Consider the following 57,671-nt stretch of genomic DNA (forward strand, 5'->3'; position numbering starts at 1 on the left):
TAGGGCGGGAGGCCAATCTACAGCACAGGCTCTGGTTAAAAACCAGTCCTCAGGAGCGGACGGCCTTCCCGGTGAAGCGTGTAATCTTACTTAACCTCCTCAACAACATTTTCATTAAAATCGATCATACAAGGAGCGGCTTTGCCGCGATGTGGCCAGGAGAAATACACTTACGAGGAAGATTAAGGAATTGGAGATGGAGGGGGAGGTGTGATGTAATCAGTGTGCAACGTCTTCGCGCTTCAACACTTTCACAAATGTTAGAAAAATAATTTTTAAATCCTGGAATAACGAAATATTGCGCAGATATTCTGCATCCAATGCTACTTTTTGAGGAATAGGTATTTCGTCACGACCATTAATCTGCGCCCAGCCAGTAAGCCCGGGAACAAGTTTATGAACCCCCGCCTCAGTACGCAACGCAACCAGATCATCCTGATTGAACAGCGCAGGACGCGGGCCAACCAAACTCATATCACCCAGCAGTATGCTCCATATCTGAGGCAATTCATCGAGACTAGTCTTGCGCAAAAATCCACCCACTGGCGTTAAGAAGCGATCTGGATTGCCCAGCAAATGAGTCGCCACAGCAGGCGTATCTACCCGCATCGTACGAAATTTTGGCATCCGGAAAATTTGATTATTGCGCCCGACGCGATCAGACCAGTAAAGCACCGGTCCGGGCGAGGTCAATTTAATTGCCAGCGCCACCAACAACATTGGAATAGCTGCAATAATCAGCGTGCATAACGCCGACATCAAATCAAATACGCGCTTACCGGCATATACCACTTCTGTTGCCTCAACCAATCTCTCTTCCATCGTTATTAACCCGGCGATAAAACACATCTGAATATTAAGTTCCTTCCCCCTAAAAGGGGAAGGAGTTTTAGTACGGTGTGTTTAGCTGCCGGGTTAATAACAACGCTTTGAATGATCATTCTCTAAACGCTTCCATGACCGCCTGAACTATCTGCTCGCCAAGCTCAGGTTTCTCAGCCAAGATTGGGTATCGCTTATGCAACTGGTTTGATATGGCGTACCCATTTTGCTGGACGTTGTGGATAATGCTGTCCAAATCATGATTGGGAGCTTCAAGAAAAGTCTTGATAGCTTGACGCGCCCTGTCATTAGCCCTCAGGAAACGGGCCTCCACGCGCATCTCATGCATCAGTGTGGCATCAATGACCCCAGCCAGGTAGCCCACGTGCGCCGAGAGATCAGGGTAGCGCCATGCGGGCAATGCATCGTCATAGCCATTGAAGTAGAGGTTGTATTGGACGCCATCCCCTGCGACCGCCGTCTCGCCGAAATAATATTGATCCGCATAATGGCGCATCAAAGGCCGCGAAAAGCGTTCAAGAACCTTGTCGTAAGCCGCCCGGTTATGTGTGCTATTGGTAATGGTCGCGGAAACCGGCAAGATGACCGGTGCCGGCACCACGCCATCGCGGCGAAGAATGTCATTGATCAGAAACCTTGAGATACGGCCATTTCCATCGGCCATCGGGTGTATGTAGACAAAGCCAAATGATGCTGTTGCGGCCCGTATGATGGGAGAGCCGCCTCGTGTACGATCCAGGAACGTTGCCAATCCCGCAAGCATGCTTGCGGTATCTTTCCAGTGAGGTGCGATGTAGTCGACAACTGGTTGATAGGCTGCTGTATGCCCGACATACACGGGTGATCGGCGCAGACCATAGCGCAGCGCCGCACCCCCCAGGATTCCATGTTGCAGCGTTACAAGGGTATCCAGCTCAAACGGGTTGTCGTGCCTGCCCGTTTCGGTTTCCATCACCGCTGCAAAGCGGCGAATCCGATCTTCCTGATCCTGCTCGCGCTCAATCAGGAAACTCGCGCGACTCTCCTTGACCGTGAGCCACACCGTACTCCGCATGAGCAGATCAACACCGAAGTCGGCTTCAAGACCCGCCAGTTTTCCCGTCAGGTCATACTGCTCCGCCGCCTTGACATCGGCAAGCCGCTGGATGACCGGGCAGAAATCCCGGCTGCCTGGCATGTTGTCACGAACTCGCCAGCGCGTGTTGTTGACCGGCGCCCCGACAAAGAACTCGTCCGAATCCAGCGCATCGACGTAATTTCCCCGGGTAACCCCCGGCGCAGACAGTGGCTCCGCCGTGAGCCATTCATAAAAAAAGCACGCGCGACGCGCATATGCACCCGTGGACTCCTCGGCAATCCACGCCTCCAGATAGTTCCTGACTGCCGGCAATTGAAACAGCCGGGCCAGAAATTCCAGGTGAATACCTTCGTACTTCAAGGCAAACGTGAGATGATCGCGCAGCATCGGGCCGGGCCGGTAGCTCTCGGTGTAAATCTCATGCCGAGTATCGCCATCCGTTGCAGTCGAACGGATTCGACCAATCTCGCTTCGCACGGCAAACGGCTGCACCGGGACCACATGGTAAGTCTCGGAAAGCCATTGGTAGCCTATGCTGGACATAAATTTTGATTACTGGGGTTAAAAAACGATTACATATCGTCGTTATATTTAAAAATCAATTATACTAGGATTATTTCTTTAAAGGCAAATTCATACATAATCGCGACCGGGGGCTAAATATTCAATATATTCAATATCTCCCACATCGCACGCACGTCGCCATGCAAAAAGGTAAGTGCTTCGTCAAAATCAAAGTGCGGCATGTATTCTTGCACCATATGAGCTACCTCTCGCGCCTGCGCAAGATCGCGCTGCCTCTTAAGGGGTTCACGAACAGATTGCTGAGATAGCCAAGCTTTGTGTAATGCGAACACCCGCGGATCAGACACACGGAATGGAACCGGCTGCCCAGAAGTTTGCCGTTCCCTCTGCGATCCCGCTCTCAAAAAAGATATTCGACAGCTTCCAGCGCATGCCATAGGCATAGGAACGCGCCTGACGATGCGCCTCCATGTAATTCGAATAAAGCTGCTGGGTATTATTAACCAGATGCAATCGTTGTTGATTCGATAAAGGCTGCACGCGGTTTCCGTCAATGTGTCAATTTTATGCATTATGACGGAAACAGCAGTATATGCCCCCCCGAACTTTGTCTCCTCTTGTTATCATGTAAAATTCGTGAGATAGTCACGAAAATGACAGGCAAAAAAAGAAACCTTTAATCCAAGTGCCTGAAATTACTCGACTGGTTTCCTGCGGTAGTAATTCTAGGGGCCAGGCAGGTTGGTAAAACCACCTTAGCCAAAGCACTAGGAAAGGACTGGTCATATCTGGATCTAGAGCAACCCAAGGACCTGGATCGGCTAAGTTACGACCCCAAGTTCTTTTTTAAAGAACATCCGGATTCGGTCATCCTCGACGAAGCACAGGAATACCCTCAGATATTCAAGATCTTGCATGGAGAGATCGATGCTCAGCGCAAGCAGAACGGGCGTTTCATCATCACCGGCTCCAGCAGCCCTACGCTGATCAACGAAGTTTCGGAAACGCTGGCTGGGCGGGTTGCCATCGTGGAGCTTGGCACACTGAAATGCAACGAACATTACGGACTACCACTAAGTCCGTTTTACTCCATCTTCGAATCAAAGCTGAGCAAAAATCTCCCCTTTGGGGACACTCCTCCTCCGCTAACACGCGATCAAATACAACGATGCTGGTTCTACGGCGGCTATCCTGAACCCTCGCTTGGCAATGATGCACAACGCTACGCCGTTTGGATGAATAATTATAAAGATACCTATCTCAATCGGGATGTCGCAAAGCTATTTCCAAAGCTCAATCGGCAAACCTACCGCCGTTTTTTAACCATGCTGTGTAAGTTATCTGGAACGATTATTAACAAAAGCCAGATGGGCAGAGCAGTCGAGGCAAGCGAATCCTCTATCCGCGACTATTTTGAAATAGCGAATGGAACCTATATTTGGCGCATCGTCAGCAGTTATGAAGCCTTGGCGGCAAAATCGATAACAAAAATGCCCAAAGGTTACATCAGAGACTCCGGCCTGCTCCATTACTTGCTGGGGATACACGACATGGAATCATTAATGTCCGACCCCGTCGTCGGCGCGTCCTTTGAAGGCTTTGTCTGTGAAGAGATTGCAAAAGGGCTTGAAGCAACCAACGTTACCAATTGGTCAGTCCATTATTTCCGGTCACGAGGCGGCGCCGAAGTTGATCTGGTGCTGGAGGGCCCATTTGGCGTGTTACCCATTGAAGTTAAATATGGCAGCTCTGTCAAAACCAGCGGTTTAAAATCTCTAACAGCCTTTATCAGAGACAATAGCCTCCCCATGGGCATGCTGATCAATCAGAGCGACCGGGTTGAATGGCTAACACCTGAGATTGTTCAAATCCCGGCAGGCTGGCTGTAAAACAAAACTCAAGCTTTTTGCCGCGCCAAAAAATCCTCAGCCGTTTTTCTAAGCGCCTCGTCAACGGTCACCGGCGGCGACCAGCCAAGCAGTTCCCGGGTTTTACTGATATCCACCTGCAAGGAGCTACACAGCCTCTGCGCAAAGTCTTTCTTACCGAGAACAGATGCGCCCGCGCTCAATACCGATACGGGCACGGGAATCAAACGCGCGGAAACACCCAACGCTCTTGCCGTACGTCTGAGCAAATCTGTGGTCGACAAATCCTCACCATCACTTACCAGAAAAGTCTGATTAGCGGCCGCAGGGTGATCAATACAGGTCACAATCAAATCCACCAAATTATCCAGCGCCACCAAGCTACGCTTGTTATGTATTGCACCTAAGGGCAAGGGGATTCCTTTGTACAACCATTGCATCATGGAAATAAAATTTGCCTTTACTCCAGGGCCATATACTAAAACGGGGCGGATAATGACAACTTCCAATCCCGTTTCTTCCGCGATTTTTTTTAGCCCAATTTCAGCCTCAAGTTTTGAAATCCCATAAGGATCGATAGGAGCGGGCATATCATCTGCCTTATAAGGCCTACCCAATGGCGTAAATTCACCATTAACTTTGATTGAGCTGATAAAGATAAAACGTTTAACCCCGGCATCAAGAGCCTGGCGCGCCAAATTTAGCGTACCATCAACATTAACACGGCGGAATTCGGCGAGCGGATCAACTGCTGTATCATTCATAACATGCACGCGCGCAGCCGCGTGTACTACCACATCAACTGACTCAACTGCGCGGCCCCAATCAGAATCAGGAGTCAGATCGGGACCGCGCACCACATCCACTTCACCCCACGCAGAATCGTGGTGACTCCTAAGCACCGCCCGCACCCTTATTCTCGGTAAGCCTATCAGACGAGAGACAACAGCACCACCGACAAATCCGGACGACCCCGTAACCAACAATTTCATAACTGCAGGATACCAAAGATATGCATGGTCATTTTTCAATGCAACCAAGCTTCAAAACATGTCTCGATAGAAATCTGCGAAAGCCCGTGTAACTCGCTCTTCTGAAAATTTGTTTAGTACCCTGACGCGGCCCGCGCTTCCCATTTGTTGCCGCAGATCTTTATTTGACGCCAACAGCAGCATTGCTTCTGCAATTTCATCTTGCGCTCTGGGGCAGTGAAGAATCCCGGTAAAGCCATCCTCCACCGCATCGGTTATTCCGTAAATGCGAGATGCAATTACTGGCAGACCCACGGCTGCCGCTTGAAGCGGCACATTTGGAAATCCTTCACGATAACTCGGTAAACACAACACATCCGCAGCCGACAAGAAATCCTCTGGCCGATCAGTAAAACCAACTCTATGCACCCTGCCTGGAAAACGTGACGCCAATGTCGAAAATTCCGCATCCAGCCTCTCTTCATCCGGCCCTACAATCAGAAGATGCAAATTCCGCGCGTCTCTGGCCGCTGTCGAAAATGCCCGAGAAAGATCCAACAGGCCTTTGTCTTTGTTCAGCCTACCTAGGAACAAAAAGACTACACCATCGACTGGGATGCTATGTTTCAATCTTACCCGATCACGCACCTCGGCTGAAAAAATAAATCTATTCAGATTAACACCCGCAAAGGAACCATCCGCCAGGACAACTATTTTTGATTCCTTAACTATCCTATTTTCTTGAAGAATCAGTCTCTGAGAATGGCTATCCGCAAGCACCCAACTAGCATTCTTGGCGATAATCTTGTCAAAAAGCTTTAGAACATATTTACCAATCCCTTTCTTCGTCACCCACACTTGCCCGGTAAAGGTATGAAAGCGCAGCGGAATGCCCGCAGCCCTCGCTGCAAGCATAGCCAACAAACCCGCCTTAGGCATAATGGAATGAACAACATCGAACTTTTGTTCCCTAAAAAGCACCCATAATTTGAGCAACGCTACCAAGTCATTCTTAAGAGAGATTTTCCGATCTATCTGAAGCGATACGAAGGAAACATTTCTACCAAGCAACCCTCGCAGATCATCCACACTCCCACTTGTAACCAATGTTATGTCGTAATCGGCACTAAGTAGCGCTATATGTGGCGCCATGAACCATCTCAACACAAATGGCACCGTAGCTACAATACATATTCTTCTGCGACTACCACGGGAATTTACAAGCATAGTTATATCAGTTTGACTCCAAACATAGCGTCCCCACATTCCAAAAACCTATTACCATGACTGGAATTAGAGTGATAATACCGAGCTGCGCTCATTATAAGCAAAATCCTTCATTGTCTTTGAAGATGCTTTATTCTTTACACATACTTCGGCAATCAAATCAAGCACCTGAACAAGGCGAGCTGTTCCGATAGCCAGATCAAATCCTAAATTGTGAGGATGCCACCACAAATGAAATACTTCTCCGGCCACTAAGTTTTTGAGTTCCCGCTTTATTCGCTTGATCTGAATGCGCCATAGCACATTAGGCAAATCAAAACGTACAAAAAGGCTAGCGCGAGTCACGCCTTTTTCTATTTGTGACACCCGACTTGTCCACGGATTAATACTGTCAACGAAACGAAGCGTCCTCGGCAGTATCGTATTTTTGCCTTGCTCATTACAATCATAAAACCAAGCAGGCTCTGTATCTCGCCAAACCCTAATTCCCGCACCATCAAGCTGATCAACAAAAGCACTTTGATTACGCGGAAAGACGAGACTGACAGGGGTAACTCCAAAACGCGCACGCCACAGCCTCGCGACCGCCATCATATCAGCGATAAAGTCTGCGGAAGTGACCCCCGGCTCACGGAAATAAAGGTGAGAAAACGAATGGCTACCTAGCTCCTGCCCGGTCGTTTGCACAATTTCGCTTATCAAATCTGGAGCGAAATGCAGATAACCGCTAGGATCAATATCTGCGTATTCTTTACGCACAGCCAGCTTTGAATTTAAATATTTTGGAGGTGGAGGGGCAAAGGAAAAATACTCATCCCAGTCGTTCAACCCTAACGCCCCCACGGCAGCCCATGTCGCCTTTAAATTTCGTTGCACAAGGGCCTGCAAAGTCGAGAGAACTGCAGACCTGCAGTTTTCGAGATTATTACGATATCCATTAAAATTCATGCCATAAATATCATGAACTCCCCATCTCATCTCAAAATCGATAGAAATAACAACCGACGGCAATTCTTCCTGCAAATCAGCCACGATTTTCCTTTCCGTACCGAAGCCATGAATACAAAAACTTTACCGCACCCCACATCCGCCGATTCCGTCTCACACGCCGCCTCAACCGAATATACCCGGCATAATGAAGTCCTAACGGAGTAACTACGCGAAGATGCTCGAATAATGGCATTTCACTATTACACCAATCCCTCTTGTATTCCTCTCCTCCAATCGTAAAATCAAACACCTTAATATTGTTATTAATACACCATTCAACCAGATTCTCAAGCAAGAGCCGCCCCGGGGAATACACCCCCAGCTTCCCATTTGTTATGGTCGGCATTAGATAATAGAATCGGTCTCGAAAGATTGCTCCCCAATGAGTCGCCGCAATCTCTTCACTGGACCGCAAAACAGAAAAGTGAACAAGTCCTGTACTATTACCCATTTTTGACAATTCCCTGTAGAACTCTTGAACGGCATCGTCTGCAAATAGATCTGGAACCCCCATACTTCTACAGCGCTGACGCTTCTGTTCAATCATAATATCGATCGATTTATCCCAGCTTCCGCATTGCCCAGCATCGAGCACCTCGAACTTAACATCGCCTTGCTCTGAAAGGCGCTTGCGTTGCCGACTTGAATCCGCCCTAAACTTTTTTCGTTGCTTTGCTTGAAACTCACCAACACTAGCCGGAAGGATCGCCGAATACGAATAATCCTGAAATCTCACACCCCATATTTCCAGCATTGGGTTATCTATTGAGCACCACAATTTTGGCAACTTAATAAAATGGCGGACGTCATGTCTTGGCAAGTACTTGCATACAAGCGTCCATGCAAACCGAATTTTCGGTATATCTACCAGCCATTCATCATGAATTAATGGGCCTTGATAATCACTTTGTGCTCCACCAAGAAATTCCAGCACTCGCGACCCAAAACTCGACCGAACCCCTAACGGAAATATCAATTTCGGCTGGTTATCGGCGTTCAACACAACGGCGATCCACGGCCTGATTGCGAGCATCGAATTTCCAATTGTTTGTTGCCAAAACTTTAACCATTGATATGACTGAAAGACGTGATACTGCGAATTAGATTCAATACCGCCCCAATACCTCTCCAGCTCCGGGCAAAAATCGCGAAAAACAATCAGTCTCACAGGCTCAAAACCCTAATACTCTCAAGAAAGTCCCAACAAATTACCGCCGCAACTGTTTAGATGCCTCACAATCCAAGTTCATTAGGATTCATATCGAGCGGAAAACAGACCATGCGTTTCCATCGCGAGATCGCATCACCATTAAGCTCAACAATATGTTCGGGCAAAGATGGCCATGGAAAAAGTGAAATCCCATTCCTCGCCCCCCACTCTAACCAGAAATTCCTCTCAGCTTGACTAACAGCGTAAACTGGCATAGCCCAGGGACAAGACTCATGATGAACATCATCAAATATCAACATCAACCCTCTGCTTCTCGCAAACTCCGCCCAAGCCATCCAATTACCACGTCTTCGCATGGCGATAATTTGCCAGTTAGCCGACTCAATACGCCAGCGTGAAAGCCGATCTATCCCATAATCAGGCTGTACTAATTCTTGATACAAGAGTGGATCACTCCAATCCTTATTTCGATCAGTCCAACCTCGCAATAGACGCCGTACAGGCCGACAAAAATTCGCCCCCATCTTTAAAATCGATCTTGGCCGACACGCTGGAAATGGCTCCAGTGCTTCGACAAATTCAGAAGATGTGAAAACTTCCCCATGCAATACACCTCCTGAAGGAGTTCCAAGAAATTTTCTGGGAGAGCTTATTCCTACATCACCGAATGTACCGAGACGTCTGCCTTCGAATCGCCCACTATATCCGTGGGCGTTGTCTTCCACCAGTAGCAGACTATAGCGTGAGCAGAACTTGCGAAATTGTTCAATATTCTGCGGTTGTCCAAAATAATGAACCATAACCAGAGCATGACAACTGGAACTAGCAACAATTGACTCAAGAACCTGCCAATCCGGCATCAAACCCTTGGTAACCGGATAATAAATCGGTATCAGATTCATTTGTGATATTGGATGGATTAATACCTCACAAATATAATCAGGGATAAGTACTTTTTGCCCTGGTTGCATGTTAAGTTGCTGAAACGCAATCTTCAGCGCTGTTCGAGCGTTGGCAACAAAAAATGTTGAAGAAATCTCAGTCAAACTATCCTCGATGTCGATCCTCTGCACCACATCAAGTGGCAATATTTTTACGCGGAGAGAAAAAAGTGAATTTTTTACTGCAGTTATTTAAGAAAAAACCTATAAGCCCTAACAGGACAACAACGCTTGATCGGCGAATCTAGCTATTATTCGCGCACCATTAACGGCTCTGGTAAAGACCTGGCCTAAACCTCTGTTCTACCAAGAAAAATGTGCAAAGTGACAAAGCAAAGGTATATGCAATGAGTAAGCTTATCAAGATAAAATTAGCAACAAACCATTTAGGCATACTAAACATATCAGTATGTAAAACCAAGAATGCAAGGTTGTCACCAACGAGCATCCACAATATGGGGTAGTGCCAGAGATACACGCCGTAAGATATTTGCCCCAGCCAAGTAAAACCCTCTCCAGCCACTCTTGTAATTTTGGAATGTTTAATTGGCCTTGGAAGCTCTAGCAGTACTATGTTGTGGTCAAGTAAAACCGGACACCCGCCTAAGCACTCTTTTCAAAATTGATCGGTGTCATGTATCCCAGTGTCGAATGTAATCGACACGAATTGTAGTAACCCACGAGATAATCACGGATGTCGGCGATGGCCTGCTCCCGTGTTTGATACCACTGATCACCGATCCACTCCCGCTTCAAACTGCTAAAGAAGCGTTCCACGGGAGCGTTGTCCCAGCAGTTGCCCTTGCGGCTCATTGACGAAACGATCTCATGGGTCTTGAGCAATTGTTGGTATTGCTGGCTGGCATACTGGCTGCCACGGTCGGAGTGATGAATCAATCCCGGTGGCGGTTGGCGCAGCGCGATGGCCATCATCAAGGCGCGGATGACCAGCGCCTTATCCATGCATTTGGCCATACTCCAGCCTACCACCCGGCGCGAGTGCAGATCGATCACCACCGCCAGATACAGCCAGCCCTCGAGCGTCCAAACGTACGTAATATCGCTGGCCCAGGCGCGGTTAACGGCCTCCGGAGTAAACCGCCGATCAAGCACGTTGTCGCTAATCGGCAGACGGTGCTTGCTGTCGGTGGTGATCCGGAAACGACGTTTGGTTTTGACGTTGAGCCCCATCGTCTTCATCAATCGCCGAACTCGGTAGCGGCCCACCGGTAAGCCTTCCCGACACAACAAGCGTGTCAGTCTCCGGCTACCCAGGCTTTGCCGGGAGGCTTCAAACAAGCCCTTCAGGCGTTGCCGCACGGAACTCCTCCGCAGGGACAACGCTTCCTCCTGCGGCTTTCCAGTCGTAGTAACTACTCCGCGTGACATCGAATAGCCGACACATCAGTGTCACCGGATACTGGTGCGCCTCCTTCACGATGAAGCCGTACTTCACTTCGTTTCTCTCGCAAAGAAGGCCGCCGCCTTTTTTAGGATTTCTTTCTCCAGCCGCAGTTCGCGATTTTCGCGACGCAATCGATTCAGCTCTTCCCGCTCGCCCTGGCGCAGCAACTCGCCACGGCTTTCTTGCTCAAACTGCCGGCGCCACTGCGTGATCAAATTCGGGTTGATGTCCAAACTCCGGGCAGCCTGCGTCACTTTGTACCCTTGCTCCGTCACCAGCGCCACCGCCTGCCGTTTAAAGTCCTCTGTGTATTGTCGTCTCGCTGCCTTCGTCTTCATCGTTCACCTCGTTATGGTATTTTACCCCTTAACAAGGTGTCCGGTTTCATTAGACCACTTCACTATTGAGGAGATAGCGAAGACGCACAAAACCACCTCAGCCAGAAATTCTTTACCCGCATTATACAAAATCCAGTGACATATATTTTCACTAACGAAGCAAACGAATCCTAGAAAACGAAGAACTCCACTGCCCTTTAGGTTCCACTCCTCATGGAGAAGCCTAATTAAGTAATTCGCAAAAAATCCCGCAAGAAACAACCAAGTAAACTGAAAAAGCTTAAACAAAATGATTTCTTGATTAGACTGTGCTAGATATGCGTAAAAACCCATAACAAGAATCACAGATAATAGCAGCATGAGATTTCGCTGACCATAACGATGAAATAGCCAGAAGAATAACGGGCAAAGCATATAGTCCTGCATCTCATATGAGATCGACCATGTAACTGGGTTTATCACTTGCCCCGTAATATTATTAACAAAGAAAATATCACCAAAAAATGCTGGATGCCCTAATATCGGCATCCAACGTCCCGTCAATGCCATGATGATTAATAGATTAAAATAAAGAAGAGGGGCTATTCTTAAAAACCTATTCTTGTAAAAATTAACGGTTCCATTCCAGGATAGCTCATAACGTCCAAGCAGATAAATTCCATCAAATATCCCGACAGGACAAAAAAGATCATCACAAAATTTGAGCCCGTTGGCGGCCATAAAAAATCTGCTTTATCCCTCCAATACCTGAAGCATGAAGCACAGCCTTCAAGTCAAGATTATTACTGAATAACCAAGGATCATTTGTGGCATGAACTAGCAAAACGCCTAAAGCACATAGGCCACGCAATATAAGCAAGTTATCGATTTTGCTGGGCTGACTAAGATAGCTCATCTCTAATAAAACATATTGATGAGATGGACAATAATATGGCGATGGCGCATAACTTTCAAGATAGAATTAGCGCCTCTCACATACTCCGCCAAACATGTTGCCGATACCTGAGCTCTTGTTGTGCGCACAAGTTTCGCAAAGTCGCCAAGGCAATAGCAAACATTACAAAACCCCAAAATTTGCTAAACCCATAGTCGTTGTAAATCATCACCTGAAGCGCAATTGAATATAGCAACGCCAAACCATAGCGCGCATGGATATCCAATCGAGATAATTTCATCGCAACAGACAGCATTTTAAACAATTGCACAAAAAACACTCCCGCCAGAATCATACCAATAACACCAGCCCGCATCCCCGAAGTCACAATCAGTGAGCCAAATATTTCTTCACTAGAACTGTCCATACCAAATATAGGTGACTCAAAGACATGATTAATTGCATTTGACGCTAAGATCATCCTTGAAAATCCAGAATCAGCCCGTGCCTCTAAATAATTAAACTCTCCAGGAACCAGTTTAATCCATTCCTGACCTGGATCACCTGATGAAGAAATAGCAAGCAAAATCACAACATAGGCTAGAAACATCATAAATGGAAGCGCCACCATCAACGCTGAATGAAGATAGCGATAAAAAAAGAACACAATAACTGAAATTCCTAAGCAAAACATCACCGACCCACTCAGAGACAACAGAGTGAATGCTATTAGGATATATGCTAGCTTCTTTTCCTTTACGGAACTAACCAGCACAATGGCTGCCGGCAGAAGAAAATATGCAGGCAAAGCCGATGCCTGCTGAATGTAGCTAGTAAATCTTGGGACGATAATTCCAGCGACTCTGACAAGTGAATCCGCCCCGCCAAGCCACTGCATAGCACCTGGGGCTTCACTTTGCCAAGGAATACTGCCCGCCAAACCAGGCGCGATGAAATAAATAATAACCGCCTGAGCAACACCTGCCACCGCAAACAAGCCAAAAGTGATCGCAAGCATCTTTACAAAGCAATTCAATTTAGCTGCCCTAAAGCTCGACACAATCGTAACAAGAAAAAATGCCAACCCATAACCGATCATGCTCTTGATATCTTGCCGCCATACTATCTCAACCACGATATAAGATAAGCATAAAACCGCCAGCGGCTGAACTATTGCCGCGATAGAAGAACGCATAAACGCATCCACAAACAAAAAGACAGCAGCCAACCCCAATATAATTTGCACCCAAAGCTTCATTCCAATCAAGTCATACAACATAATATGGGGAGAAGCCAGAAGAAGAAGAAGCAAAACCACTAACCCAGTCTTGGCAATAATTTGAACGGGAAAGTCATCTTTGTTGAGCGAAGTCAATCAGGCAAGCTCCAGCTTTCGTTTGTAAAGATATGAAATCGCTACCCCTGAAAATGGAATGAAGCAAAAAAACAGGAGTACCCAAGCATGCCAGTGATCTAAACCACCTTTCAATATTGTCTCTAATGCAAGATATCTCTGACTTTTCAGAAGTGCAAGCGCGGCTTTTATCCTACAATTTTTACTATTGAACTTACGAATTGCGTACGCATATTGTTCGACAAGAGACGGGTCCTCTATCATCTGTTTCTGAATCCATCGCTCTTTCTCAGCGAGAAATGCCTGCGGATACTTCCACGTATCACTACCAGCATGAACCCGCCATTTCGCAAGAACCTCGGGGCAAAGCGCAAGCTTTGAAATACGACTCAGGCGCACTATCAGATCAAAATCCGCAATGAAACTAAAATCGGGATCGAAGGCCCTTGGTAGCTTTAATATGGTTGATCTACGCAATACTACCGTTTCTAAAGAAATAGAATATTGCTCCAACAACTGCTCGAATACCCAGCCTGTTGGAGGATATTTTCCAGCATAAAGTGGTCTCTCGGTACTCTCATTGAAAAACAGTGTGTCACTGATAACTATCCCCACTGCAGGATCATCAAAAAGGGGGACCTGCTTTTCAAGCTTAGCCGGTAACCACACATCATCAGCATCTAATACCGCCACAAATTCACCAATGATATGCGCCCATGCCCTAGCCCGCCCCCCACCAAGATCGGTGTGAGAAGGTGCACAAAAATATTTAAGTCGTGTATCTATATAACTTTTGAATATCTCTGCACTACGATCTACAGACTGATTGTCCCAGAAAATAATTTCCCAGTTCTGGTATGTTTGCGCCAGCACACTCTCAATGGCTTCGCGTAGATATTTTTCCCCGTTGTAGCAATTCATCAGAATGCTAACTAATGGCTCTTGTTTCATAACTGCTGCCTAATCCATTGGATCGTCTTTTCCAAACCCACTTCTAAGGTTACGTTTGGCTCCCACCCCAGAAATGCTTTGGCTTTGGAAATATCTGCATGAAGCCGCATATTCTCACTTGGCCTGTAGTCAATTTTGCCAAACAAAGGTTTACCTCGACCAATTAAACGCTGGACAGTTTCAATTATAGCGCGTATGGAAACAGACTGGCCCGAAGCAATATTAATCACCTCACCCTTAACTGAAGAGCTGTCGAAGGTCAAGAATACGGCATCAACCACATCCTGAACAAAGCAAAAATCTCGCATCTGCGCCCCTTTTGATACTGGGAAAGAACGATCTTCTAGACAACCCAAAATGATTTGAGGCAGAAAACGCCGATTATCCTGACCGGGGCCGTACGTTAGAAAAAGCCGCAAGGTTGTTGCTGGGAAATTCTCGGTTCGATAGAGCATCTGCAAAAAATGCGTAGCCGCCACCTTACCAAGGGAATATGGCGAGATTGGGGCCTCTCGCTGAGTCTCAACTTGAGGTGCGGAAGCACTACCATATTCATCGCTACTGCCAATATTTACAAAAGCACGGAGTACATCACGATCTAGCGTCTCTGCCAGATTAAGAACCCCGCGAAAATGCGAATCAAAAACATTCCGTCCACCTCGAAAAAACAACGTATGGTCGATGTATCCACCGCAGTTTACTACATACTCAAACTTAACATTGTCTAAAACTTTTTTAAGATCGTCGCTATCGACGATATTACCCGAAAGATAGCGCACACTGGGATACCCATTCCGCTTACCAGCTCGCAGCGAGAGGCTGGTCACATCCCAGCCAAGCTGGGCAGCATGATTAACAACATGGCTACCGATGAATCCAGTGCCACCTACCACCAAAATGCGTATTTTTTCTTGCGTCATTCGTGAATATATCAGCCCAACAGTTCCCAGTTATACGGAATCGTCGATTCATTCACTTTGCACATTTCACTTTCTGTTGGATCATGGGGAAAATCGGGACAATTTGCAATAAGAGCGGCACTAGCGCTGATGCAGGTGAATCCATACCAGAGACCTGGCGGAATACGAAGCCTGAGGTAATTATCGGGACGACCAAGCTCGAAAATCTGCAATTTATTTCTTGTGAACGACAATTTCCTGTCGTCGTAGATAACAAAGCGAACGCGCCCCACTGGTACCGCCAAATTCTGAGTCTGCGTACGATGACGCTTCCAAGCCTTTACAGCACCGGGTAATACTTCTGAAAAATAGCATTCGCCAAAACGGGTAAAATCAGATGAATCACTGCGTAACATATGCAACACGGCACCACGTTCATCGATAATCTGGCGCAGTTCTGTCAGAGTTACTCCCTCAATCACACTCTCTACACCGATCATTTTGCCCAAACTCGATTTCGCTCAGCGGCCAAATGCTCATAGTTGGCGATCTGCTCAAGAGTCAGAGCATACATATCGGCTCGTTCACGATAAAAAGCCGTATACCAATCACCAACCAGGCCAATGGTTTCAATATAATCAAGATTCGGCTCCCATTTCAGATGAAACAAAGCCTTGTCACAATTGAGCTTAAGTAACCCAGCCTCATGAAAGGGTATGTCCGCGGTGATACGATAGGCTTGATCTAGATCCGTGAAACCCCATCGCTGCCCCAAATCGCGGAGCAACTCGACCACAGTGCGATTTTGTTCGGCTCGAGGACCGAAATTGAAGGCCTCGCCGTGAAATTGCGACTGTTGGGCGACCATCTGACCAAGGACCAGATATCCGCTCAAAGGTTCTAATACATGCTGCCAGGGACGGGTAGCCTGAGGACTGCGTATTTCAACGCTACATCGTTCATTCCAGGCCCGAACGCAATCCACCACGATCCGATCTTTCGCCCAATCCCCTCCGCCGATCACATTTCCGGCACGACCAATAGCCAGACGTACGGGATGATCTTTCTTAAAAAACGAATTTAAATATGACTTGATAACTAGTTCGGCGGCACCCTTGGAACCGCTATAAACATCTTTGCCCCCCAGTTGGTCGGCTTCGCGATAACCCCATACCCACTCGACATTGTCATAACACTTATCACTGGTAATCAACACGGCTACGCAAGGCCAACTTGCTGCCCGTAGCGCCTCCAGAATATTCATGGTACCTATCACATTTGTCGACATCGTTTCCACAGGATCGGCATAAGAAGCTGAGACGATTGCCTGCGCAGCAAGATGAAAGACAAAATCCGGCTTTTCCTTTTCGATCAGTTCGCACATCGCAGCTAGATCGCGAATATCCGTCTGAACGTGTTTGATCCGACTGGCAAGCTCCAACTCCTCGAACATCGCCGGATGAGTAGGCACATCCTTAGAAGCACCGATTATTTTAGCGCCCAACTTTAGCAACCAAGTAATAAGCCAACTACCCTTAAACCCAGTATGGCCAGTCACCAATACCCGCCTACCATTGTAGATGTTAGAAAACATTATCAATTGCCTCTCAGCCATGGCGCGGAGCCGCTCTCACACGCCGCCTGCAATGCATCTCGATCACGTATTGTATCCATGCATTGCCAATAGCCAGGGTGCTCAAAGGCCATCAACTGACCATCATGCGCCAAAGTCTCCAACGGCGCTTGCTCCAACACGGTAGCATCGCCTTCCAAATAATCGAATACTGCTGACTCAAACACGAAAAACCCGCCGTTTATCCACCCTTCTCCAGACTGTGGCTTCTCCTTGAAATCAAGCACGCGTCCCTCGCCAAGCCTTAAACCTCCAAAGCGAGCCGAAGGCCTAACAGCTGTCACTGTCGCCAGCTTGCCGTGGTCACGATGGAAGGCCAACAATTCGGTCACATTCACATCCGAAACTCCGTCACCGTAGGTAAGCATAAATGTACTACCGGATTGCAAATGGTGCTTCAATCGCAGCAAACGTCCTCCAGTAAGCGTAGTAGCGCCAGTATCGATGAGCGACACTCGCCAGTCCTCAGCTGTGGGATTTGAGTAATCCACCTGTCCACTTTTCAAATTCACCGTCAAATCGCTAAGGCGGGCGTGGTAATTAAGGAAATAGTCCTTAATCACTTCACCCTTATAACCCAAAGCCAAAGTGAAATCATTAAATCCATAGTGCTCATATATCTTCATTATGTGCCACAGGATTGGGCGCCCACCTATCTCAACCATCGGCTTCGGTTTTACCTGAGTTTCTTCGCTCAAACGAGTACCTAACCCGCCACAAAGTATTACGACTTTCATATTATGACTCGCGCGTTAATGTAATCTAATAAATGTAATCTAATGCAAGAGGCTATTTCAATTAACCACTACAGATGACAACAGTCGCTGCCATCTAGGAAGCCCGGCATCAAGAAAGAAAAAATTGTCATCATCCGAACTATTATTTATTGTACTTTGGCTACTAGATTCAAGTGCGTCTACTAATTCGTCTGGCGTACAAACAAACTTGACGTTCTTACGCCCTCGAAGCGGGCTATAGTTCAATTCCGCCGCATCAATAGCTACGATTACTCGCAGGCCGGCACAGTAAGCCTCTACCGAAGCAGAAGTTAGGTTGCCTGACAAGACAACATCATAATCCTTTAGGATATCAAACAACGGAGACGTGACCACTTTCAAAGGTAGTGCGACATAATCTTCTGCTCTCACAATATAGTTAGGATGTGGCTTGATCGTGTACTCCACGGAAATAGATATATGAATAGCAGCTTCTTCTAGCAAACTCAACAAAGACAGGGTGCCTGAAGGAGTGAAGTCGCCCAGAACCAAGACCTTTAATCTATCGCCATCCTTTCTTGTCCTTGATAAACACCCTACTTTAAGATTATTCAAATATCCGTACCGGAGCGCCTCACATTCAAAAATGCGTTCACGCGGGTACCCCATTTCAAGGTAAGCATTAACAGCGGCTTCACTATTAAGCGCAACAAGATCAGGTTCCGGGATTGGACAATGGTTCCTTGCTTGAACAGTGCGCGGATCATGAAAATACCGCAAATCCCAGAATCGGACCGTCGAATGCGCTACCGCAATTAGCTGCCCATGCCCATGTTTACGCCAAGCACGAATCAACGCTCTTTCCCATGACTGGTTTTCGCATAAATACAAACCTTGTTTCTGATGCGGCAAATCTTCTAGAGCCGCGTCGAAAAGTTCTAGCCATAACAGATTATTAATAGCAGTAGCGCCTCGCATTGACCCAAGCCAATCCCTTTTCATGAGAGGCCACAATGAGAACTGTGTCCCCCTGGGACGGAATGCACACTTCAGCCCACCCATATGCCAAGAAATGAACATCAACTTGAACCAACGCCGTATTACGGACCCAATAATGCGCCATGACAGATAAGCATCAAGAAAAACATGAATCCCTTCTTTTTGCTTTTGTTGATTAAAACGTTGCACAAAACTCATCGCAACCTTAGGGGTTGGAACAGCATTATGGGGATAGTAAAGCTGAAGCCAATTCCCTGAAAGATTTAGTCTTTCCATAAGTCCGTGCAGATCTTCCCAATAACGGGAACGAAAACGGCCTTCTTCCACGACTTTATGATCGATATGAAAAAAGAACGCACAGATAAACAGTGATCGTTCGCCGGCAAACCAGTCTGACTTATTAACCTGCCTAAATGGCCAGCGAGCAAACAAATGATGAATCAGACTGATTGATGCCTGCATGAACTGGGGCAGTGCGTGATAAACAACACGGAAGCTCAACCGTTGAAGCGGCCGATCTGGAAGCTGTTCCCATTCGTAACCGATATCCATGTTCTGACATAGACCACTGAGGACTTCATGCAAAATTCGATTAGCACTGACCAACCGAACCTTATCTGGCCTGCGCTGGATAATAATCTCTTCGAGGGCAAAAAAACGAATAGCATCTATGATCGATGGAGATTTCCATGGATTCTGCTCTACAAACAACGTCATCCACCAGTAGCTAAATCCATCCTCAAACACGAGATGATCGACTATGCGTTTATCACCAACCACACTTTCGCCGAGATCATGAATCCATTCTAGGTATTTTCGACGCAACCTATCTCCATGCGACTCAACATACCGCAGCAGAGAGTAGATAGAACCTTTTTCCTCATAACCACTCCAACGATAAACACACCCCCAATACTCTGAAGGACCAACATCGGAGTCACAGATAATCAATGTTTGTACGGTCAAGCGCCCTCGACCATCAATTTTTCTACCCTCATCAAATCAGATGGCGTGTCGACTGCGTAGGTGTTATACCGCGTTGGCACCATTCTCACCTTTAGCCCATGCTCGAGAACACGCATCATGTCCACTGATTCCACAACCTCCAATGGCGTCGGAGCCATTCGAGTATACTCCAGCAGAAAATCTCGCCTGAAAGGAATAATACAAACCTGTTTACCCATGGGAATCGCATCAACTCTTGACCGAGTCGGAATTGGCTCACGAGAAAAATAGAGTGCATTACTATGTAAATCACAAACCACTTTAATGCAGTTGCGATCTTCAAACTCAGCGACAGACTCAATCTTACCCAACAAATTCACAATTTGGAGGCCAGTATCCTTCAGCATAGGATTGACCGCCTCTGAGATCATATCTGGGTGAGTCATTGGCTCATCCCCCTGCACCATGACTACGATATCGTAAACCACCCCATCTTCTCTTTCTAGAATCGCAAGTGCCTCGGCACAACGATCAGACGCTCTCTCATGGTGACTACCAGTCATAATGGCACGCCCACCAATGCTCTCTATGTAATGGGCAATCTCATAATCGCATGTCGCCACTACAGTAGCGGTCAACAGAGGATTCTGGGACACTCGTTCGTATACATGGCCAATCATTGGCTTTCCTAATATAAGAGCCAATGGTTTGCCGGGAAACCTACTACTCCCCATGCGAGCGGGGATGAGCGCGAGAACATTCATAAACGATTCCTTACTTTGCAAGACACACTAAGGCTTTCGACAAATCACCATCATGTGAGAACTCCACCCTGATGCAGCAATCAACTCTTGCCACTTCTCCTTAGCATCATCGGTGGCCGTAGCGATGAAAGTACGCCAAAACCGATCCTTAATATGGACCTGGCTGTTTACAAGAATATCAATATCAAGTTTTCCAGGGGTAGTAACATCCAACATCTCCAACCCAGTACGTTCAATTAGCGCCCTGATAGAGGAGGGATTAAAAAAGTTAAGATGATGTGGCGGCGACACCGATTTTGAGTTCTCCCACAAAACTTGGATATCAACTCCTGAACCTGAAAGTGTCGTGAACAGAAACAGGTCACCACTATCCATTAATCCTTTAAGATGTTTCAGAAATGCAGATGGGTCATGCAAATGCTCAAACAACTCAAAGCTCACGAACACCCTTGGACCATCCGGCAAATCAGCGACATCAACACATTCAAGAAATTTTTCTATAACCGCTAGTGATTTTTCACGGCAAACACCAGCCAGATGAGATCCTGGTTCAATTACTGTAATCGGGCGCCCCGAAAGATCTCGCATCTCTTCAGCGAACAGACCGTACCCTCCCCCAATGTCAATTATCGTATATCCTGTTGCGCTATAGCACGCCATTGCATCTAAAACCAGCCTGGCTTTTGGTTTCCATAACTTCTCTCGCCGAGCCGCCGCGGTCTCCTTATAGAATGTGGTTGCCCAGAATTTTGAGGAAAGCGACTCGGTATAGTATTTAGTAAAAGCCCCTGCAATAGGACGAGGATTCACAAACAAGGTATGACAACTGGGACACACCTCGTATTCGAAACCAAATTTCTCAAATGAGAACTCACCCACTTCATTGCATGCAGGGCACCTTCCCTTTACTCGCTTCGCATCCGAAAAGAAATTTATTGTATCCTGTCGCGCGAGCCATAAATATTCATCAAATATCTTCTGCGGTCGGATATCCTCTTCTTTCATCTGCTTCTCTGCTTCCTATAAATCACTTCCGCCCAATCAGTTCGTCCATTCATTGGATTATTCGATATCTCACTAATTGAAAAAAGTCGAAACCCAAAGGGCATCAAAGCCTGCTCTATTTCCAGGAAACTACTTTGGTGCTCATAATAATCAAAAAAACTTACTTCTAAAATCACATTCTCCACACATCCCAAAATTCCATTTGCACCAATTAAAACTTTTGCTTCAGCACCTTGCACATCAATCTTTAACAGATCTATCCTTTGGATATCTTGCTCTATGCAAAAACCATCTAGCCTTCTTACAGCAACATTCAGCTCTCGGTTAAATTTGTCAAACTCAGGGCTTTCCTGGCCAAGCTTTACTTTATTGAAAAAAATTGAATCTTTGCTGTCAAGATTGACTTTATAAAGAGAATTAGTATGAGAAACCTCATTTCGAAAAAACACCGATTCACCATCACAATCAGAAACGGCTACGTTGTAGCAATGTGTTTTTTTATCTGATAACCGAGAAAGTTCTTCGAAAGACTGTGGATCAGGTTCAAATGTATGGATGATAGCATCAGGGAACAAACTCCTCAGATAAACTACGCTCTCTCCCGAATGACCACCCACATCAATAATTAGGGGTGAGCTCATATCACCAACCAAATTTCTTATCAGTGTTGAACGTGAGAATATTCTCTTGAAGTCCTCGTTACGTGTTCTTGATTCTCCAACATCTTGCATATCTACATAACCCTTTTTGATGATTCCAGCAAAAATACCGCATCAATGGAATAAGCCAGGAACCGATAACCTTCCTCGATTCTCAATTTCAATTGTTCTGGCGATGGCATTACAACATGAACGCCGCAAGGTATCTGACGTTGAAACGTCAAGGACCGTATCCGCTCCATCGTCTCTTTAAGATCTGGGTGATTAAAATGGGCGGTTAAACCCATCGAAGCCGAAAGGTCATACGGGCCAATCAATATGGCGTCCAGCCCTTCAACATTAAGGATCACCTCGAGATTATCTACGGCCCGAACGTGTTCAATCATGGCAATAAGCAATGGTGCTTGCGCCTCTTCGAAATAACCATCGAAATGTTTTCCAAACAAATTGGCGCGGGAAAAACCAACACCTCTCGTTCCCGCTGGCGGCCAACGACATGCATTGCGAACGGCCTCTAGTTGCTCTGCACTTTCTACCATCGGCACTATCACCCCCCCCGCACCAGCATCCAATGCTTGCTTACAATCTTTGGGGCGCCCCTGAGCCAAACGCGCCAGCGGTAACGTCCCCCCAAGTTCTAGGGCACGGAATAAGTCTGGTAATTGGTGCACTCCAATCGAACCATGCTCAAGATCAACAGCCACCCAATCGTAGCCAGCCTGTCCCATAATCTCCGCCACCGAGGCATGAGGAATCTGTATCCAGCTACCGATGGAACAACCGCCACTCTTCAGGCGATCTCGAAGCTGTTGAATTGCGGCTAGTCTATTCATCGCTTAAATTATCAAACATGGGGCCAGAATACTGTTCCTGCAGAACTCGATTAAGTGTTGTTCGTCGCAGCAGAAAGGCTACGTTATTCGCCTTAGCAGCATCCAAGTCGGTTTCAGAATCACCCACTACTAGCGCTTGTTCAGGGGAGCAATTCATGCGTTGCAGCGCGTCCCTTATAGCCACAGTTTTAGAAGTTGGCGCACCGAAGATCCCTTTAAAATAAGGCGCAATCTGCAACGACTGAACAATTTGTTGAATCTCTTCCAGAGGAGTAGCAGTCACCAAAATAAAACATTGACGAGCATAATTAGCCTGCAAGTACTCACGCACACCTGGCACCCAATCAGAGTCGATCACTGCTTGCAGTACGAGCTCTGAAAATTTGTCACAAAAATCATGAACCTTGTCCTCTGTGACAGCCTCACCCGCCCACGCAAGGTAGATGGGAATTTTCTCATAGCGAGACACACCTCCATGGGCCTCATGGTGTTGGCGCACCCGACCTGCCACTTCCCTGCCATACTGCAAAAATAGTTGTCCAAAGGCAACCGACTTGACGGCAACGGATTCCTTGATCACACCATCGAAATCCCAAAATATTATATTATATTCTTTCACCAATTTTTCTCGCAGGGACGCCTCCAACAATGCTGTAGGGCTCCGTAGATTTTGTAACAACAGCACCAGCTCCCACGACTGTGCCTTTTGCCAGAGTCACCCCAGATGTTATGACCGAATTCGAACCAATCCAAACATCATCTTCTACATTTATCTCTCCATAAGAGTGAGGCTGGGCATTCATGAACGCGCCTTTACGCGTACCGTGATTAGTCGCTCTAATAACAACATTAGGCCCAATCATTACATTATCTCCGATTATCAGCTTTCCTCCCGATGCTCCAAGCTGAACATTCGTATTTACTACACAATTATTCCCAACTTCCAAATATCCATCGTCATTAGCATAAATATAAAGGACACCCATAGAGCTAAAGTTGTCTCCGAGGACGATATTCTCATGACCTTTGATTACAGTACTCAATCTAAATTTTACGCCTCTCCCACATTTTTTTAGTCTTAATTTAATAAAAGCGCTATATAAAGAGTCAACCCAAAAAATAATATTAAATACACGCCAAACCTTACTTCTTGCGCGAAGAGTATTGTTCGGCAAATCAGATTTCATTGATTTCGACGCACATCATCGATCAACTGCAGCAACCCTTGCCCCAAATCCACATGCATCGGTGGCACATATTTACGTCCTAGCTTCGGCTGATAGGCGTACGGGGTACGCACATAATGCCCCACATATTCGCACTCAACAAACTCGACCGCATCTGGCATACCTAGAATCTCGGCAAGCATCTTGAGCAGATCAAGCACCCGCATTGGCTCTTGCCCAGTTAGCACAACACTCTGATTACGGAAGTCCTCACCCAAAGCAACAACACTCGCCCGCGCGGCATCTTCAACATGGATATACTCTCTTAATGCATCAGGGCTACCTTCATAACGCACAATCCCCGTCTGCAACGCATTGCGGACTATGCGAAACAAACCATTCGTATGATCCGCACGAGGACCATAAAGGGAACCATAACGAAGAATGGTATAATCCAACCCGTATACGCGCTGATATTCTTCTACATAATGCTCAGCTGCTTGCTTGCTACAACGATAAAACCCACCTTCTCGACTATATACGTAAACAGTACTGGCATAGATAAAGCGTTTAACTTCATTCAAGCGACATGCCTCGAGCACCTGAACATTGCCGAGTATATTGACTCGCACGGTTTCCACAGGCTGATTTCGAGCTTGATTGAGGTCAGCCACAGCTGCAAAATTGTAAACCACCTCGGAACCAGTAATAGCTTTATTTAACTGTTCGACATCAAGCAAGTCACCGATAATCATTTCCTGATCAGAACGCCTCCAGGGAGAACTTATCCGATCGTAGATACGCACCCGATATCCAGCTTCACATAATTGATCAGCCACATGCGAACCCAAAAACCCACTACCACCAATAACCGTTGCGGTTCTTTTTTGATTCTCCGCAGATCGCATCACAACCCCTGACTCTGAACGTCGTACTCGACTTGCGACACTTCACTTTGTAGTGGTTGACCCGTGAGGAAACGTACAGCCTCTTCGGTGGCCTCGATTTCCATACGAGTGCGACAATCAATCGACATCGATCCCATGTGCGCAGTCAGAAGACAGCGCTCAATTTCCGCAAGTTTTCCTGTATATGGCTCATGCTCAAAAACATCTATGGCGGCACCACCTAAGTGCCCTGCCGTCATTACATCATAAAGATCATTTTCGTTGATAACTCCACCACGAGAGGTATTAATAATCATGGCATCTGCCTTCATACTTAATAACTGCTCACGGCGGATCATATTTTTGGTAAGATGCGTTAAGGGTAGATGCAAGCTGATTATGTCTGCCTCTTTATAAATCTGCTCCTTCGTCACCCATTCCATTTTAAATTCTCTGCTCAGTTCATAGTTTGGCATGAGATCGTTAACAAGGATCTTCGGCGTCCCAAACGCCGTGATACGACGTAGAACCCTTGTACCGATACGGCCAGCGCCAATAATGCCGACAGTCACTTCTGGTAGCCTACGCCCAAAGATCCGCTGCCATTTACCTTGGTGTAGTTCCGCATTCGATATGTGTATAGAACGCAGCAACGTAAGCATCATACCCAATGTAAGCTCTGCCACTGCCGGGGCCGGGGCATCTGGTGTATAGGAGACCTTGACCCCACGCCGTTTTGCCGCCATGAGATCGACACTATCCAACCCGATTCCAACCCTGGAAATAAGCTTAAGGTTGGGCGCATGTGCTATAACTTTATCGGTGATCGATTCAGTGCCCGCGATAATAACTTCAACATCTGCGACTAACTCGAACAACTGAGTTTCGATCAGCTTCTTATTATAAGGGTTGATTAGATACTCAATTCCCGAGTTTTCAAGCAACTCCAACGGTAAGCGATTTTTATCGCCAAAGGGTACGGTAGTAATTAGCACCTTCGCCATAATCCCTCCAAATTGTTTATCAAAACATTGATCTATTCATATCAAGTACCACCCGCCTCTGACTCCATTCATCGCAATATCGACCATGGCGTTTTTTATACCAATATCAGCGGGAAAAGTTTTCTTATTTCAACAGTCTCGCCGCAGCAAGGTAAACCTGCTGCGCATCATCAACCAATTCTTTTCTCGTCAACCCAGCCAGCCAAGGCATGGAATATATAAAGCCGACAACAAGTATAAAATAGATCAGGGCCGCGAACCCCATTGTAATAAGCAAAGAAAACGAGCTGCTCACCATACCGGCCACCATTGCAGCCACCCAACCCAAACCCATGCATCCCAATAAGCTTACCGGCTGATAAATCCAATCAAACGGCCAACTCCAAATACGAGCTATAATATAAGCAATCACATTAACCTGTATAATTTGCATCACTACCATCTTAAGCGCCAAGCCTTCAGAAGCCAGCCCTAGCCCCGGCACAGCCGCATTTTCAGGCGCCAACACCAAATAAGTCACCCCCATGCTGGCAATCATGAAAACAATACCAGTAACAACCTGTATCGATACTCGTTCGGTAGCGTAGAGCATGGTACCGCCAATCTGCCCCATGGACTGGTGGACTGGATAGAGAAACATGATAGCTAAAGCTGCCGCCCCCCCGACATAGGCCGTGCCTAGCATTAGATGCAACAAATTCTCTGCCCAGGGAACAAGAAATCCGGTGATCATTGCCCCAACCAGGAACAGTAGACGGGAGACCTTCTGATAAAGCATGCCTGCGCGTGCATAATCTCCTTGATGGTGAGCCTCCGCAATCTCCTTCCAGAAAATGCGGAGAATGGATGAAGTCGCTATCAACGCAATACCAGCAAACTGTGCACCAACCGCATAATAGGCTTGCTCAACACTACCACCATAATTCTGCAACAACCATCGGTCAGCAAATTCATAAGCGAAACCTATCCATGCATAAGGAATTAGGGGTAAACAATAATTTAGATACTTACGAAACAATGGTTCTGCCATACTGCCAGCTAAACTAGCTTCACCCGTGGACGCATACACGTACTTTTTGTGCAATGCAATAGCCGCCAACATATACTCCACTGCGATGGCAGCGAAAATCGCGCCAAGTCCAAGCATGCCCAACCACCAGAGCAACACTACTGCTAGCAAATGTGCCGCCGCTACCAGTACACCGAGACCCTGTGCCCAAACGGTTTGCCGCTGAGATTCTCCAGCCTGTTGAATGGCCGGCCAAACACTGTATTGCATGAAAGCGGCGACAAAAGCCAATAGCACCAAACCCCGCTGCTCGCCATGCCAGATAGTTTCGATCCATTGCGAAGGAAAAATCAGACCGACGACGGCTAGAGGGATCAAAAACTGTATCACTAGCCAAACAAAGTACATTCTAACAAAGCGCTTTGATCGCGACCGTTGAGACAGAAAAGTAAAAAATGCTGACGAACTTCCCATGTCCAGTAATTGTCGGACACCCAGAAATGTGCCCAGAAGAAAGGCCATATTGCCGTAAGACTCTGGCCCTAACCAGCGCGCTAACAACATCCCGGTAGCAAAGCTAAGTAGTGCCCGAAATAAACTGGCTCCGACCGTGACCACGAAGCGTGTTCGCGTAGAACCACTCATAAATCAGTTAATCCAGGAAAAAAACTCAACTTCCCACTGCCGACGCCAATCTGGAGAGAAATTGGCATATCTACTTACAAACAACTGGCGCGCGCTCTGTACCTCTGGTTTTTGCCACCACGAATGGGGATCATCCATCACTTTTAAAACAAACCGGGCTGCCGCTTCACCATCCTGATGAAGAATCCCTACTGCCGCTAATCCATCAATATAAGGTTGAGCCGCATCTCTGAAGACATAAACGTCTCGATCATAAAAACATACTGTAGGAATATTCATTGCCAGTGTTTCCAGCCATGATGATCCAAGATAGTTATGCACAACTAGTGCAGAAGAGAAAAAAGAGCGCATCCCTGATACACTTAAATCATCAAAATGCAGGTTAGGATTTACCCGCAGCAGCGAGTTAACCATGCCACATCCGTAGTCATTGGGAGATGCCCTAACCACCAATTCAGCCTTGCCATTCAGCTTTTGGACAAAATCCACTGTTTTAGAAATCATCAGCTCATTGGTCCCAGGCATGCCAGCAAACTGAATTCGATACACATAGCGTGGCATCGCCAGCAATGTGAGCAATACCCTTACCGATTGACCTGATTTACGAGAAAAAATGGGCATTGGAAACGCTAGCGGCTTCACCTTCCTTATCTGATTTGTCCAGCCCGACGTATAAAATCTATCCGACAATCTAATTTCATAACTTTCGTTTGGCTCTATTAGCCCAAGGCCATATCCACCACCATGCTGATGATTAAGTATTTTTGTGCCTTCCTCGCGCCAGTCTGCTGCTAGAGTCTTAAATAGGATATGACCGTGCAGGCTACTAGCCGTATAAATTACCCTTGGCCTCGGTAACTTTAGATTGAAAACCTGCTGACGATAGGCAGCAAACCCCTCGAGATAAACAACTGGCAAATAAATCGGCAGGAGCGTCCGAAAGACATCCAGAAATGTAACTATTGATGTGTTAAATGACTCATTGCGACGCCAATCAACATCAAGCTGTGCCCTCACCGCAACGGGGTAAGAGTAGCTCTCCTGACGCGCCCAACCGCGCCAATCATAGAGCGTCTTTACCCACTCCATTGGTGAACATTTAATATATGGATTACAGAATACAAAAGGCGCCCGCCGCTTACCAATTCTCTGAACCAGCGAGTTAAGAATTCTCCGCCGCGCGCCACCCCCTGTTTCATCACCACATGTCGTACTACCCTGCACAAAAGCCCGAGCCGCTGCCTTTCCGCGATCTAACACCTCTGAAACCAGTTCTCGTATTTGGTTATTAAAGGAAAAATCATAGACGTTGGCTCGTAAAAATTCCGCACGATCGCTAAATACTGGAAATGGTCGATGATCCAAACTTGGACTATTACCGCGCATCACCTCTTGATACGCGGCATATAAGACATGACTGAATTGCATCAGCCAGTCACCACACAACAAATCATAATATGCCGTTGATCGATTCCAACCATGATAGTCATTAAGCAACTCTGCAAGTTGCCCCAAAAAAACCGGTTGTTGTGATTCCAGAAATCTCAGCGCATCCGTGATTTCAACTGACCCCCAAAAAATAGAATGAAATCCGCGATCAATATCCTCTAGATAACTCAACTTGCCTGGCAAACCCGACCCCATGCCTTAACTATTCGATGTTGATTTTTTTAGCTCGTACGCTAGATAGCAATTAGTTTTTCCAATGCGCACAAACTCTCTTGAAAACAAAACATAAAACACCAGAATTATCGGAAACCAAATTACCATCCAGACTATTTTAAATAGCGTCCGCAAAAAACTTGGGAGCATATTAAATAAACGAATTAGCGACTTAAGTAACGGGCGAGTTTGGATATCGTAGACCTTCCAAGCAAACGTACTCAGACCGACATTGCACTTCACTACTGAGAATCCGCATTGTCTAAACAACGCTTCCCATTCTTCAGGTAATTTAGAGAGGTTTGTGATTTCTTTGTAACGCCCGCTATCAAGCCGCTCGAAGTAACGTCCAAATGCGCCCGGCAGCGATTGAGCAAGCCAGTGACAAAGAAAAGCGCTCTTAAATCGACTATCATATAGAAGTATCAACATTCGACCACCAGGCCTAAGAATGCGCCTTGCCTCATCCAGCGCCCGTAGGTGATCTTTCAACCCATGTGGGGTATAGAAGAAAACAGCTTCAACTGATTCAGAAAGTAAAGGTAACTGCTCATATGGAGCACAAATCGCTTCCTGCGCAAACCCGATCTCTTTTATTTTTTCCACATGGCTTCGCTTGGCATCTATTGCTTTTTTGATAATTGGAAAATCTAATGAGTTTGCTCTAGGCAAGATATTTTCCCGATGCGTATCATAGATATCTGCTCGACCGAGATCTGTTAACAAGTAACGATCGAACCAAATCGGAAAGCTACCACCATGCATTATATAGCTGTATACACCATCACCAGAGCCGATTTCAACGAAGTCTCCGGACCAATTTAGACGATATACAAGACTAGCGGTCAGCGTATCGTTAACTGCATCAAATGGCTTTAAAAAATACAGGGAGAAATAACGCCACAATCTAGTGGTTACGAACAACCACTGATTCATGCAGGCCTATGCCATACCGTATAGTTAGTCCCCAAACCGTTATACCCCTTAAATAATAAGCCCTGAACCTGTTTCAAATCAAAATCTTTACCTTCCGTAGCTTTACGAACTATCAACGTCAACACACGATCCAACTCGCCCCCCAACTCTTCGAGATGTTTTCGCGCATAAGCCAAAACGGCCAAGCCGGCTCGATCAAACGCGTCACTGACTGCGCGCAGTTGCCCCCTAAAATCGGCAAGAGAAACGTCAGTATAAACCTCGTCTTGCAATATGCCGTTAAGGCCACTTAAAAAGGTCTCGATTTTCTCACCAAGATCATCCATATCCCCCTTAATCTCCGAAAAGACCGTTGAATCTTCTTGCTGAGCAAAAAGCCATCGCAATCGATTAAGACTCGTGAATAATTTATAAACCTCAGACGTTCGGGAGATTGGCATGAAATAAGGTGAGTCAACCACAAATGGCAAATCGGTATTAGGGCATGTAGAGTAAAACTCCAATCCCAGCCCAGTTGCCCAGTTCATCAGCGTATTACTTGATAGTCCTAGATAATGCGGGTTTACCAAATAGTCGTTAATAACACTGGCGGCCGTTCGCCCTCCATACTGGACTGAACGATCGATATGTTCTGCAAAACAGGTCTGCGCAATACGAAAAATTTCCTCGTCAGTTTTGTCTGCATTTACCCGAACAATCGCGCGGTGCAACAGGCGCTGAATTAACCCAGCATCCTCGACATAACCCAAGATGAGATATCCTCCTGGTTTAGCGGTTTGCGCCATGCGCTGGAACATATGCTTCTGATCTGGCACATGAGCGATAACGCCAAAACTCACAGACAAATCAGCGCTCGCAGGTTCAATTTCAAAAGCGTCAATATCCCCAACGGAAAACCTCAGCTGGCCGGGCACTTTAAATCTATCCTTGAGCCCATTAGCACGCTCAACTGAAATCGGATTGAAATCGAACCCCCTTACGTCCGCTCCCCAATTAGCCAGAACGACATCAACCTCGCCTGTTCCACAACCAAAATCTATGACCGTTTTCCCCTTAAACAATTCTGGTGGAAATTTCAATTTACGGAAAAAGAGATTGTAATGACTCTGCGTATATTTCCGCAGCATCTCGTCATCTTCAATATTTATTCGCGAGGGACTAACCTTTTGGAAAGCGGTAAGCACTTCTTTTTTGAATTTATTTGACATTTTTACACCTTCATTATTAGCGCATGATTAAGAATTAAACCATCTAAATCACTTCGCTCCAACACGTCTAACGCTTCAGCCGGAGTATTAACAATAGGATACCCATGGAGATTAAAGCTTGTATTAAGCAGCGCGCCACGGCCAGTTAATGATTCGAACGCCTCCAATATTTCATAAACCATTGGATTTGTCTCACGATGCAGAATTTGCGCTCTAGCCGTTCGATCCGCTGGGTGACAAGCAGCAATCATCGCATCGTATCCCTCATCTGTAGTCTCAAACCCAATTGTCATGTGCGGCGACTCTAGGCTCTTAGGGTTGATGAGATACTTGTGTACGTATTTATCCATTACCACAGGTGCAAACGGCATCCAAAAATCACGACTCTTTATAGCGGCATTAATTTTTTCCTTGACGCGCAAACTGCTTGGATCGGCCAGTATTGAACGATTACAGAGTGCGCGCTGGCCAAACTCCATTCTTCCAGCGCAGCGCGCCAAGATCTTCCCATCCTTAAGTAATGACGCAATCCTTCTAGGCGTAAAATCACGCTCAACAATATATTTATCTTTATCGAGTATCTTGAGCACTGATTCTTCATCCTCAAATGAAGCCTCCGGCCCAAGATAAAGGTGGGGCAGTGAATACACGGACCGGCTGTCCCAACTCTTACCCTCAGCACGAATCATATCCTCAGCGAGACAAATTCCGGCGCTGATCGCCATCGATTCATCACTAGCAGAGCCTCCCACAAAAAGATTTTCGACTTCTGGCATAGCTGCAATTCTGCCCATCGCTTTGATGTTCATGGCAACCCCACCAGAAATTACTAATTTACGAATTCCATAGGTCGCGATACAGTTACGAACCCATTCCAACAAGAGTTCTTCTACCCAGGACTGCAGCGCCCAAGCGATGTTATCGAACCTCACTCCCTCCAGTCGCTCGCGGAACCAAAAATAACTATCTGTCGGCTTTTCATTCCATTTAAATTCCGTGCCATCCACGTACAAAGTACGCCGAAACACTTCCAACGCCTTTTTGGCATATTTTTCCCTTCCATAAGGAGCAAGCCCCATCAACTTATATTCATGTTCATTAGGCTTCATTCCCAATACGAGGGTCATATACCGGTAGAAGCGTGCTATTGAGCACTGATCGGTTGCATAATAACGCTCATATTTGCCATCTTCATCAAAGACTCCGATGGTTGCGTTCATACCATCTCCCCAACCATCCACGGTGAGGGCCAATATTTTTTCACCTCGAAATGGCGACGCGTAATAAGAATATGCCGCATGACATCGGTGATGATCGATCCGATGCACCTTGGACACGTCTATACCCAGGTAATTGGCAACTATCTTTACTCGGTCCTCTGGATAATGCTCATTTCGATCGCTTTTTTTATAATTTTCCCGCCAATAAGCTGCCGGATACATATTCAGATCGATTTTTTCCGGAAAAATATCCAACAAAGATTTGAGCTCGCTAGTCCGTTCAACCAGATATGGTCGCCATCTCTCATGTTGCTCTCTTAAATAGTCTTCCACAGTCCACTGACTTCTATGACAGATCGTGTCATCGAAAGGGGCAATATAACTTGCTATAGCAACACCATCTAATTCCGACGTGGAAATTCCTGCGCGACTTAAGCAATAGTCAATTGATCTCTCTGGAAAGACCTCATCATTTTTTCTTCTTGTAAATCGCTCCTCATGTGTTGCCGCGAGTACTTCTTTCCCGTCAAACAACGAGACACTAGAAGGCATATTGGTGTACATAGAAAGTAAATACATTAATTATCGCCCCATACTTAAGTAATTTTCGATCGTAATATCAGACAGTCTCTCGAAATGTCAGATTCGCGAGCTACTCGGCGCACCGTTGAATAAGCTGTTGAGAAATATCACGTAGATATGCCTTGTCTATAGTTTCGTTAATCCACACGTTGAGAATATTTTCCGAGACAGCATCAGCCACGGGCGTTGTTACCAGGGATTCAGATCGACATTCGAAAAACAGGTCTGTAGACGGATACCAACTGCTTATTTTTACCCGGCTGTTTAGCAGTGAACGTAAAATTTCATCGCGCTTTCGTTCCACGAGCAAATTAAAACGCCACGGCACTGCCCCAGGACTAAACATAACCGGGTAAATACCAATGCTTTCGTAACCGCTTAACCGATCAATTAGAAAACTCGCATTATCGGTTCGCGTTTGGATAAGCTTCGGCAATGCTTGGATTTTGTCGCCAATTGTAGCTTCAAGCTCCCTTGGAAATTGATATAAGAATGAAGCCCCTTCTTGCAGCGCCCGTTGTTTAAATAATTTTGGAAGCACTTCATACTTTCGCGCGAGATATTGCTCGTTATAAATTTTTGTATGATAAGCACCCAGTTCCGAGATGGTTTGACCAAATGTATCTGTATAACTCGGCAACTTTAAGCTAAGACTCACTAACGCCTGATATATTTCCTTATCATCAGTTAATATTGCCCCACCCCCACCCGCTTCAACAACTTTCCCGGCACCGAAGCTGACAACCGACATCGCCCCGAAAGATCCCGCAGGACGCCTCCCCAACATCGCCCCCTGCGCAACCGCCGCATCTTCTATAAGACATACCTTGTTTTCGGCACAATATGCCTCAATGCTTTCGATATCACATGGCATGCCGTAGGCATGAACAGCAATAATAGTGGCTAAATCGGATACTCCATCTAGGGCAGACGGAGATAAACCCAAATTTGACCTTGAGACATCAAGATAAACCGGTTCAGCCCCTGCGAGATACACCGCCAGAGGCACATTGGGGCACACACTATTAGGAATTCCGACCTTTAGCCCGCGCTGCCCTTGAATCATTAACGCGAGATAAAGGCCGGTTGTCGCATTTCCGACCAAGTGACAATATTTTCTCTGATGAAGCCGACACAGCATCAACTCCAGCCGACCACTTATACCCAATTCTTCAGCAGACAAACGAGTCGTCATCCAGAACACCTACAACACATCTCTACTATTTTCCGACCACTTGAGCACGATTTATATAGTTTTCTATCCTGATCAACCGACCATTGATCATAGCCTCCTCATCAGCCGCGGTTTTGCGAGGATAGAAACAATTCTTACACGGCTTAAGTTCCTTGAACCCATCGGGCCTAGCATGTATTGCACGAACTGCCTTAAATTTATTTCCATGCCAGATTTCATGAATTGTTTGCGTAGTTATGTCACCTATGTCGATATCCATGAAATCATCACTACTACACATCGACGCTTTACCATTTGAACCAATAACTACTCGCTGATAATGCTGCGGACATGCAAAATTGTCCACATAAACAATATTTGTATCGTTATGCAAATAATCAATTAGCGGATTAAACGCAATTAGATCGACGATTGGGGCGAATGTATTATAGAATTTTTCCGGATTTTCTCTGATGGCTGGCCATACACCTTGGATTTTTATTAACGGCTTCTCCAGATTGTTTGCCTTCTTATAATCGGAAATATCTTGCAGCCTCTTCAAGGTCTCGTCGAATATTAGTGGTTTTCGTATCTGATTATAGGTCTCACCCATACCATCAATGGAAACAGTAATAAGATCTATTCCCGCATCCACAAGCTTAATAAAATAATCAAGCTCTAACCGATATCCATTCGTCAAAAACGAAACCTCTTTGATGCCGCTCTGTTTCGCCAACTTCACTGCATCGATTAATTTAGGGTGAAGTGTTGGCTCACCGATCCAACTTAATCTTAATGAATAAACCTTTCCCGCCACTTCTGCAATTACTTTTTTAATAACATCAAAACTTAGCTGCCCCTTTTTGAAGGGCTTAACTCGCTTCTCAACAAATTCATCCGTAACCGTCGGACACATTGGGCAATTAAGGTTGCATCGTGACACCGTCTCCAGATCAACCAAGAGCGGGTAATCTCTCACTTCACCTTTTTCAGGAAGTTCATTCCAGAGCCTTCGATATTCTCGGTACTCTTCTTCCCAACCCCTGGACAACTTTTCAACGAATGCCGCGACACGCTCTGGGGGCTCCAGCTCATAGAAATGGCCCTTATTGACCGGCGTGTATTTTTCACCCATGTTATATCCTCTCAATTTATTGAATTTCTAGGTTGGCCTAGCTTAACTGTAAAGTTATGTTCAATTCTTAACATTAGATCAAGAAAAATACTAACCCAACTCCCTTTTATAAACGTGATAATAGGGGCTAAGGTTTCCACCAAATCCGAGTTTAAACCATCCTCTCTTTGGACTATTAACGCCTTCCATATCTACCTCTCTTATGGATTTGCGCTTAGCTAAGTCTTTGAATGCTTCCCAATGAGCCAAAGTCCCCTGCCAAGACTCACTAATCTCTGGATGTCCCGCACCAAAAAGATAATATGCGCGCTTAGTATCCCAGCCATAAAACACTGAGTAAATTACAGTTTCTTTTGAATTCAGAACATGGTAAACAGCACCTCTGCCAGCCTCCATTAGAACATCCATAACCTTTTTCATGTTAGATAACTTAGCAGATGACTGAGCCTCTCCCTGACGCTCCATCAAGTGACGATAATAATCAACGATAGTATCGCTATCAAACACGCACGCAACAGAGCCACCCTTCCGCCGGGCCTCCCTCACACTATACCGCCTTACCGTTTCCATATTGCAAAAACAGGGAGATTCTTCTTCTCGCCCAACAAAGCCTTGTAGGCTTGAAATATCAACATAAGATGTATATCGCAAATCGAATCCGAACCCTCGACTCTGATGCTCATGATATTCGTGCCACAGAAATGGTCTCAGATCGAGAAACTGCGGCGCCAACTGAAACTCAATTGATACATATTTTTGTGTAACTTGCTCTATAACATATTCAGCAATTTGAAATTCATCATGCCTACGCTTAACATATGGCCGATTCATATCCAGATCAAACATGAGCCCGCCATAAATCACCAAGTCATCCATCTCACAGCGTGTATCGTCATTTGATACAACTAGAGCAACTCCGGCCTTAATTTCTGATCCTTGTTTAACCCAATACAAATGATAATTGCATCCTGACGCATCAAGATATAGCCGATCTGAAAACACTGTCCCTTGAGGAGAACGACAAACCATCTCATCCCATGCATCTTCCTTTCGCACCGGCACAAGCTCAAGCTTTGAGCTAGACATCTGCCAGCACCCCTCTTTCTTTCAAACGCTCCACAAGAGGAAATAAAACTTCACTATTCACACCCAGCTCGCAGGCAATATCATCCAAAGAGTTACGGCCATCACACCGGAATAATAACCAAAGAATAAGATCAAGCTCAGAGCGCCCCCCGAGTTCAGGCCTCTGGGCTCCACCCTGCGCAGGGTATAAGTCATGCCGTGAGAGCATCACTTCTCCATATGGAATACGGCTACGATAAATCTTCCGGTTTTCGATTTTTGCGATAAGCCGGAGATATAAATCATAGGTAGCAACTATTTGTCTGGCATTAACGAATTCCAAATTATCCAATGAGCTATGATATTCTGGATATTCATAGTAACGATCTTTACAGATCGTTGCACAATTAACGCGAAATCCTTGAGAAGAGTATTGCCTTTCATCACTTCCATGAATATCGAACGGATAAGCAATGAACTCTTGTCCCGCCTCTTTAAAAACTTGTTCAATCATCCTGTTAATCGCATGCCCCAGCTGCCAACTTTGTTTATATCCGAATTTTCCTGGGCCACCGACGGTAGTCACTACCAAACCGATATCGATTTGCTTGATAGCCGCTTCATTTGCCGCACAGTAAGCAATCGCACCGAGCGTTTCTGGCACAAACACGACACGATAGGAAAACTTCCTTTCTTTCATTTCAGCGATGCGCCGCACAAGAAAGGCAGTGAGCAACACGCCACTCAGACTGTCGTTAGCCATCGAAGGATGACAGAGATAACACGAAATTAGGATTTCTTGTTTTGATCGTCCAGGAATTAGGCATTCACCATACGTTAACGCCCCAGGGCTAAGATCGCTATCGATAATCACTTGTAATGGACCATCAATGCGTTCAAGCTCTGCATATTGGGCATGCGTAACACAGAAACCCCAATCGCGCCGATAGTAGCTCGTACGATAAGGAATCGCCCCTGGTAATTCGGGATGAACATGAATGTGCTGCTTGAGCTGATCCCAGGTCATACTGAGATTAACAGGTTCGCTATAGCTTACGACATGCAAATTATTTTGCTTAAAATCAACTACACGCTGACCATCCGCGGTCGCAATCCACGCATCACGGATATTCCATTCGTCCGGCACAACCCAGTCGTAGACGGGCGTTCCGGAAAGTACCTCATATTGAGCAATTGGAATAATTTCGCTCAGTATTTCCAGCGTTTCGCGATTACCATTACCGGTTAGACTTCGAGTAATCGGGAAAAGTCGTCTCAAATAAAAGTCAAACTCTGTTTCCAACACTTTAGTTTGAGTCATGGCTGAATGTTAGTTTCTAGATCCCAGCGAGAGCCAAATCAACAATCTCTGAGGCTGGCGTAGAGAAGGTCACCCCCGCTTTCACAAAATCACCCAACCTTGCTAGATCAGTCTGCATATCGACATCAAAACGAAGGTGTGGATACGCAAGCGCAGTAGGCGCTGACACGGATTTAATTTGAAAATCATGAACATGATCCCAAATATATAGTGTCGCATGCTCCCGATACCGTAATTCGTTAGCAACTTCATTAATTTTTTCTAACAACTTGGCGCTCAGGATCTCTGCACCAAAACCGTCAGCGTAATGACTATTCAGGCGATCAAGGTGATTACATGCGTAGTCACAGGGATTGTTGGCAAAATACTCTACCAATCGATCGATCTCCCCCGGATCAATAAACGGATTATCTCCACAAACACGCACAACCCAGTCAGCTCGCGTCTGCCTGGCAGCCCCCACAAACCGCTGAAGGACGTCTGATTCACTGCCACGGAATGCCTTTATTCCACACTGCTCAGCGACACTCACCAACAAGTCGTCACTTGGTCGATCAGAGGTAGCCAGAACCACATGATCCAATTGTTGGGATTGACTAACCCGTCTCAACACCCACTCAAGCAGTGGATACGATCCGAGCTTAGCAAGCATTTTTCCTGGAAAACGCGAGGACCCCATTCTCGCTTGAACAATGGCAACAACGCTAGCCTTCATACCTTAGTGTTATCGAGGTCAGCCCATTGCAAAACATGATCAGCGCTTAGTGAATGACTCACTGATTTCCCAAGAACTTCATCCCAATACAAGGGACTTACACCAGTCCCCGGACGTTTATACGTGAGATCACCACTTCCCAATCGATGCCCAACAGGCACATCCTTGGTTAATACAATACTGCGCCGTGCGTTAAGCCGGGAAATCGCCTCGGTGGATATCGGCGCTTTGTGATCTGAAGGTCCCAGCAAATTGCCAATTCGGTCTACCAGGTCAACAAAACGCGCCAAGTCTTTTAAATCCATCGCATGATAATGATCATTGCCAGGCAAGGTCTTGTCATGTGTGAAATGCTTTTCGATCACAACCGAACCTAGGAGAAAGGCCGTCACCAGTGACGTCATAGCATCATCAGGCAGAGTGTGATCCGAATACCCAATGAGCCGCTCAGGAAACGCCCTCCGCAATCCTGAAATCATACGCAAATGAGCATTAGCATTATTGGTGGGATAATTAAGTATGCAGTGCAATAAGACAATATCCTGACAACCAGCTTTAGTTAGCGCATCAACCGCGATATCAATTTCCCCCAAGGTCGAGGCTCCCGTTGAAAGCACAACCGGTTTACCTTTTGCCGCAACCTTACGCAAAAATGGAATATTAGTGAGATCAGCGGAAGCAATCTTGTAAAATGGCACCAGAGGATCAAGAAACTCAATTGCAGCATCATCAAATGGTGTCGACAAAAAATCTATACCCACTTCATGACAATGTTTAGCTAGCGCTATGTACTCGTCCGGTCCGAAGTTATCATATTTTTTAAAAAGCTGGTGCTGACTGAGTGTTGGTTCTTTAGTGGTATCCCAATAAGCTGGCGAATGTTTTGAGGCCAAAGTATCGGCTTTATAACTCTGAAATTTAGCGGCGTCAGCACCACCCTCCTTGGCCAAGTCTATCAACCGACGAGCTTGATCCAAAGAACCTTCATGATTTACGCCTATTTCTGCGATTATGTAAGGACGAGCATATGGACTAACTATGGAGTTACCTAATGTGATTGCCGTCATAGAATTAGCGAGCCCCCTCACCATGTTTTTTTACCAATTTTCTCATATATATACCCATAGCTTCCGCGTTGTTTGTAATATTTGCCTCATGACGCCGGTAGCGATAGAGCGGTAACTCCACTCTATAAATCGAATACTTCTGCGTGAATCGCAGACGCAAATCTCGCTCTTCATGCAACAAAAAACTTTCATCATATAGACCAATATCTATAAGCTGTTCTGTACGAAACATTATTCCGCATGCAATAGGATCATCCACGCAGCTTTTACGACCCAAAACATCCTCTCGATCATCAACCAACAGATAATCGCAAGCCACTGCGTCCATATAATGGTTATTCGCCAAAAATAGACTTAACACACTTAAAAAATTGGCATTAACATAATCATCCGAGTCGACTCGCACGACAAAAGGTGCGCTTGCCACACGAATGCCCCGGTTAAGCGAAGCCGGCAAGCCGATATTGGCATCATTACGCACCAGAGTAATTTCGTCACAGAACAACTCCAATGCGTAAGGTGTACGGTCATGACTACCATCATCTATCACAACAATCTCAAACGCATCGCGAGGCATATTTTGCGCCAAAAGGGAACGTAAACACCTCCCAATATATTTCTCTTGGTTATGCACCGGAACCAGAACGGAAACTGTTGGCACTTTAGTCATCTCGACATCCTTCGACAAATCATGCCCGTAGCGCGCTGGAAAGCGCTGCAAGAATCTTTCCAGGCAGGTCCTCCGCCATCTTAACCATAACCGGTAACGACACCGCTCGGTCAAGCAAGGCTTTAGACTTAGGGAAAGCACATGTCACGTCACCACCATGCGCGTTTACTAGTTGCGGCATGTGCGTCCAAGTTGCCGCAAAATGCCATGTAGTTGCCTCCGGCAAGATTTTGGTAGACACCCCCTTATCGAGCAAAGCGGCACGACAACGCAAAGCCGTTTCTCGATCTGATACTGTAAATACCAGAGCATCGGCGGTTTCAAACGAACCTTCAGGCACCTCACGAGCAGTAATTCCCGGCAGATCATGAATAGCATTCCAGATCCGGGCCCGACTTTCACGTTGAGCGGCGACAACATGCGGTAATTTTTTTAACTGCGCCAACCCCACAGCACCTTGCAATTCCATCATGCGATAATTAAATCCACTTCCGGAACGCGTATCTTCCCACCGTGGCACAGCGGGATTATTTTCATGTCCATGATCATGCCAAGCGGCCGCAAGCTCATAATGCCGTTTGGAGTTAAACACAACCATTCCACCTTCTCCGGTAGTCATGGTTTTGGCGAAATCAAAACTAAAAGTCCCTATATTTCCGTGGGTACCTAGCGGTTTATTATTTAAACTGCCGCCACATCCCCAAGCGGAATCCTCTATCAAAAACAACCCATGCTTCTGGCATATTTTCTTAATCTCAGGCAATCGCGCCGGCGTCCCGAGCATATGAACCACTATAACAGCACGTGTGTGCTCAGTGATGCGTCGTTCCAAATCTTCTGGATCAAGATTAAATGTCGAGTCTATTTCTGCACATACCGGCGTTGCCCCTGACTCAATAATCGCTTCAACAGTGGCAACAAAGGTAAAGCTCTGAGTGATAACTTCATCGCCTGGACCAATCTCCAGCGCCGCCAGAGCTACACGCAACGCGGCGGTCCCAGAGGTAACCGCCAGCGCGTGAGGCACATTCATAGCACTTGCAAACGCGGCCTCGAATTCACGCACCTTGTAGCAATTATTCCGCAACCCATCAAAACCGTGACGGAACAACACACCGCCATGCGCAAAAACATCATTAACCTCAGCTTGTTCTTCTGCACCTATGAGTTCAAACCCTGGCATATCAACAACCCCACTTTAATAATCCCGCCATCCCCAATAAAAAATCACATTTTTTGGAACAGTGACACCACTTTGTCATATGTGAGAATACTGCGATAATCAGCCCCTAAGGCATTCGTAAGCGGCTTCTGATGAATAATCGTTGATTCATAGAGCGCACGATATTGATTCTCGGTAAGCCCCTGAGCAACGCCGGAAGGGATATTCACTCTCTGACGATCTACCATAAGCCAAAACTCATCATAAGCCTCAGGATAAAATTCTTGCATCGCCCGCATGGCAATGCAATTAGCCACGCAATGATGCAGCCCCAGCACGACACTAAGCCCAGCTGAAAACGGATGTACCAACCCCACATAACTGGCCGCAATGGCACACCCGCCCAGATAGGAGGCCACCATCAGCCGCTCACGGCCGTCGTTTGACATCATATCGTCAGACAGAAACACTTGCCGACAAAGATTAACTGTTTCGCGGGAATAAGCATCTCCTACGGCATTACGATAACTACCCGCCATTGATTCAATACAATGAATATAGGCATCCATTCCCGTATAGAAATATTGGTCACGAGGAACAGTCGAGGTAAGATCCGGATCAAGAATAATGTGATCAAAAACGGTGTGATCACTATTCATCCCCAGCTTCAGCCCGCTTTTAGTATTGGTCATAACACAGGTTCGCGTTGCTTCAGCGCCCGTACCAGAAATTGTAGGGACTCCGATTTTATAAACAGCGGGAACCTTAACCAGATCCCAGCCTTGATATTGTTCTGCACGTCCACCATTAGTAAACAGGTTGGCCACAGCCTTCGCCGTATCTAAAGTGATGCCGCCACCTATTCCAACAATCGCCACGGGGCTTGAATACCCCGCCCCCTTTAACGCCGCAACACGCTGGTCAATTGCGTCTGTCTTGGGCTCCTCGCGAGTAGATACAAATTCAATTCTGTCCTGAGGATTTACACCCACCCGGATAAGCATCTCTTTTTGATTGGCAAAAAATTCGTCAATGAGATATATGACGTTAGAGTTTTCTCCCTCCTTGGCTGCGAGATCGCGACGAACCGCCAAATGCTTCGGTAATTCATCTAGACAACCAGCACCGAAGTTAAACCTACCCACATTTTTTACGAGCTTGATGCCAGTATCAAGAATAGAGGTACTCATCGTTTTTTCCTAAAATATGTTGTATCAGGTAATCCTGGTTAGCTTCGTGCTAGCCAGCCAATTAGCCACGCTACCGCCCTGCCTTTGCACCTTATCAAAAATGCACAGCATAGAATTAAATCTAAATTGTTCCGCTGTCAGGCGGTTTTGAATACCGCCCGACACGGGCTATACTCTCTCCCCAACCCGCCATGCGGGAGAGGGGGCGCAACGGGATACTAACCTGCCAACTTAAGCTGGTGCGGGCTTAATCTTACTTGGGTGTCTTGCCCTAACAATTGAAACAGAACGACCACGCGCTTTTCCGAAATACTGGAAACCAAGCCTTCCAGTCCAGCCAACGGTCCACTTGCCACACGAACCACGACACCAGGTTTGATTGGGGTGAGTTCCGCGTACTGTGTGGCATGCTGCTGCATTTCAAACTGCCTGATGTTTTCCAGCGTTTTCGGGCGCATTACCGCGAATTCTTCACCGAAACGAACGATCTTTAGCACGCCCAACGTTGAGCGCACTGGCGCAATGGAATGCTCGGCATGAGCGGGCTGAAAAAAAACATACCCTGGAAATAATGGATCCAGTTGAATGACTTCGCGATTGCGTACAAATTTGATTATCTTGATACGGGGCAGATAGCAGTGATACCCCTGGCGCGACAAGTTTTCCTCGGCGACACGCTCCTGACGCGGCTTGGTCTGCACCACATACCAAGGCATGTCAGAGCAAATTCCTTTGCTGAACAACAATAAGGACATATCTTCTTTATCAGGCGCTGGCGCTGACTGTCCTTGTGACCGACCAGATTGCTCCGAGCTTCTGCATCTGCTTTCTAACATCCTGTACTTCCCTTCCCCGAATCCTACAGATGCTTAATGATCCAAGCAGTGTCGCTAACTCATTTGACTGCACGAATCACAATCAACAGTTATTTATTGATGGCGAGATGCAATTACTTTGCCGACTTACGATACTTCAGCATGGATCGCTCGCTCAACCCGCTATCAAGCTCAACAATCAATCGACTGGATACAAATTTCCCTATGTACCCTAACGCTACCGCCCGCATTATAACCGCAAACCGATCACGCCGTTAAACCCGGAAATTCTATCAGTTTGTCGCCGACGATGACATGGCATGTCAACATTCGCTTAAAATGGAGGCGGCATCCGTCTCCCTGCTCTAACGTGATGTATAACAATGCGTTATACATTTATGCGCGGCCATAGAAAAACATATGATTTTTATATAAAATTATCAACATATCTAAATTCCAACACAGCATTATCTGACTAAATTCATATGTTTCACGTCGTCCTCTATCAACCCGAAATCCCGCCCAACACGGGTAACGTGATCCGGCTCTGCGCCAATACCGGGGCTTGGCTACACCTGATCCATCCCCTGGGATTTACCTTGGAAGACAGGCAGTTACGGCGGGCTGGGCTGGATTATCACGATCTGGCGCAGGTGCGGGAACATCCGGACTTTGACCATTTCCTGACCACGATACAACCTTCGCGGGTTTTTGCTCTTTCGACGCGCGGCCAGCGAAATTACAGTGATGTTGACTATCAGCCGGGTGATGCCTTGGTGTTCGGGGCGGAGACCAGTGGGTTACCGGAACCTTTCCGGCGCACACTTTCTCCTGACCAGCTGTTACGATTGCCCATGCGCCCGGACAGCCGCAGCCTGAATTTGTCAAATACGGTGGCGGTGGTTGTGTATGAGGCGTGGCGGCAGCAGGGGTTTGCCATTGCCCCGCGGGTTATTGCTCAGGAGCACATCGCGTGATTCATTTCGTTACCGGCAGGGTTATATTCAGTCTTTTGATACGGCATAAATATGTTTGAAGTCGCGCCCATCTCCCTCCCCTCCGGGGCACCCTCTCCCGCTCGCGGGAGAAGGGAAGTTGCTGCGGCCTTCGGCTGCTGGTTCCTGGACAAGAAGCGTCCGTGCAAATCGAAGTTAAAACTTCATCAGGCCGGATCAATAAATCAATCCTTGGTAATGTTATTCATTCTAGCGTTGTCATTCGCCTTCCAGGGTTGCATTGACTCCAGCGTTGATAATCCCCGCGTCACGCCGACTCTGGCCAAAGCCACTGAAAAACCAGCAACGACCACCACCCCCTCTGGCAGTGGAACCACCACACCAACCGAGCCCGTCACTGGCTTTAAGACTTTGGGCGTAGGCGACAACTACAGTTGTGCCATCAAAAAAATCGATAATTCGCTCTGGTGCTGGGGGCAAAACACCAGCCGGCAACTGGGTAGCGGCAGCGTTGAAGACCAAAGCACCCCCCTCCCTATTGAGATCACCAAAACCTGGGCGCAGGTGGAAGGTGGCGCCCAGAACACGTGCGCGCTCGACATGCAAAACAAGCTGTACTGTTGGGGAATAAATACGAATGGGGAGGTTGGAAATGATACCAAACTACCAACATCAAACCCCACTTTGATTGGCACTGACACCTGGATCAGCATCGCCCTCGGCAATAATCACGCTTGCGCCATCAAGAGCGGTTACACGCTCTGGTGCTGGGGCGCGAACGCATCCGGCCAAGTGGGTGATGGTACATTTGCAGAGAAGCCCAGCCAAACAAGGATCGGCGCTGACTCTGACTGGCTTGCGATCAGCGCCAACGGCGACCACACTTGCGGCATCCGTCATGTTGACGTTGGCGGTGGAAGCTTCAACAACACCCTCTGGTGCTGGGGTAAAAACAACAAAGGACAACTTGGTGTCGGCATCGGCGACACGACAAACCGCAATACTCTTACCCAGGTTGGCGCCGCCACCGACTGGAACGCGATCAGTACTGGCGGCGAACATACCTGTGGCATCCGTCGCGAAGTAGCGGGCGGTGGTTTCGACAATAAACTTTACTGCTGGGGCGACAACAGTTTTGGGCAATATGGGGATGGCACGACAACATCCGCAACAATCCCAACCTACATTAATATCGGCACTACCTGGTCCAGCCTCTCGCTCGGCAGCACGCATACCTGCGCCATCAAAGCCGACAATACGCTTTGGTGCTGGGGCAACAGTGATTATGGGCAGATGGGGGGCGGTGTTACTGCACCTGTCGCCACCCCGCAACAGGTGGCCAGCAGTGTCGGCGTCAAGAGGGTGGCCAGTGGCGCCTCCCACACCTGCGCCATCAACAATAGCGACAAACTTTACTGTTGGGGGCTGAATATCCAGGGGCAATTAGGATTGGGCTCGATGATCAACACCTCATCGCCAACCAACATCACGCCACTGGCCTGGAAACAAGTTGACTCTGGCGCTGGTCACACCTGCGGTATTCTTGATGACGTCAGCCTGGGGAGCGTCATTTATTGTGGCGGCCTCAACCAGTATGGCCAGCTGGGCGATGGCACTGTGCAAAGTCGGGCGAATTTGATAGATAAACTCAATTTCAACCCGCCTCTCAACCCACAACCCACCTGGAAGCAACTCTCTACGGGCACCAACCACACCTGTGCTATCCGAAGCGATGCCGGATCTACTGACACCCTTTGGTGCTGGGGAGACAACAGCCAATTACAGCTCGGACGGCCCGGTGCAGCAACTTATACCTACTGGTCGCCTGCAAAAGAATCAAGCCTTGCCAACGATTGGCAATATGTCAGCGCCGGCGGACAACACACCTGCGGTATTCGCCATAATGTCATTACTGGTGCCAACACCCTCTGGTGTTGGGGCGCTAACAGTTCGGGCCAACTCGGAAATGTGGTCGCCGGTCCTCCAACAGAAACTCCGCAACAAGAAAACACTGCTGCTACCAACTGGAGCACTGTCAGCGCCGGCGACCAACATACCTGTGCGATTAAGAACAACACGCTCTGGTGCTGGGGCGACAACACCTATGGGCAGATCGGCGACAACACCACAAACACTCCCGTCCCTGTCCCCAAGGAAGTTTGCATCGACGTTGCCTGCACGCATGCCTCGGACTGGATCAAGGTCAGCGTCGGCGGACAACACACCTGCGGTATTCGCCATAATGTCATTACTGGTGCCAACACCCTCTGGTGCTGGGGCAATGACAGCAAGGGCCAACTAGGTAACGGCACCGGAGGCAATACCTTATTCCCATATCAAGAAAGCCTTAACAACGCCTACTGGATTGATGTTGCCGTAGGCGACGACCATAGCTGCGCCGTTAGCCAGTCCCCCAATGACCCCAGCTACAAAACTGTGTTTTGCTGGGGCAACAATAGCGCAGGACAAACAGGCACAAGCTCAAATCCGCAACAAACCCCCCAAGCCGCCAGCTCTTATGCTGACTGGCAACTTTCCTCTGTCACGGGCGCACCGATGTTAGCGCTTGGCAAGCAAACGACTTGCGGTCTGCGCACCACCAGCGGCACCACCAAAAAACTTTATTGCTGGGGTGACGGCTCTGAATATCAACTCGGCGATGGCCGTGGCTTTAAATCGACGCCGGAATTGGTGCCGTTAAATTAGAGGCTTGTTTTAGTTCCTTCTCCCTGAGGGAGAAGGCTAGGATGAGGGGATAAAATCAAACAGTCAGAACCATTTACCCCCTCACCCCAACCCTCTCCCAGAGGGAGAGGGAAATTTTCAACAAGCAGGGGACCCTGATTAAGTCAACACAATTTCACGGCAACACTTCTTCTTGCGCCAACATATCCTCAAGCGTTTCACGGCGCCGCACAACATGCACATTAGCGCCATCCACCAGCAACTCTGCCACGCGCGGCCGAGTATTGTAATTGGAACTCATGCTAAACCCGTATGCACCTGCGCCACGTACAGCAAGCAGATCACCCGGAGCAACCGCCAAATCACGATCCTTGCCGAGAAAATCGCCGGTTTCGCACACCGGACCAACGATATCGTAGCTACGTTTTTCGCCGCTCCCCTGCACCACCGGCACAATCTCCTGCCAGGCGTTATAAAGCGATGGCCGCAGCAAATCGTTCATCGCCGCATCGACGACGGCAAAATTCTTATCCGGCGTGCATTTGAGATACTCCACCTGCGTCAGCAAGATCCCGGCATTACCGACGATCGCCCGACCAGGTTCCACCAAAATTTCCAGTGATATATCTTTCAACTGCGGCATCAAGGCACCGAGATAATCCGCTGGCGACGGCGGTGTTTCGCCTCGATACCGAATCCCCAGGCCGCCACCAATATCAAGATGATGCAATTGAATCCCATTAGACTTCAGGTCTGCGATCAAACTCAACACTCGCGCCAAGGCATCGACAAACGGGGTGACGCTCGTCAATTGCGAACCGATATGACAATCCACGCCCACCACTTCGATATTCGGCATCGCAGCGGCTTGCAGATAAACTGGCAGCGCCTGATCAATCGCGATTCCAAATTTGTTTTCCTTCAGCCCGGTAGAAATGTAGGGATGGGTTTTGGCATCGACATCAGGATTAACGCGCAAGGATACCGGCGCCCGCTTGCCCAATTGCGCCGCCACGGATTGCAAACGCTCCAGCTCCGGCACCGATTCGACATTGAAACATTTAATCCCCAACACCAGCGCCCGCCGCATTTCATCGGCGCGCTTACCGACACCCGAAAACACCACTCTGGCCGGATCACCCCCGGCGCGTACCACACGCTCCAGTTCGCCAACAGACACAATGTCGAAACCGGAGCCGAGACGCGCCAGCAGATTCAATAATCCCAGATTGGAATTGGCTTTAACGGCATAACAGACCAGATGCGGGCGCCCGGCCAAGGCGTCGTCAAAGGCACGCCAATGGCGTTCCAGCGTGGCGCGGGAATACACATAACAGGGTGTGCCATAATCGCGCGCCACGCGCCGCAGGTCTACATCCTCGGCATGAAGCACACCATCACGATATTCAAAAAAATCCATTCACCAACCTCACCCTGTTGTCCGCTGCGTATCCCGATCCGGGAAGTACAAATCACCTTTCTGGCCACAGCCGGCGAGCACCACAGACAACACTGCCACCCCAGCCAACCACCGCATGAATTTCGGCATCATTCCGCTTCCGGTAAAAGGTACTCAGTATAAACGCTGTCCGGAGCAGGACAAAACGTTATAATCCGGAACCAACTAACAGCTTGTTGAAAAAAGCGCTTAGTCCCTTCTCCCTGAGGACATAGATGGGCGAGGTAGACTGCGCCAGGAGATGGAAGTCGAGGGCAACGCATGGCCGCTTCGGGCTCCTGCCCTCTCGCGGCATTCGTACGTCCATGTACTCTCAGAGCAGCTGCCGAGGACGAGGGGATATAATCAAACAGTTGCGATTCATTTCCCCCCCATCCCTCTCCCTGAGGGAAAGGGAATTTTTTAACAAACTGCTGAAGGAATACGCATGAACGAACTGCTCCCCGCCGTTGAAATCAACCCGCCAGGCCCAGGCCGCGCCAGCGTCATCTGGCTCCATGGCCTGGGGGCTGATGGTTATGACTTCGCTGGCGTCGTCCCGGAGCTGCGCCTCGCTCCCGCCCTTGGGATTCGCTTCGTCCTGCCACACGCCCCACAGATACCCGTCACCATCAATGGCGGTTACGTCATGCGCGCCTGGTATGACATCCGCCATTCCGATTTGCGCGAGACTGAAGACGCGGCGGGGATTTGCGCCTCCGCTGCCGCCATCGAACAATTAATCGCTCACGAAAAGGCGTTGGGGATTCCGGCGCGACGCATCATCCTGGCGGGCTTTTCTCAAGGTGGCGCCATCGCCCTGCACACCGGACTGCGCCATCCCGAGACACTGGGCGGCATCCTTGCCCTCTCAACTTACCTGCCGCTGGCCGATGACGCCGTAACCAAGCTTCACAAACAGTCGCTCACCACACCGATCATGATGGCCCACGGCACTGCGGATACTATCGTGCCATGGGCTGCGGGTTGCAAATCGCGAGACTTGTTACGCAGTTTAGGTTATCAAGTAGAGTGGCGCGAATATCCAATGCCGCATAGCGTTTGTGGCGAGGAAATTGAGGATATTGCGCACTGGTTAAAGCGAATACTTGAACATTAACTGCCTGGCCGAAGAGGGTGCACACCCCCTCTCGACAACACATCTAACGCTTCATTGAGCTTGATCTCAATATTCTTCTTGTAATTGAGAAAATCGGCAATCGGAGCCCGACCACCGCCATAATCGGCAAACATGCTCGGCGGCAAATCAAGGTCCGTAATAAAAATGGGGTAACGCTGGCCACCCTGGCGCCTGGATACAATATAAGCTGCCACCTCAGAAAATAAGCGGCTGCCATATTCCAGCGAGGAAAACTCGCGATCATCGCAATAAATCCGGAAACTATTCGGTGCCACATCGTTATTTTCGGCCAGCACTTGGATACTGAAAAAGCCTTTTACCGTTCCTTCGACGGGTTCGATACGACCCACTTGCAATTGATTCTGACTATTGCGACTGATACGGAAATATTCTATTTCGGCCGCATCACCAGAAGCTCCTTCCAATCCTGATAACTGAAAATACTGCCGATGCAATACCGAGTCAAAAAATTTCCGGAAATGCAACAGCAAACGCTGCGAATCAAAAAACTCCACCTGCTGGTAGAATAACGATCCATGCTCATCCAGCACATAAACATCCGCGACTCGCCCCTCGTCCTTGTAGAAAAGCTGCACCACACCAGGCTTATTAAATTTCAACATTAGCGGCAACAAAGTGTCATTAAGCGCCGCATCATCAACGATCACCCTACCGAACGTTTGCCGCCCCTTACCCAGATATCGCAACAAATCGGCATATGAAGGTAACCGCTGATAACGTAACGCGTCATCTTCCAGATAGAGCACGTAATAGATACGCTCCACCATAAACACAAAGCGATTATTTACCCCTTCTTTACTCCCGTAGAAACAATCAATCAATTCTTTAAACAATCGCTCAACACGCTGCCTGATTGTTGTTGTGTGATTTTGGCTGACACACAACACCTCGGGTGCCGGCGGCGCAACCCCTTTTGAAGGGGGCGACCATTGAAAATATGATGAGATGCCATTGAGCACATTTTCAATCCCGGAATGATGCGAGGTTACCACCTCTTTCCAACTGGTAAGCAGAATCATGTCAAAGCTACTGATCAGACATTCGAACATGCCGCCGTAGCTGAAGGCATCCATACGATTACTGGCCAGGCACTTGCCATCGCGCACATTTTGCGCCATCGGATCAGCACCAAGATTGACGACTACAACCGCCTGCTGCACCTTTACTGACCGACCTAAAGCATCGACATTGGTTTCCAGCACCAATGATCTCGGCATGAGCTTCACGATCGCCCGCTCAAAGTCTTCAATCTCACGCGTTATCTGGCGGCCATCGGCACGAATTGCCTTCGGTACCGTGGTTGCATCCATCAAGCCATTAAAGTGCGCCCACGATAACGCCTCTATCAAACTATGCGCGCGCTTGACTGCCGTTGAACTATTATTGGGATCGCCCACCTCACCCGACCCATCCACCAACACCGTCCAGCCACCCTGATGATCCCGTTGCCGAATTTGGTAAAAGGTCAGCACCGGCTCCCATACATTTTCCGATATCCCGCGATTAACAATCTCGACCTTGCCGGTTTTGCGCTCAAATGCAGCGTATAGCTTACGGCCAAGCGCCGTCATATCGCGCTGGTTGATGGCGGCGAGTTGCGCATATTTACGCGCAAAATCCGATAGAAACTGATAGGTGTAGGTCAATTCCTTAACCAGTATTCCGCGCTCCTTGACGACCTGCTGGATTTTCCAGTTCGCGCGATTGTCGATGGTTTGCACCTGACCGCGTTCCCAACCCCAGGAATTCGACTGCGAACGCATGACATCACGCCGCCAATCAAAATCTTTCGGCTCTGGCAGACTTAGTTTTTGACCCACCTTTAAATAAAAACAACGCCGCACCAACTCCAATCTTTCTTCATCTTCACGCTTGACCAGATACTCTTCCAGTTTTTTGTAGAGCATCAAATAGGGATCAAGACGGTCCAGATCATTTTCACCATTGAATATCGCCTTTTTGAAACGCAAACACAGCAATTCGATATTCGGATATTCGTGGGCATACACTTCCATCAACAACAATTTAAGCACCGACTTGTAAGGCGAATCGATCCCCTTAAACAGCTGCCACAGTGCAGCGCCAAAAAATTCTTCCGCAGGCACCGTAGGAATACCGCCAAAATCGACGGTCTCACTCTCGCCAATCAAACGTTTTTCCTGTAAACCTTTGATATACGCGGCATAGTTTGCCTCTTCCTCCACAGGCACCAGCCACCAGGCAGGATAGCGCCCCGCCAGTAACAAGCTGGTGCGATAAAATTCTTCCAGCAACAGATAATATTGCGCCGTGCCGCTGCTTTCCGACGACAAATCGACAATCTTGCCCGCCTTAAAGCTCTCAGGCTCCATCAGGAAAAAGTGAACTTCCAATCCCTGTTCATCGGCCCACTGCTCAATGGCCGTGGCCTTGGATTGAAGTTCCGCCAAGCGCTCGGCACTGAGGTCGTTTTGATGGCATAACCAGATATCAAAGTCGCTTTTTTTCGAATAGGCGACCGTGCCGCTACTCCCCATCAGGAACATCGAAATGATGTCGTAACGCGGCATCGCCCGTTTTTGATATTCAAAGCGATTGACGTATTTATTGGCCGCCGTTAGCGCCCGACTGCTCGGCACATAGTCACAAATTCCCGCCGGCGTATCTTTAGAGGAATACCCGGGCAACCGGGTATGGTTGGTATGAAACAGCAGCGGCAAAAAATCAAGGAAATCCCGCTGGTTATTGCGCATGCAATCTTCTGCACGGCGCAACCGCTCCCTGTTAATCATCAGAAAGCGTTTTTTAATCGCCTCGACTTCAGCAAAAGTGATCTTTGATAGTATCTTCAACATAGCATCCCCAGCGTAATGTTTATCGGCAGGGGAAACAGAAGCTGAAGCGCCAAAAAATCGGGGCCTCTAACCAGCACCTATATAATATATTGATTTCTATGGATTATCTTGATCGCAAGATCCTTCGCGCAGCCATGCCCCTTGTTCACAGCGCAATCGTTCATTGCCGCTGCAAACCTCGCTGCCTTGGCCATAACTGGCGCCATTGAAGTAACAAACCCCAGTCTCTGGCATCTGCGCCGCCAGCAGCGGATATTCGTAATCGGTGTCCTCGATGACCGGTGAATTACGCAATTCCGGATCAGGGGCCCCCACTGCAATAACATGTACACGTTCTGACATTGGCCATCTCCTTATTTAATGAGAACATTTCTTATTTGAGCGCTGATACTGCCCGAATTCGCCCCTGTTACATTCCCCATGGGGTCCACACATTGATCACGAGCCTGTCACCCCGTAAAGTGTTACTTTAAGTATAGTGCCCTCAACTCCAAAAACTAAGGGAGCGTCCCGATGGAACAACTGGAACTCAAAGCGGCTCAGCAGACGCTGCAAAGTGCACCGATCGGCATTTTGTTACTGGGCGTCGATGGCCGCATCCAATGGCACAACGATAAGCTACTGGAGCTGCTTGACCTAAAGGCCGCGCAATTGCTCAACCAAAACGTGAAAACACTGGCCAATGAATTACGCGGTGTGTTTGTCGATCCCCCGGATATGATTCTGTTGCAACATGGCGATCAGCAGCGTTGGTTACGCTGCAACAGCCAGCAAAGCAACGGCAGCTCGGTGATCTTCTATGTTGATATCACCGAGGAACAACGGCTCAAACTGGAACGCGACAAGCTGAGCGAGGAGCTGCAACGCTTGACCACTCGCGACCCCATTACCGGCCTACCAAATCAGCGCGCGTTGATGCAAGGACTGGAACCTCTGGTCTCGCGTAGCCGCCGTTATAGCAATCCACTGTCTTTGATCAAACTCAATGTCTGCGTGCGCGGCGGCAAACTTTCGCTGCCCAAACAGGAGGAGGCGTGGCGCAAAGTTGGCCAGGCGCTGAAAGATCAAATGCGCTGGGCCGATATCATCGGCCGTTATCAAGGCAGTGACTTCCTGCTGATCCTGCCCGAAACCCCTGAAGACGCCGCACAACAGTTGGCGGACAAAATCAGCAGTCTGATCGCCGAAATCAAATTCAATGACGCCGAAGGCAACCTGCTCGCCCTCGATCCCTACTGCGGCGTTGCCAGCTGGACTAAAGGTGATGATTCAGCGCTGATGATTCTCCGCGCCGACGAGCGGATGCAGGCCGCGCGCCAGGCGGGAACGCCGGTATTGATGCCGAGCTGATCTTTGGGAAAGATTATCCGCGAAACACGCGAATGAACGCAAAAAAGACCTAGAGAAATTGAGAGCGCTATTCAGATTCCTTGCGGACATGAGGTGCCCTAGTTTTTCTTATTAGCGTTTATTTGCGTGTTTCGCGGATAAATGTATTTTAAATTTACGCCAGTTGCTGCCGGGCGCGCTGTATCGCCGCGCGCACTTGCGCTGGCGCCGTGCCGCCCAGATGATTGCGTGCTGCCACTGAACCTTCCAGCGTCAACACCTGAAACACATCTGGACCGATGACATTAGAAAACCGCTGCAACTCATCCAGTGTCATTGCGCTAAGATCTTTTTGCTGCTCAACACCGTAACGTACGGCCTTGCCGACGACCTCATGCGCATCACGGAAGGCAACACCGTTGCGCACCAGATAATCCGCCAGATCGGTGGCGGTGGCGAAACCACGCAACGCAGCGCGTGCCATGTTGTCACGCTTGACGCGCAGTGTCGCCATCATGTCGGCGTAGACTTTGAGCGAACCGCGCAGGGTATCAATGGTATCGAACAAGGGTTCTTTGTCTTCCTGATTGTCTTTATTGTAAGCCAGTGGCTGCCCCTTCATTAACGTCAGCAAACAAATCAGATGACCATTAACGCGGCCTGTTTTGCCGCGCACCAGTTCCGGCACATCCGGATTCTTCTTTTGTGGCATGATCGAAGAGCCGGTGCAGAAACTGTCCGGGATATCGACAAAATCAAACTGCGCCGAGGCCCACAAAATTAATTCTTCAGAAAAACGCGACATATGCGTCATTACCAATGAAGCAGCAGCACAAAACTCGATGGCAAAATCACGATCACTCACCGCATCCAGTGAATTCTGGCATATCCCTTCGAAGCCGAGCAGCTTGGCGGTATATTCACGGTCGATCGGATAACTGGTGCCTGCCAACGCCGCACTGCCCAGCGGCATCACGTTCACCCGTTTGCGGCAATCACGCAGCCGCGCGGCATCGCGCTGCAACATCTCGTACCAGGCCAGCATGTGGTGACCAAAAGTGACCGGCTGCGCCACTTGCAAATGCGTGAATCCGGGCAGGATGGTATCGGCTTCCCGTTCGGCCAGATCGACCAAGGCAATTTGCAGGCGCTTGATCTCGGCGAGAATGGCGTCGATCTCATCGCGCAGATACAAGCGGACATCGGTCGCCACCTGATCGTTGCGCGAACGGCCGGTGTGTAATTTCTTACCGGCGATGCCGATGCGATCGGTGAGCCGCGCCTCGATGTTCATGTGCACATCTTCCAGCGACACCGACCAGGCAAAACCGCCGGCCTCAATCTCGGCCAGGATCTCGTCGAGCCCGGCGATGATCTTGGCGCACTCGTCCTCAGTCAGCACGCCGACATGGGTCAACATCCGGGCATGGGCCTTGGACCCGGCGATATCGTGGCGATAGAGGCGGTAATCAAAGCCGACCGAGGCGGTAAAGGCCTCGACAAAGGCGTCTGTCGGTTCGGTAAAACGGCCGGCCCAAGGCTTGGCTTGCTGATCTGTCACGGTGAAATCCTTACGAAAATGCTGAAAGGGCGGATTATAGCAATTCCGGGAGATGTCGATTGCCTCCCCGTGTGAAACAAGCCACGCCCCCTCTCCCCGACCCTCTCCCACAAGTGGGAGAGGGCGAAAACGCTTCCATCCGAACAGATCGATAAGGTCTACCGCAGTGGCGTCCGATATCTATTAAGATGAACCCTATGAATCCCAACCCGCCGCCAGGGAAGGACCGGCCGGAGCTGTTTCTGCCGGACTTCTGCAATATCCGCATCGTGTTCGCGGTGATTGTCATCGCCGAACTGCTGGCCTTTATCGTCACCCTCGCCAGCCCAGCGGGGCGCGGCGGCGGCTGGACGCAGCTCAGCCTGCTGTCGCTTTACATCCAATGGCTGGCGCTGGCAGGCAGCGGCACCCTATGCCTGTTGCGACCGTGGCTGGGCCGGCTGGATGCTCAACGCGCCACACTGGCCAGTTATGGGCTCCTGATCGGCACCACACTGCTGATCGCCGAAATTACCTACTGGGGCGGACAGACCTTGGCCGATGGTGCCGTCGCCGTTGGCATGAGTCACGCTGAATTTCTCGGCCGCAACCTTGGCATCAGCGCTATCACCAGTTTTTTGACCCTGCGTTATTTTTATTTGCGCCACCAACTCAAGCTCAACGTCGCCGCCGAACATCAGGCGCGGTTGCAAGCGCTACAGGCGCGCATCCAGCCACACTTTCTGTTCAATAGTCTCAACACCATCGCCAGCCTGATCCGGCATCAGCCGCGCGTCGCCGAAACCGCCGTTGAAGACCTGGCCGATTTATTCCGTACCACGCTTAAAGATTCACGCGAACTGGTACCGCTGGCCACGGAACTGGAACTGGCACGGCGTTATCTGCAAATCGAGCAATTACGCCTGGGCGAACGATTGCATGTCGAATGGAATGTGGATCAAGTGCCACAAGACGCGTTGCTGCCAACACTGACCCTGCAACCACTGCTGGAAAATGCCATTTATCACGGCATTGAATCGCTGGCCGAAGGCGGCATAATTCATGTACACGGCGAACTCAAACGCCAACAAATCAACTTCAGCATTCGCAACCCGCGCGCTAACGTGGCGCAAGCACAACATCCCGGTCACCATCTGGCGCTGGATAATATCCGCCAACGCCTGCTCGCCCATTTTGAAGAAGACGCAAAGCTGGAGACCGACGCCGGAGACGGTTACTATGAAGTGCGTTTGTTATGGCCGTATCGAGTGAGTGAGTCATGATGCTGCGAAACGAAATTATTCCTTCTCCCTCAGGAAGAAGGCTAGGATGAGGGGATGAAAAAGCTGAGGCTTAATTTATTATCACCCCTCACCCTCGGCAACTGCTCCATGCGTTGCCCTACCTCGCGCATCCATGCGCTCGCAACCCTCTCCCTGGAGGAGAGGGAGTTGATGGGGTCCCAGCGATGATCCGCGTCTTCATCGTTGATGACGAGGCCTTAGCCCGCGTCCGCCTCAAAGATTTGCTGCAGGAAATCGCCGATGTCGAAATCATCGGCGAGGCCAGCAATGGTAGCGACGCATTAAAGCAAATCGAACGACTGGAACCCGATGTCGTATTGCTCGACATCCGCATGCCGGTGATGGATGGCTTGGAAACCGCGCGCCATTTCGCCGACTGGCCCGATGCGCCCGCCGTGATCTTCACCACCGCCCACGACGAACACGCCCTCGCCGCCTTCGAAGCCAACGCCATTGACTACCTGCTCAAACCCGTGCGCCGTGAACGCCTGGAACAAGCCCTGCGCAAAGCACAACGCCCGGCCACACAAACTGCAGTATTAGAACAAGCACGCGCAGGCGAAGCCCGCAGCCACATCTGCGCCCATCAACGCGGCAATCTGGTGCTGATTCCCGTCACCGACATTTTCTATTTCCAGTCCGACAGTAAATATACCACCGTCTATCATCGCAACGGCACGGTGCTGATCGACGAACCGCTCAAACAACTGGAACAGGAATTCGCCGCCCACTTCACCCGCATTCATCGCAACGCCCTCGTCGCCAATCGTGAAATCTCGGCATTGGAAAAAGACAGCAACG

Annotated in this window: 51 protein-coding genes and 1 pseudogene (1 of these 52 running past the window's edge); 7 read left to right on the forward strand and 45 right to left on the reverse strand. The window is 48.1% G+C overall.

Going from position 1 to position 57,671, the window contains the following annotated elements; translation table 11 throughout:
- Window positions 1-219: 219 nt before the first annotated feature.
- From HY272_11450 to HY272_11460, 3 genes are all read right to left on the reverse strand, one after another.
- Complete coding sequence (locus HY272_11450) at window positions 220-822, reverse strand: sugar transferase (GenBank protein MBI3773300.1); 603 nt, start codon at window positions 820-822, stop codon at window positions 220-222.
- Between the two features lie 115 nt (window positions 823-937).
- A complete protein-coding gene (locus tag HY272_11455; protein ID MBI3773301.1) occupies window positions 938-2,464 on the reverse strand; it encodes a Fic family protein in 1,527 nt (508 codons plus the stop codon).
- 113 nt (window positions 2,465-2,577) lie between these two features.
- Window positions 2,578-3,018: a hypothetical protein gene (locus HY272_11460; protein ID MBI3773302.1), complete on the reverse strand. Its 441-nt coding sequence runs from the start codon at window positions 3,016-3,018 to the stop codon at window positions 2,578-2,580.
- Window positions 3,019-3,357: 339 nt separating this feature from the next.
- Here HY272_11460 and HY272_11465 point away from each other — a divergent pair, with 339 nt between their 5' ends.
- Window positions 3,358-4,335 (forward strand): DUF4143 domain-containing protein, encoded by a 978-nt coding sequence (locus HY272_11465; protein MBI3773303.1) that lies wholly within the window; start codon window positions 3,358-3,360, stop codon window positions 4,333-4,335.
- An 8-nt stretch (window positions 4,336-4,343) separates the two neighbouring features.
- Here HY272_11465 and HY272_11470 read toward each other — a convergent pair whose 3' ends face one another.
- The 37 genes and pseudogenes from HY272_11470 to HY272_11650 all read right to left on the reverse strand — a co-directional run bounded on the left by HY272_11470 (window position 4,344) and on the right by HY272_11650 (window position 43,523).
- The gene (locus HY272_11470; GenBank protein ID MBI3773304.1) at window positions 4,344-5,306 is read right to left on the reverse strand and encodes an SDR family oxidoreductase; all 963 of its coding nucleotides are present in this window, start codon (window positions 5,304-5,306) and stop codon (window positions 4,344-4,346) included.
- A 51-nt stretch (window positions 5,307-5,357) separates the two neighbouring features.
- Window positions 5,358-6,437 (reverse strand): glycosyltransferase, encoded by a 1,080-nt coding sequence (locus tag HY272_11475; protein MBI3773305.1) that lies wholly within the window; start codon window positions 6,435-6,437, stop codon window positions 5,358-5,360.
- 141 nt (window positions 6,438-6,578) lie between these two features.
- A complete protein-coding gene (locus tag HY272_11480) occupies window positions 6,579-7,544 on the reverse strand; it encodes a polysaccharide deacetylase family protein (protein ID MBI3773306.1) in 966 nt (321 codons plus the stop codon).
- Window positions 7,537-8,670, reverse strand: a complete 1,134-nt coding sequence (locus HY272_11485) for a GNAT family N-acetyltransferase (protein MBI3773307.1) — start codon at window positions 8,668-8,670, stop codon at window positions 7,537-7,539. Before HY272_11485 ends, HY272_11480 begins: the two co-directional genes overlap by 8 nt.
- Window positions 8,671-8,735: 65 nt before the next feature.
- Window positions 8,736-9,719 carry a DegT/DnrJ/EryC1/StrS aminotransferase family protein gene (locus HY272_11490; GenBank protein ID MBI3773308.1) on the reverse strand — a complete coding sequence of 328 codons (984 nt, stop codon included), beginning with the start codon at window positions 9,717-9,719 and terminating at the stop codon, window positions 8,736-8,738.
- Between the two features lie 498 nt (window positions 9,720-10,217).
- Window positions 10,218-11,357 (reverse strand): annotated as a pseudogene (locus tag HY272_11495) (IS3 family transposase).
- Between the two features lie 21 nt (window positions 11,358-11,378).
- Complete coding sequence (locus HY272_11500) at window positions 11,379-12,077, reverse strand: acyltransferase (GenBank protein MBI3773309.1); 699 nt, start codon at window positions 12,075-12,077, stop codon at window positions 11,379-11,381.
- 251 nt (window positions 12,078-12,328) lie between these two features.
- Window positions 12,329-13,606 (reverse strand): hypothetical protein, encoded by a 1,278-nt coding sequence (locus HY272_11505; protein MBI3773310.1) that lies wholly within the window; start codon window positions 13,604-13,606, stop codon window positions 12,329-12,331.
- On the reverse strand, window positions 13,607-14,536 hold the full coding sequence (locus tag HY272_11510; GenBank protein ID MBI3773311.1) for a glycosyltransferase: 930 nt from the start codon (window positions 14,534-14,536) through the stop codon (window positions 13,607-13,609). It lies immediately after the preceding gene.
- Window positions 14,533-15,456, reverse strand: coding sequence for an NAD-dependent epimerase/dehydratase family protein (locus HY272_11515; GenBank protein MBI3773312.1), 924 nt, complete (start codon window positions 15,454-15,456; stop codon window positions 14,533-14,535). The genes HY272_11510 and HY272_11515 overlap by 4 nt, the downstream gene beginning before the upstream one ends.
- 11 nt (window positions 15,457-15,467) lie before the next feature.
- A complete protein-coding gene (locus HY272_11520; protein ID MBI3773313.1) occupies window positions 15,468-15,935 on the reverse strand; it encodes a dTDP-4-dehydrorhamnose 3,5-epimerase family protein in 468 nt (155 codons plus the stop codon).
- Window positions 15,932-17,029 carry a CDP-glucose 4,6-dehydratase gene (rfbG, locus tag HY272_11525; protein MBI3773314.1) on the reverse strand — a complete coding sequence of 366 codons (1,098 nt, stop codon included), beginning with the start codon at window positions 17,027-17,029 and terminating at the stop codon, window positions 15,932-15,934. Before rfbG ends, HY272_11520 begins: the two co-directional genes overlap by 4 nt.
- Before the next feature lie 2 nt (window positions 17,030-17,031).
- The gene (gene rfbF, locus HY272_11530; GenBank protein MBI3773315.1) at window positions 17,032-17,805 is read right to left on the reverse strand and encodes a glucose-1-phosphate cytidylyltransferase; all 774 of its coding nucleotides are present in this window, start codon (window positions 17,803-17,805) and stop codon (window positions 17,032-17,034) included.
- 57 nt (window positions 17,806-17,862) lie between these two features.
- Window positions 17,863-19,749: a hypothetical protein gene (locus HY272_11535; GenBank protein MBI3773316.1), complete on the reverse strand. Its 1,887-nt coding sequence runs from the start codon at window positions 19,747-19,749 to the stop codon at window positions 17,863-17,865.
- Window positions 19,746-20,492 carry a 3-deoxy-manno-octulosonate cytidylyltransferase gene (locus tag HY272_11540; GenBank protein ID MBI3773317.1) on the reverse strand — a complete coding sequence of 249 codons (747 nt, stop codon included), beginning with the start codon at window positions 20,490-20,492 and terminating at the stop codon, window positions 19,746-19,748. Before HY272_11540 ends, HY272_11535 begins: the two co-directional genes overlap by 4 nt.
- Before the next feature lie 27 nt (window positions 20,493-20,519).
- Window positions 20,520-21,497 (reverse strand): class I SAM-dependent methyltransferase, encoded by a 978-nt coding sequence (locus tag HY272_11545; protein ID MBI3773318.1) that lies wholly within the window; start codon window positions 21,495-21,497, stop codon window positions 20,520-20,522.
- Window positions 21,494-22,228 (reverse strand): FkbM family methyltransferase, encoded by a 735-nt coding sequence (locus HY272_11550; GenBank protein ID MBI3773319.1) that lies wholly within the window; start codon window positions 22,226-22,228, stop codon window positions 21,494-21,496. Before HY272_11550 ends, HY272_11545 begins: the two co-directional genes overlap by 4 nt.
- 2 nt (window positions 22,229-22,230) lie before the next feature.
- A complete protein-coding gene (locus HY272_11555) occupies window positions 22,231-22,989 on the reverse strand; it encodes a 2,4-dihydroxyhept-2-ene-1,7-dioic acid aldolase (protein MBI3773320.1) in 759 nt (252 codons plus the stop codon).
- Complete coding sequence (locus HY272_11560; GenBank protein MBI3773321.1) at window positions 22,982-23,608, reverse strand: HAD family hydrolase; 627 nt, start codon at window positions 23,606-23,608, stop codon at window positions 22,982-22,984. The genes HY272_11555 and HY272_11560 overlap by 8 nt, the downstream gene beginning before the upstream one ends.
- A complete protein-coding gene (locus HY272_11565) occupies window positions 23,595-24,176 on the reverse strand; it encodes an acyltransferase (protein MBI3773322.1) in 582 nt (193 codons plus the stop codon). The genes HY272_11560 and HY272_11565 overlap by 14 nt, the downstream gene beginning before the upstream one ends.
- A complete protein-coding gene (locus HY272_11570; GenBank protein MBI3773323.1) occupies window positions 24,173-25,063 on the reverse strand; it encodes an NAD(P)-dependent oxidoreductase in 891 nt (296 codons plus the stop codon). The genes HY272_11565 and HY272_11570 overlap by 4 nt, the downstream gene beginning before the upstream one ends.
- Complete coding sequence (locus HY272_11575) at window positions 25,063-26,046, reverse strand: phosphoglycerate dehydrogenase (GenBank protein MBI3773324.1); 984 nt, start codon at window positions 26,044-26,046, stop codon at window positions 25,063-25,065. Before HY272_11575 ends, HY272_11570 begins: the two co-directional genes overlap by 1 nt.
- Window positions 26,047-26,170: 124 nt before the next feature.
- Window positions 26,171-27,700, reverse strand: a complete 1,530-nt coding sequence (locus HY272_11580; GenBank protein ID MBI3773325.1) for a lipopolysaccharide biosynthesis protein — start codon at window positions 27,698-27,700, stop codon at window positions 26,171-26,173.
- Window positions 27,701-27,703: 3 nt separating this feature from the next.
- Window positions 27,704-29,332: a hypothetical protein gene (locus HY272_11585; GenBank protein MBI3773326.1), complete on the reverse strand. Its 1,629-nt coding sequence runs from the start codon at window positions 29,330-29,332 to the stop codon at window positions 27,704-27,706.
- A gap of 15 nt (window positions 29,333-29,347) precedes the next feature.
- On the reverse strand, window positions 29,348-30,298 hold the full coding sequence (locus tag HY272_11590) for a methyltransferase domain-containing protein (GenBank protein MBI3773327.1): 951 nt from the start codon (window positions 30,296-30,298) through the stop codon (window positions 29,348-29,350).
- The gene (locus HY272_11595; GenBank protein MBI3773328.1) at window positions 30,295-31,506 is read right to left on the reverse strand and encodes a class I SAM-dependent methyltransferase; all 1,212 of its coding nucleotides are present in this window, start codon (window positions 31,504-31,506) and stop codon (window positions 30,295-30,297) included. Before HY272_11595 ends, HY272_11590 begins: the two co-directional genes overlap by 4 nt.
- Window positions 31,507-31,508: 2 nt before the next feature.
- A complete protein-coding gene (locus HY272_11600) occupies window positions 31,509-33,305 on the reverse strand; it encodes a carbamoyl transferase (GenBank protein ID MBI3773329.1) in 1,797 nt (598 codons plus the stop codon).
- Window positions 33,306-33,378: 73 nt separating this feature from the next.
- Window positions 33,379-34,503 (reverse strand): DegT/DnrJ/EryC1/StrS family aminotransferase, encoded by a 1,125-nt coding sequence (locus HY272_11605; protein MBI3773330.1) that lies wholly within the window; start codon window positions 34,501-34,503, stop codon window positions 33,379-33,381.
- Between the two features lie 25 nt (window positions 34,504-34,528).
- On the reverse strand, window positions 34,529-35,617 hold the full coding sequence (locus HY272_11610; protein ID MBI3773331.1) for a radical SAM protein: 1,089 nt from the start codon (window positions 35,615-35,617) through the stop codon (window positions 34,529-34,531).
- Window positions 35,618-35,707: 90 nt separating this feature from the next.
- Window positions 35,708-36,703: a GNAT family N-acetyltransferase gene (locus HY272_11615; GenBank protein MBI3773332.1), complete on the reverse strand. Its 996-nt coding sequence runs from the start codon at window positions 36,701-36,703 to the stop codon at window positions 35,708-35,710.
- Entirely contained in the window at window positions 36,696-38,003 is a 1,308-nt protein-coding gene (locus HY272_11620) for a DUF4910 domain-containing protein (GenBank protein ID MBI3773333.1), read from the reverse strand. Before HY272_11620 ends, HY272_11615 begins: the two co-directional genes overlap by 8 nt.
- 16 nt (window positions 38,004-38,019) lie before the next feature.
- Window positions 38,020-38,718: a glycosyltransferase family protein gene (locus HY272_11625; protein ID MBI3773334.1), complete on the reverse strand. Its 699-nt coding sequence runs from the start codon at window positions 38,716-38,718 to the stop codon at window positions 38,020-38,022.
- Window positions 38,715-39,785 carry an N-acetylneuraminate synthase family protein gene (locus HY272_11630; GenBank protein ID MBI3773335.1) on the reverse strand — a complete coding sequence of 357 codons (1,071 nt, stop codon included), beginning with the start codon at window positions 39,783-39,785 and terminating at the stop codon, window positions 38,715-38,717. The genes HY272_11625 and HY272_11630 overlap by 4 nt, the downstream gene beginning before the upstream one ends.
- Window positions 39,786-39,789: 4 nt before the next feature.
- Window positions 39,790-40,455: a glycosyltransferase family 2 protein gene (locus tag HY272_11635; protein ID MBI3773336.1), complete on the reverse strand. Its 666-nt coding sequence runs from the start codon at window positions 40,453-40,455 to the stop codon at window positions 39,790-39,792.
- Between the two features lie 19 nt (window positions 40,456-40,474).
- Window positions 40,475-41,638 carry a DegT/DnrJ/EryC1/StrS family aminotransferase gene (locus tag HY272_11640; GenBank protein ID MBI3773337.1) on the reverse strand — a complete coding sequence of 388 codons (1,164 nt, stop codon included), beginning with the start codon at window positions 41,636-41,638 and terminating at the stop codon, window positions 40,475-40,477.
- A 44-nt stretch (window positions 41,639-41,682) separates the two neighbouring features.
- Window positions 41,683-42,807: an iron-containing alcohol dehydrogenase gene (locus tag HY272_11645; GenBank protein ID MBI3773338.1), complete on the reverse strand. Its 1,125-nt coding sequence runs from the start codon at window positions 42,805-42,807 to the stop codon at window positions 41,683-41,685.
- Between the two features lie 218 nt (window positions 42,808-43,025).
- Complete coding sequence (locus tag HY272_11650; protein MBI3773339.1) at window positions 43,026-43,523, reverse strand: transcriptional activator RfaH; 498 nt, start codon at window positions 43,521-43,523, stop codon at window positions 43,026-43,028.
- Window positions 43,524-44,107: 584 nt separating this feature from the next.
- On the opposite strand from HY272_11650, the gene trmL reads away from it, so the two are divergent.
- Complete coding sequence (gene trmL, locus HY272_11655; protein ID MBI3773340.1) at window positions 44,108-44,599, forward strand: tRNA (uridine(34)/cytosine(34)/5-carboxymethylaminomethyluridine(34)-2'-O)-methyltransferase TrmL; 492 nt, start codon at window positions 44,108-44,110, stop codon at window positions 44,597-44,599.
- A gap of 216 nt (window positions 44,600-44,815) precedes the next feature.
- Complete coding sequence (locus HY272_11660; protein ID MBI3773341.1) at window positions 44,816-47,284, forward strand: hypothetical protein; 2,469 nt, start codon at window positions 44,816-44,818, stop codon at window positions 47,282-47,284.
- 154 nt (window positions 47,285-47,438) lie between these two features.
- Here the strand turns inward: HY272_11660 and lysA are convergent, their stop codons facing one another.
- Window positions 47,439-48,683, reverse strand: coding sequence for a diaminopimelate decarboxylase (gene lysA / locus HY272_11665; protein MBI3773342.1), 1,245 nt, complete (start codon window positions 48,681-48,683; stop codon window positions 47,439-47,441).
- Between the two features lie 9 nt (window positions 48,684-48,692).
- Window positions 48,693-48,812, reverse strand: a complete 120-nt coding sequence (locus HY272_11670) for a lipoprotein (GenBank protein ID MBI3773343.1) — start codon at window positions 48,810-48,812, stop codon at window positions 48,693-48,695.
- A 337-nt stretch (window positions 48,813-49,149) separates the two neighbouring features.
- On the opposite strand from HY272_11670, the gene HY272_11675 reads away from it, so the two are divergent.
- Entirely contained in the window at window positions 49,150-49,821 is a 672-nt protein-coding gene (locus HY272_11675; protein ID MBI3773344.1) for an alpha/beta fold hydrolase, read from the forward strand.
- Here the strand turns inward: HY272_11675 and HY272_11680 are convergent.
- Together HY272_11680 and HY272_11685 are read right to left on the reverse strand one after the other, a co-directional pair.
- Complete coding sequence (locus HY272_11680) at window positions 49,818-52,697, reverse strand: class I adenylate cyclase (GenBank protein MBI3773345.1); 2,880 nt, start codon at window positions 52,695-52,697, stop codon at window positions 49,818-49,820. The genes HY272_11675 and HY272_11680 overlap by 4 nt on opposite strands.
- A gap of 96 nt (window positions 52,698-52,793) precedes the next feature.
- Window positions 52,794-53,039 (reverse strand): hypothetical protein, encoded by a 246-nt coding sequence (locus HY272_11685; protein MBI3773346.1) that lies wholly within the window; start codon window positions 53,037-53,039, stop codon window positions 52,794-52,796.
- Between the two features lie 171 nt (window positions 53,040-53,210).
- Between HY272_11685 and HY272_11690 the strand changes: the two genes are divergently transcribed.
- Window positions 53,211-54,047, forward strand: a complete 837-nt coding sequence (locus HY272_11690) for a GGDEF domain-containing protein (protein MBI3773347.1) — start codon at window positions 53,211-53,213, stop codon at window positions 54,045-54,047.
- 154 nt (window positions 54,048-54,201) lie between these two features.
- Here the strand turns inward: HY272_11690 and argH are convergent, their stop codons facing one another.
- A complete protein-coding gene (gene argH / locus HY272_11695) occupies window positions 54,202-55,587 on the reverse strand; it encodes an argininosuccinate lyase (protein ID MBI3773348.1) in 1,386 nt (461 codons plus the stop codon).
- A gap of 188 nt (window positions 55,588-55,775) precedes the next feature.
- On the opposite strand from argH, the gene HY272_11700 reads away from it, so the two are divergent.
- Window positions 55,776-56,849 carry a histidine kinase gene (locus HY272_11700; protein ID MBI3773349.1) on the forward strand — a complete coding sequence of 358 codons (1,074 nt, stop codon included), beginning with the start codon at window positions 55,776-55,778 and terminating at the stop codon, window positions 56,847-56,849.
- A gap of 188 nt (window positions 56,850-57,037) precedes the next feature.
- Window positions 57,038-57,671, forward strand: partial view of a response regulator transcription factor gene (locus HY272_11705; GenBank protein MBI3773350.1) — the 5' portion only. It continues 101 nt past the right edge of the window; 634 of the gene's 735 nt are visible here — the first part of the coding sequence; its start codon is at window positions 57,038-57,040; the stop codon falls past the right edge of the window.

The sequence above is a fragment of the Gammaproteobacteria bacterium genome, from assembly GCA_016200485.1.
Classification (GTDB): Bacteria; Pseudomonadota; Gammaproteobacteria; order Tenderiales; family Tenderiaceae; genus JACQEP01.

Excerpts from the sequence above, each read along its gene's own strand:
- HY272_11630 (MBI3773335.1), bottom strand. The coding sequence starts at position 39,785 with ATGACGGCAATCACATTAGGTAACTCCATAGTTAGTCCATATGCTCGT.
- HY272_11520 (MBI3773313.1), bottom strand. The coding sequence starts at position 15,935 with ATGATCGGTGTAGAGAGTGTGATTGAGGGAGTAACTCTGACAGAACTG.
- rfbG (MBI3773314.1), bottom strand. The coding sequence starts at position 17,029 with ATGTTTTCTAACATCTACAATGGTAGGCGGGTATTGGTGACTGGCCAT.
- HY272_11550 (MBI3773319.1), bottom strand. The coding sequence starts at position 22,228 with ATGCAAGATGTTGGAGAATCAAGAACACGTAACGAGGACTTCAAGAGA.
- HY272_11645 (MBI3773338.1), bottom strand. The coding sequence starts at position 42,807 with ATGAGTACCTCTATTCTTGATACTGGCATCAAGCTCGTAAAAAATGTG.
- HY272_11600 (MBI3773329.1), bottom strand. The coding sequence starts at position 33,305 with ATGTATTTACTTTCTATGTACACCAATATGCCTTCTAGTGTCTCGTTG.
- HY272_11590 (MBI3773327.1), bottom strand. The coding sequence starts at position 30,298 with ATGAATCAGTGGTTGTTCGTAACCACTAGATTGTGGCGTTATTTCTCC.
- HY272_11680 (MBI3773345.1), bottom strand. The coding sequence starts at position 52,697 with ATGTTGAAGATACTATCAAAGATCACTTTTGCTGAAGTCGAGGCGATT.
- HY272_11690 (MBI3773347.1), top strand. The coding sequence starts at position 53,211 with ATGGAACAACTGGAACTCAAAGCGGCTCAGCAGACGCTGCAAAGTGCA.
- HY272_11475 (MBI3773305.1), bottom strand. The coding sequence starts at position 6,437 with ATGGCGCCACATATAGCGCTACTTAGTGCCGATTACGACATAACATTG.
- HY272_11650 (MBI3773339.1), bottom strand. The coding sequence starts at position 43,523 with ATGCCTTGGTATGTGGTGCAGACCAAGCCGCGTCAGGAGCGTGTCGCC.
- lysA (MBI3773342.1), bottom strand. The coding sequence starts at position 48,683 with ATGGATTTTTTTGAATATCGTGATGGTGTGCTTCATGCCGAGGATGTA.
- HY272_11450 (MBI3773300.1), bottom strand. The coding sequence starts at position 822 with ATGGAAGAGAGATTGGTTGAGGCAACAGAAGTGGTATATGCCGGTAAG.
- HY272_11675 (MBI3773344.1), top strand. The coding sequence starts at position 49,150 with ATGAACGAACTGCTCCCCGCCGTTGAAATCAACCCGCCAGGCCCAGGC.
- HY272_11685 (MBI3773346.1), bottom strand. The coding sequence starts at position 53,039 with ATGTCAGAACGTGTACATGTTATTGCAGTGGGGGCCCCTGATCCGGAA.
- trmL (MBI3773340.1), top strand. The coding sequence starts at position 44,108 with ATGTTTCACGTCGTCCTCTATCAACCCGAAATCCCGCCCAACACGGGT.
- HY272_11455 (MBI3773301.1), bottom strand. The coding sequence starts at position 2,464 with ATGTCCAGCATAGGCTACCAATGGCTTTCCGAGACTTACCATGTGGTC.
- HY272_11660 (MBI3773341.1), top strand. The coding sequence starts at position 44,816 with ATGTTATTCATTCTAGCGTTGTCATTCGCCTTCCAGGGTTGCATTGAC.
- HY272_11620 (MBI3773333.1), bottom strand. The coding sequence starts at position 38,003 with ATGACTCAAACTAAAGTGTTGGAAACAGAGTTTGACTTTTATTTGAGA.
- HY272_11610 (MBI3773331.1), bottom strand. The coding sequence starts at position 35,617 with ATGGGTGAAAAATACACGCCGGTCAATAAGGGCCATTTCTATGAGCTG.
- HY272_11460 (MBI3773302.1), bottom strand. The coding sequence starts at position 3,018 with ATGCATAAAATTGACACATTGACGGAAACCGCGTGCAGCCTTTATCGA.
- HY272_11545 (MBI3773318.1), bottom strand. The coding sequence starts at position 21,497 with ATGAAAGAAGAGGATATCCGACCGCAGAAGATATTTGATGAATATTTA.
- HY272_11570 (MBI3773323.1), bottom strand. The coding sequence starts at position 25,063 with ATGCGATCTGCGGAGAATCAAAAAAGAACCGCAACGGTTATTGGTGGT.
- HY272_11625 (MBI3773334.1), bottom strand. The coding sequence starts at position 38,718 with ATGAAGGCTAGCGTTGTTGCCATTGTTCAAGCGAGAATGGGGTCCTCG.
- HY272_11555 (MBI3773320.1), bottom strand. The coding sequence starts at position 22,989 with ATGAATAGACTAGCCGCAATTCAACAGCTTCGAGATCGCCTGAAGAGT.
- rfbF (MBI3773315.1), bottom strand. The coding sequence starts at position 17,805 with ATGAAAGTCGTAATACTTTGTGGCGGGTTAGGTACTCGTTTGAGCGAA.
- HY272_11580 (MBI3773325.1), bottom strand. The coding sequence starts at position 27,700 with ATGAGTGGTTCTACGCGAACACGCTTCGTGGTCACGGTCGGAGCCAGT.
- HY272_11635 (MBI3773336.1), bottom strand. The coding sequence starts at position 40,455 with ATGACTAAAGTGCCAACAGTTTCCGTTCTGGTTCCGGTGCATAACCAA.
- HY272_11500 (MBI3773309.1), bottom strand. The coding sequence starts at position 12,077 with ATGGCCGCCAACGGGCTCAAATTTTGTGATGATCTTTTTTGTCCTGTC.
- HY272_11515 (MBI3773312.1), bottom strand. The coding sequence starts at position 15,456 with ATGACGCAAGAAAAAATACGCATTTTGGTGGTAGGTGGCACTGGATTC.
- HY272_11615 (MBI3773332.1), bottom strand. The coding sequence starts at position 36,703 with ATGTCTAGCTCAAAGCTTGAGCTTGTGCCGGTGCGAAAGGAAGATGCA.
- HY272_11565 (MBI3773322.1), bottom strand. The coding sequence starts at position 24,176 with ATGAAATCTGATTTGCCGAACAATACTCTTCGCGCAAGAAGTAAGGTT.
- HY272_11670 (MBI3773343.1), bottom strand. The coding sequence starts at position 48,812 with ATGCCGAAATTCATGCGGTGGTTGGCTGGGGTGGCAGTGTTGTCTGTG.
- HY272_11640 (MBI3773337.1), bottom strand. The coding sequence starts at position 41,638 with ATGCCAGGGTTTGAACTCATAGGTGCAGAAGAACAAGCTGAGGTTAAT.
- HY272_11540 (MBI3773317.1), bottom strand. The coding sequence starts at position 20,492 with ATGAATGTTCTCGCGCTCATCCCCGCTCGCATGGGGAGTAGTAGGTTT.
- HY272_11595 (MBI3773328.1), bottom strand. The coding sequence starts at position 31,506 with ATGTCAAATAAATTCAAAAAAGAAGTGCTTACCGCTTTCCAAAAGGTT.
- HY272_11510 (MBI3773311.1), bottom strand. The coding sequence starts at position 14,536 with ATGAAACAAGAGCCATTAGTTAGCATTCTGATGAATTGCTACAACGGG.
- HY272_11575 (MBI3773324.1), bottom strand. The coding sequence starts at position 26,046 with ATGGCGAAGGTGCTAATTACTACCGTACCCTTTGGCGATAAAAATCGC.
- HY272_11470 (MBI3773304.1), bottom strand. The coding sequence starts at position 5,306 with ATGAAATTGTTGGTTACGGGGTCGTCCGGATTTGTCGGTGGTGCTGTT.
- HY272_11605 (MBI3773330.1), bottom strand. The coding sequence starts at position 34,503 with ATGACGACTCGTTTGTCTGCTGAAGAATTGGGTATAAGTGGTCGGCTG.
- HY272_11700 (MBI3773349.1), top strand. The coding sequence starts at position 55,776 with ATGAACCCTATGAATCCCAACCCGCCGCCAGGGAAGGACCGGCCGGAG.